The organism is Nocardia sp. NPDC127579, assembly GCF_042672005.1.
Lineage (GTDB): Bacteria > Actinomycetota > Actinomycetes > Mycobacteriales > Mycobacteriaceae > Nocardia.
Map to the genome: position 1 here is coordinate 126,702 of NZ_JBHXVZ010000001.1, position 57,671 is coordinate 184,372.

Here is a 57,671-nt window from a genome sequence, read left to right on the forward strand (position 1 = left end):
CCAGCCCCAGCGACCGCGAAACGCGCCGGAACATGGCTCGCTCACCCCGCCCGCTCACACCCGCGCCCTCGCCAACACCCAGCCCCAGCGACCGCGAAACGCGCCGGAACATGGCTCGCTCACTCCGTCCGCTCACGCCCGCACCTCGCAGACACCCAGCCCCAGCGACCGCGAAACGCGCCGGAACATGGCTCGCTCACTCCGTCCGCTCACGCCCGCACCTCGCAGACACCCAGACCCAGCGTGCACGAAACGCCCCGCGACATGGCTCGCTCACACCGTCCGCTCACGCCCGCACCTTGCTGGCACTCAGCCCCGGCATGTGCGAAAGCGCCCTGTGATGTGGGTTGTTCATGCGTCGCCGCCGATGACCGGTGGGACGTGCAGCTTTTCGGGGCCGAGTAGTTCTTCGTGGTAGCCGTGCAGGTAGTCGGGCGACGAGTGCTCGTCGTCCTCGTCCTTGTTGCTGTTGCCTCGGCCGGGCATACCGCCCATGCCAGGCATGCCGGACCGGCCCGCGGAGGCCGCCTTTGCGGAGTTGGACGCGGCGGACGACTTGGGGGTACCGGTGCCCGGGACACCCGAAACCGTTTTGGGGGTACCGGTTTTCGGGGTGTTCGACGCTGGGACGGCGGACCTGGGGACATTGGAAGACGGCACGTTCGAACGCGGCGCGGAAGAGGACGGAACATTCGAGGACGACGGGACCGCCGACTGAGGAACCGACGACGACGGGGTAGCCGACTGCGGAGTCGTCGACGCTGACGGGGTATTCGTCGACTGCGGGGTGGTCGACGGCGACGGCGCGTTCGTGGTCCCGGGATCGGTGGAGGCAGGTTTCGTCTCACCGGGCTGGCCGGTATTCGGATTCCCGTTCCCGTTACCGTTCCCATTGCCGTTGTCGTTCGGATTGGGGATGACGACATTCGGCTGCGCCGGCTCGGTGGCGGGCGAGGGAATCTTCGGCACATTGGCGTCGGCTTGCAGCGCCACCGGGCGGTAGACGGTGCGCATCACCTCGTTCGCCAGATCCTCGGCGTTCTTCTGCCGACCGGCGTCGGTGCTGCTGATCCGATCGCCACCGAACCCGACCACGTCACCGATGGAGCCGACGATATTGGCGAGCATGCCGCCCGAGCGGCCCTCGGACTCGTGCGGGACCTGATAGGTGACCTGACTGAACCCGGTGAACGCCTCTTCGAGTTTGTTCGCGATCAGATTCGAAGCCTGTTCGACCTTCTTCACGTCACCGAGGTAGGCCTGGACGCTGGCCAGGGCGCTGGACGCGGCGGTACCGGACCAACCGCTGTCCATCTTGGCCTTCGTGCTGTTGTAGAAGGCGTCACCTTTGGATTTGGTGTTGGTGGCGAGGTCCTTCCAGGACTGAACACTGCCCCACATGGTGGGCAGATCGATACTCTCGATGAACGCGGTGATCTCGGAGTGCTTCATCCCGACGAACGGCTCGATCACAGGCGGGACAACAGTATTCGCGTACTCACCATTGAATCCTGTTGCGAGCGCCTTGTTTTCCGCGTACAGGCGGTCGCGATCCGTGTTTCCGGCCGCTTGCGCGTCCTTCTCGGCCTGGACAGGCGAAATACCGCTGCTGAACAGGTCAACGACACGGCCCGACAATGACGCGATGGTGCCGGTGAAGTTACCGAAAGTCATTCCAATCCCCCGATGTCCTACCAGTTGAGCTTGTGTTGCTGTTGTTTGATCTTGGCCTTGGTGTCGTCGTCACATGCTTGGTAGGCAGCGGCAGCCTTCTGGTACATGTCCTTCAACGCCTCGAGAACCGTGATGTGCTCAAGGATCGCTGCGGTATAAGAGCCACTCCCAGGCCCACCGTTGGCGAGATCGTAGAACTTCTGCCCGAGGGCCTTAGCCGATGTCAGGGTGCCGAATGATTCGACACGGACGGTGCGCTGAGCTGCGACCGCGAGGTCACGCAACCCGGCGATATAGGTGTCACATTCTGATATGAGCTGGTTTGCCGCATCCGCTTCAATGTAGAAATTCCCCGACTGAGCCTCGCCAGCAAGCCGCTGAAATTCCTTTGTTGTCTCTTGGGGTGTTGCCATCTCCGCTGTCCTTCGGATCGAATCCCACGCCGCTGTCAGCGGGGGATGACGTCCACTATCTGCTCGGCGGCCGCGAGGGCCAGCACACACGGATCAGTCGCGGACTTGCTGTCGATGTACTTGTTCGCGTTGACGGAAACCACTCCCTGACTGGTTTCGAAGGCGAACTCACATTCGTTGCCCCACGATCCGAGCAAGAACCGCAGCGCGGGTCGACCTTTGACCTCGACATCGCTGAAATCGTGGAAGTAGGTGTTGCTGCGGAACTCGTCCAAAGTCTTATTCGTGGATGACCCTAGAACGTAGTAACCCCACCGCCCGTCGGACCCCGGCGGAGCGGTCCACTGGCACAACCGCCAATCCGGCCGCTCCACCACCGCAGGCGTGGTGTTCTCCGTACCCGGATCAGCCCCAGTCGCCGCCACCACCGAATCCGGCAACGAACAAGGATCCCAAAGCTGCTCCTTGCTCAACTTCGCACTACTCGGCTCCGCTGTCGGCATCCCGGTTCCGGCGGGCTTGTCCGTACACCCCACCACCAGCAGCATCGCGCCGACCCCCACCGCCGCCACTATTGCCCGCATGCGCACCCCCTGGCACTCGATGATCGCTTGTCAGCGAGACTAACAGTCGGTCTTGCGGAAGACGATCCATCGCATGGCCGAATACATGTAGATCGCCTCGCAGCCGCCGGCGAGCAATCGGGACAGCCGATAGTCCAGGCCGAGGGCGGTGAGCCCGGTGCCCACGCCGAGGATGAATGCCAGATAGTTGACGATCACCACCACCACGTAGATCGCGGCCTGTCGCCCGACGGGGGCGTGGGAGTGGAAGTTGAATCTGCGGTTCAGCACGAACGCCAACCCGAACGCGCACAGGTAGCCGATAGTGATCGACAGCCACAGTGGCAGCCCGATCACACCGCGGCACAGTGTCAGCAGCACCAGGTCCACACCGAAGGTGAAACTGTTGATCAGCGCGAAACCCAGGAATGTCGCGGGGACAACACGATTCAGGCCGAAGGGCAGGCGCGCGGCGACGGCGGCGCAGCACCGGGTGAACCGGTCCGGGCGGGTGTCGGTGGTCGCCGTATCGAGCACACGACCACAGTGCCAGCGTCAGATGACGGGAAGGTGAGCGGGGAGCGAACCGATCAGCCGATCCGGCCCAGCGGCTCCGGGCGGTCCAGTGCCGACCAGGCCATCAGCCAGCGCCGCCGGGTCACATCGTCGGAGGTGCTGAGCAGCGCGTCCAACAGTACCGCCGGGTCGGCGCGCCATTGGTCGGCGATGGTGGCGAGCGCGTCTCGGCCGAACAGTCCGGATCGGTCCAGAGCTTCCAGCCACTCCGTGACCTGCCCCGCGTGGATGCGGCGCAGCACCGCCACCTCGACGACGCCCTCGTCGAACTCGGCGGCGAAGACGGCAGCCACCAGTTCGCGATAGTCCGGCCCCTGCATGTGTGATTCCTCCCTGCGGTGGCGTACGGGCCACGATGCCACGGTATCGGCGCGCACGGATTCTGGTAAGACCGCAGTTCCGCGGTATCGGCGTCGGCGGCTAGCGTCTACCCCGTGGACCCGCATGACCTGATCGACCAGCTTCCCGACGGCACCGTGCTGACCGACCCGGATCTGCTCGCCTCCTACCGGCAGGACCGGGCGTTCGACCCGGATGCCGGGACGGCGCTGGCGGTGGTGCGCGCACGGACCACCGCGGACGTGGTCACCACGCTGAAGTGGGCGAGCGCGCACGGTGTTCCGGTGGTGCCGCGCGGGGCGGGTTCGGGGCTCTCGGGCGGGTCGACCGCACTCGACGGCGGCATCGTGCTGTGCACCGAGCGGATGCGCGAGCTCACCGTCGACCCGGTCACCCGGACCGCGGTGGTGCAGCCCGGCCTGTTCAACGCCGAGGTGAAGCGGGCGGTCGCCGAGCACGGCCTGTGGTATCCGCCGGACCCGTCGTCGTTCGAGTTCTGCTCCATCGGCGGGAACGCGGCGACCAACGCGGGCGGCCTGTGCTGTGTGAAGTACGGCGTCACCACCGATTACGTGCTCGGCATGGAAGTAGTGCTGGCCGACGGCACGGTGGTGCGCCTGGGCGGGCCGCGGCTGAAGGATTCGGCGGGCCTGTCGCTGACCAAGCTGTTCGTCGGCAGCGAGGGCACGCTCGGCGTCATCACCGAACTGACCCTGCGTCTGCTGCCCGCGCAGCCGCCGCAGAGCACGGTGGTCGCCAGCTTCCCGACGCTGACCGCGGCCACCGCGGCGATCCTGGACATCACCGGTACGCTGCGCCCGTCCATGCTCGAATTCATGGACACCGTCGCGATCAACGCGGTGGAGGACGAGATGCGCATGGGTTTGGATCGCGCGGCCGCCGCACTGCTGGTCGCCCGGTCCGACGCTCCCGGCGAATTCGCCGCCCGCGAAGCACAACTCATGCTCGAAGCCTGCGAGAAGGCCGGGGCCACCGAGGTTTTCCGCACGGAGGACGCGGAGGAGGGCGAGACCTTCACCGCCGCACGGCGTTTCGCCATTCCGGCGGTGGAGAAGATCGGCTCGCTGCTGCTCGAGGATGTCGGGGTGCCGCTGCCCCGGCTGGGTGATCTGGTCACCGGGATCGCGGCCATCGCCGAACGCAACAACGTCCTGGTGTCGGTGATCGCGCACGCCGGTGACGGCAATACGCACCCGCTGATCGTGCACGACCCCGCCGACGCCGACAACACCGCGCGAGCGCATCGGGCCTTCGGCGAGATCATGGATCTGGCCATCGAACTCGGCGGCACCATCACCGGTGAGCACGGCGTGGGCCGCTTGAAGAAGGGCTGGTTGCCGAATCAGCTGGGCCCGGATGTGATGGAGCTGACCCGGCGGATCAAGGACGCCCTGGACCCGCACGGCATCCTCAATCCGGGCGCCATCCTCTGACTAGACTCGGGAACAAACCCGTCCGCGAAGGAGTTCGCTCTTCTCATGACCACCAGGCTCGAGCACAATGTCGCCGACACCCGTTTCGAGATCTTCATCGACGACACCCTCGCCGGGTACGCCGACTACGCCGACCGCGAAGGCGTGCAGGTCCGCGATTTCCACCACACCATGACCTTCCCGGAGTTCCGCGGTCAGGGCGTCGCGGCGCAGGTGGTCGACTACGCCCTGCGGGAATCGCGCGCCGCGGGCTACACGGTCATCCCGACCTGCTGGTACGTCGAGAAGTACATCGCCGAGCACAAGGAGTACGCCGACCTCGTCGCCTAGCCGCGCAGGTGGCCGGACACGATCGGGCCGATCAGCGTGAACGCCTCGGGGGTGGTGAGTTTGTTGTGCTCGAACGGGATGTCGTGGTTGGTGACCGTGCCGGTGCAGTAGGGCCGCCAGGTGTCGGGGTTCGGGGTCGCGCCGGAGCGCACATCGGTGCTGCTACAGAACAGGATGTCGCCGTCGAACGGTTCGGGGCGGTAGGTGGCGGTCTGCCGGATCAGGTTCTGGTAGTCGCGGTAGAGGTCGCGCAGGTTCTCGGCGGTGAGTGCGGCGAAGGTGCCGCCGGCTTCGCCCAGTAGCTCGGCGGCGCGGGCGGCGAGCGGGCCGATATCGCGCGCGGGTTCGGGATCCGAGGCCGCGTCGGGATCGAAACCGATGGCCGCGGCGTCGATTCCGCCGAACTCCACGAGCAGCGCTTCCGGTGGCGGAAGATGCTGTGCCGCTTCGGGTTCGGCGTCGGCTCGCGCGTCCAGGATGATGAGGGCGGCGACCTCGGCGCCCCGGCGCTGGAGTTCGACGGCGACGGCGTGCGCGAGCGGCCCGCCCGCCGAATAGCCGAGCAGCCGGTACGGGCCGGCGGCCTGGGTGCGCTGGATCTCGTCGGCGTAGAGCCGCACCCGGTCACGCAGGGGCGCTTCGGCTTCGGGGCCGCGCACGCCCGGCGACTGCACCCCGTACACCGGGTAGCCCGGATCCAGATATCGCACCAGACCCGCATAGCCCCAGGCCAATCCGACGGCCGGATGGATACAGAACAGGGCCGGACCGGAGCCGGTGGCGCGCAACGGCAGGATGGTGGCGAGCGCGCGGGCCGAATCGCCGTCACCCGAGGTGATCCGGCGGGCCAGCGCACCCGGGGTGGGATCGCCGAACATCCACTGCACCGGCATCGAGAAGTCCAGGCGCGCACGGATTTCCGTGACCAGCCGGGTGGCGACCATGGAGGTGCCGCCGAGTTCGAAGAAATTGTCGTCCAATCCGACCCGCTCCGCGCCCAGTACCGCCTCGAACGCGGCGACGACCGCGCGCTCGGCGTCGGACTCGGGCGGACGGTAGGGCAGGTCCGCGCGCCGCTGAAGCGTCGGCGGCGCGGGATGGACGACGGTGCCGGGCGGCGCGGTGACATCGAGGTCGGCGATGACCAGGGCCGGGTCGGCGGTCACGGCATCGAGCAGGTCGGCGAAGCGGCGGGCCAGCGTTTCCGCTGTCTCCGGCTCGAACAGATCCCGCGCGTAGGTGAGACTGCCGGTGATGCCCGCCGGGGCGCCCTCGGCGTCGGTCTCCTCGGCCAGCATCCACTCCAGATCGAATTTCGCGCCGACCGCCCCGGTCTTGACGGTGCGCACCTCGAAGCCGGGTAGCTCCAGCTGAACCCATTCGAAGTTCTGGAAGACCAGCACCACCTGGAACAGCGGATGCTGCGCGGTGGAGCGCGCGGGCGCGAGCACCTCGACCAGTCGCTCGAACGGCAGATCGGCATTGCCGAAGGCGTCCAGGTCGGCGTCCTTCGTCGCGGCGAGCAGGGTTTCGAAGGTGGCGGCCGGATCGACCCGGCTGCGCAGCACCAGCGTATTGACGAACATGCCGACCAGATCGTCGAGTTCGCCGTCGCCACGGCCGGCGATCACCGAACCGATCGCCACCTCGGATTGTCCGCTGAGCCGGGCCAGCAGCACCGCGAGCGCGGCATGCACCACCATGAACGGGCTGACACCGTACCAGCGCGCGAGCCGCCGCACCCGCAGCTGGACGTCGACGCCGAGACCGAATTCGACCAGCCCCGCCCGCGGGCCGCGCACGGCGGGGCGGGGATGATCGCTCGGCAGCGCCGAGACCTCCGGAATACCGTCGAGCGTGGTGCGCCAGAACTCCAGCTGCCGGTGCGCGACGCTCCCGGGGTCGTCCTCGGTGCCGAGCACCTCCTCCTGCCACAGCGCGTAGTCCGCGTATTGCAGTGGCAGCGGCGGGAATTGCGGTGCGGCACCGGCACGCCGGGCGCTCACCGCGACCATGACATCGCGGGACAGCGGTGCGAGTGACCAACCGTCGGAACAGATGTGATGCATGACGACGACCAGGCGAGCATGCCCCGGCTCGAGCCGCAGCAGGTGCACCCGGATCGGCAGATCGACGGTCAGGTCGAAACCGGGCGCCAGCAGCCGGGCGAGCACCGCTTGCTCGTCGGCCGGTTCGAGATCTGAAACCCGCACCGGCACAAACGCTTCGGCCAGCGACCGGACCTGCTGGTATGGCTCGCCGAGCGCGTCCACCGGGTAGACCGTGCGCAGCGTCTCGTGCCGGGCGATCACGTCCATCAGCCCGGTTTGCAGCAGTAGCGGATCGAGATCGCCGTGCAGATCGAGCACGATCGGCACATTGTGCGCGGGTGACTCGGGGTCGTAGCGGTTGAGGAACCACATGCGGCGCTGGGCCGCCGAGAGCGGGACGTGCTCCGGACGCTTGCGCGGTCCAGGGCGCGGGCCGGGCGGTGCGGTCGCCTCGCGCACCGCCCGCGCGAGTTCGGCGACGGTGGGCGCGTCGAAAACGGTGCGGACCGGGATGCGGGTGTTGAGCACCGCGCCCAGGCGGGCCACGATCCGGGTGGCGATGAGCGAATTGCCGCCCAGGGCGAAGAAATTGTCGTCCAGACCGACGCGGGGAACGCCGAGCAGGTCGGCGAAGGTATCGGCGACGGCGCGTTCGGCGGGCGACTCGGGGCGGCGATAGCGGCCGGAACGGATATCCGGGGCGGGCAGGGCGCGACGGTCGAGTTTTCCGGTGGCGGTGCGCGGCAGATCGGCGAGCCGCATGATCACCGCCGGGACCATGTAGGACGGAAGACGCTGCCCGACAGCCGATTTCAGATCGTCGAGGCGCGGATCGGCGTCATGTTCGAGTACCACGTAGCCGACCAGCAGTTCACCGACCGCCGGATCGCAGTGCACGGCGACCGCGGCCTGATGCACGCATTCCTGGGCCAGCAGCGCGGATTCGATCTCGCCCAATTCGATCCGCAGACCGCGCAGCTTCACCTGGAGATCAGTGCGGCCCAGGTACTCGAGTTCGCCGTCGCGCCGCCGAACCAGGTCGCCGGTGCGATACATCCGCTCCCCCGCCGGGCCGAACGGGTTCGCCAGGAACCTGGTGGCGGTCTGGCCGGTGCGGCCGTGGTAGCCGCGGGCCAGGGCCGGGCCGGACAGATACAGTTCGCCCGCGACGCCGACGGGCACCGGATGCAGCCGGTCATCGAGTACCAGGGCCCGTATGCCCGCGATCGGCGCGCCGATGGTGACCGCGCCACCCGGTCGCAGCGCGCGGCTTCCGGTGGCCCAGATGGTGGTTTCGCTGGGGCCGTAGTCGTTGAAGTACCGGTGGTCACCGGCCCACTGCGCGACCAGTTCGGGTGGGCAGGGTTCGCCGCCGGTGATGATGGCGCGCAGCGTGGAGCCGACGTCGGCGGGATCGACCGATGCCAGCGCCGACGGAGTGAGCGCGATATGCGTAATACGTTGGCGGGCCATGGTTTCGGCGAGTTCCGAGCCGCCGAAGGCGGTGGGTCCGGCAATCACCTGGGTCGCCGCCGCGCCCACCGCGAGCAGGAGATCCAGCACCGAGGCGTCGAAGCTCGGGGAGGCCAGGGCGAGGAAACGGGAGGCCGGGTCGCTGCGCAGTCGAGCACGTTGGAGGGCAGCGATATTCGCCAGACCGGCATGGGTGACGACGACGCCCTTGGGCGTGCCGGTCGAACCGGAGGTGAAGATGATGTACGCCGGGTTGCCGCGGTGGATCGGGCGGGCGAGTTCGGTCGGCGCGATAGCCGAATCCTCTGTCGTGACAAGAGTTTCAGCCAGTCCCGGATTGTCGAGCACGATCCACCGGGTCTGCGCCGCTTCTTTCGGCGGTCTCGCCCGGTCTGTCGTGAGCCCGAGCGAAGCGCCCGAGTCCCGCAGGATCTGGAGGATTCGCTCGCCCGGATAGGCCGGATCGACCGGGACGAACGCCGCGCCCGACTTCGCGACCGCCCAGACCGCCAGGACCGCATCCAGCGAGCGGCGCAGGGCCACCGCGACCGTCGTATCCGGGCCCGCTCCCGCTTCGATCAGCAACCGGGCCAATTGATTCGACCGCCGGTCCAGGTCCCGATAGGTCGATTCGAGCGGGCCATCGACCACCGCGATGCCGTTCGGATTCTCCGCCACCGCGGCGGCGAGCAATTCGGGCAGCAGAGCGGGTGCAGCGGCCGAGGGTGCGGATTCGGCGAGCGCGTCGTCGCGCTCGAGCGGATCGAGCAGATCGATATCACCCACGGGGACAGCGGGATTCGTGGCGACGGCTCGCAACAGTCGCAGCCAGTAGTCGGCGAAGCGCTCGATGGTGGCGGGGGCGAACAGATCGGTGGCATAGCCGAAACTCACCGATAGGCCGTCGGCCTCCTCGGTGACCGTGACGCTGAGATCGAAGCGGATCGACTGTTGATCCAGGGCAACGGGTTCCACGGTCAGATCCGGAAGGGTGAACCGCACCGGCGCGAGATTCTGATACACCAGCATGATCTGGATCAAGGGGTGCCGGGCCGCCGAGCGCGCGGGATCCAGCACGTCCACCAGCTGTTCGAACGGGATATCGGCGTGCGCGAACGCATCCAGGTCGGTGCGGCGAACCCGGCCGAGCAGCTGCGGAAACTCCTGGTCGAGTGCCACTTCCGTGCGCAGGACCACCGTATTGACGAACATACCGATCACGTCGTCGAGTTCGGCCGCGCCGCGACCGGCGACCGGCGTGCCGATCGCTATATCGGAGCCGCCGCTCAGCCGGGCGCACAAGACCGCCAGCGCGCTGTGCAACACCATGAACCGCGAGCACCGGTGGGTGCGTGCGAGATCGGTGAGCCCGGCGAGCAGCGCGGCATCGACCCTGGTGTGCACGGTCGCGCCGCGCAATGAGGCGGACGCGGGACGGTGGTGGTCGGCGGGTAGGGCGAGCTGATCGGGCAGCTCGCGCAGTGTTCGGGTCCAATAGTCGAGCTGGCGGGACAGCAGCGAATCGCGGTCCCGGGCACTGCCCAGTCGATCTCGTTGCCACAGTGTGTAATCCGCGTACTGCACTGGCAGCGGCGACCAGTCGGGCGCACCGCCACGTCGCCGGGCCGCATACGCGGTCATGACATCGCGGGCGAGGGGGCCCATCGAGAATCCGTCCGCGCTGATGTGGTGCACCACCACGACCAGCACGTAGTGCTCCGCCGAGGTCTCGAACAGGCGCAGCCGAACAGGCACCTGCGCGGTGACGTCGAATCCAGCTCCGATGCAGTCGATTACAGCGATTGCCAGTTCGGATTCCGACACCGTGTGCCGCGTCGGACGCAGCTGCTCCGCCACGATTTCGGTGGGCAGGACCACCTGGTAGCCGACACCATCGCGCGCCGGGTACACGGTGCGCAGCGACTCGTGCCGGTCGAGTACATCCGCGACCGCGGCACCCAGCGCCGCGAGATCCAGACTGCCGGTGAGCCGCAACACGATCGGGATGTTGTATCCGCCCGAATCGGGGTCGTACCGGTTGACGAACCACATCCGCTGCTGGGCCGGGGACAACGGAACGAGCTCCGGGCGCGGACCGGAGCTCGAGCGCTCGGCAGGGTGGTCATCCGGGAGTTGACCGCCGGCCGCGGAGCCGGAGGACGAATCCGAGGGGAAATCACGGAGCGAAGCCGCGAGTGCGCGGACGGTCGGGGCCTCGAAAAGCATGCGCACCGGAACATCGATCCGCAGCGCGGCGCTCAAGCGGGCGGCGGCGCGGGTGGCCGAGAGGGAGTCGCCGCCCAGGAGGAAGAAGTCGTCGGATGCGCCGACCTCGGTGCGGTTCAGGACACCGGCGTACACGTCGGCGACCACCCGTTCGGCCCCGACCGGGGCGATGTACTCGGTGGATTCCGGTATCGGGTCCGGGAGAGCGCGCAGGTCGGCCTTTCCGTTTCCGGTGAGCGGCAGCGCATCCAGCACGGTCAGCGTCGCGGGCAGCAGATGTCTGGGCAGGCGGTGCGCGAGAAATTCCCGCAGGACGGCCGGGGCGAGTTCGGTGCCGGTCGCCGGGACCACATAGGTGTCGAGCACGCGGTCACCGCTGGGACCCGGCCGGGGCACGGTCACCGCCAGCGCGACACCCGCGTTCGAGCGCAGCGCTGCATCGATCTCCCCCGGCTCCACTCGGATTCCGTGCAGTTTGATCTGAGCGTCGTTGCGGCCCACATACTCCAGCCGGGTCCGTGCCGACCGCCGGACCAGATCACCGGTCCGGTACATCCGCGCACCGGGCGCACCGAACGGATTCGCCACGAAACGCGCGCCGGTGCTGCCCGGCCGGCCGATATAGCCGCGTGCGAGCCCAGACCCCATCACGTACAGCTCTCCGACAACGCCCACCGGCACCGGTCGCAACCACGAATCGAGCACGGCCAGTCCGGTTCCCGGCATCGGCGCACCGAGCGTCGCGGTGTCACCCGCGGCCAGCGCACCGGTGAAACTGGCGGCGACCGTAGTCTCGGCGGGCCCATAGGAGTTCAACAGCCGCCGCCCGGCTCCGAGCCGCGCCGTCAGCTCGGGCGGGCACGCCTCACCCCCGGTGACCAGCACCCGCACCCCGACCAATGCCGCACTGGGTAGCGTCGCGAGCACCGCGGGTGTCGAAAAGACGTGGGTAGCACCGGAATCAGCGATCAGGCGCGCGAGTTCGGTACCCGCGTTCACCTCCGGCGGCGCCACCACCACGGTCGCCCCCGACGCGAAGCTCGACAGCCACACCATGATCGCCGCATCGAAATTCGGGTTCATACACAACAGCACCCGGTCCCCCGGACGCGCCCGCACCTTCGCCGCCACCCCGGCGACCAGCCCACTCAAACCGGCATGAGTCACCACCACCCCCTTGGGCCGCCCGGTCGACCCGGACGTATAGACGACGTAGGCCGGATTGCCAGCCCGCACCGGGTGCTGCCGGTCGAGAATTGCCGGTACAGGCGGTGATCCGGCCGTGCACTGCCGATCTTGCTCGGCCCCGGCCTGATCGGAAGCCGTCAAACCTGCTTCCTCTGCGGGCCGGTCTGAGCGAGCCGGGGCAGCGCATGAGTCCGCCGAATGCTCCGGTGATCGAGAGCGAGCAGCCGACGAGCGGTCCCGCGAACTCGGTCCGATTTCGGCAGGCGGGATTTCACCGCCGGAGCCTGTCCCGATCGGGCCCAGTTCACTAGCCGCGACAGAATCCGTCCGGGGCAGTTCATCAATCGCGGCAGTATCGATCCCGGGCGGTTTCGCGGCAGTGATGCTCCCGGCCGCCTCACTCTGTACGGTGGGCTGAATCGTGGGCGGTAGGAGCCAGGTGATGCTGTCGGGCAGGCGGTTTCGGTACTCATTGGTCGTGATACCCAGGCGTGCCCCGCAATCGGCGGCGATGGTGGTGAGGCGGTCGGGTGGGTGGTCGATGTCGACCGGGACGAAGGCGGCACCGGATCTGGTTATTGCCCAGGCTGCCAGGAGCCATTCGGGGGAACGGGGCAGGGCCAGCAGGACAGTGGATTCCGGGGCCGCGCCGGCCGCGACGAGGGTGTGTGCCAGCTCGGTCGACTGGTGGTCGAGGTCGGCGTAGGTGAGTTCGGAACTCTCCCAGGCGATTGCGGTGCCGGGGTGGATGCCGGTCCTCAGCAGGTCGGGTAGCAGGCGAATGGGCTGGGGACGGGCGTGCAGGATATCGGCGTGGTCCGTGCCGCGGAGTTCGACGGTACGGCGGCCGGGATTCTCGATGATCCGGGCGAGCAGGCGAGACAGTCGAGCGGCGATCGCACCGGACTCACCCGCCGTGAAATAGCGGCTCGAACACGTCAGGGTCATCCGCAGGCCATCGTGCACCTTCGCCTCCAGTGACAGTGGATAGTGCGTGGCGTTGCGGGTGCGGAAATTCGTGACCTGTAGTGCGGCACGGTCGGCGGCGGTCAGCAGAGCGGGTAGATCCAGCGGGTAGGACTCGACGACCAGGGTGGTGTCGAACAGTGGGCCCAGACCCGCGTCCGCCTGGATATCGCTCAAGCCCGCGGTGTGGTGCTCGATCAAGGCGCCCTGCTCGCGCTGGACGCGGGCCAGGAGATCGCGCACCGGCTCGTCCGGGCGCAGGGTGACGCGGACCGGGATGGTGTTCACCAGCATGCCGATGATTCGGTCGGCGTCCGGGAGACCGGCGGGGCGGCCCGAGACGGTCGCGCCGAAGACCAGGTCGGTGTGGCCGGTCAGTTCGGTCAGCAGCAGAGCCCAGGCGACCTGGATCACCGTGTTGACGGTAATTCCGCGGGCAGCGGTGAGATCGGCCAAGGTTGTCGTGGTCGTGGTCGGTAGGGGGACGGCGATTTCGCGTTTGGCCGGAGCCTCGGGATCCTCGATCGGTGGACGAGGACCGGTCACCAGGGTCGGCTCGGGCAGGTCGGCCAGCGCCGTACGCCACACCTCGAGTCCCGAGCGGGCATCGCGGCGGGCCAGCCACTCGAGATACCGGCGGTAAGATGGGGGCGCGCCGAATCCCGCACTGTCACCTGACGTTTCGTACAGGATGAGGAACTCGCCGAAGAGCAGCGGCATGGACCAACCGTCCAGGATCAGATGGTGGTTGGTGACCACCAATCGCACGTCCGCCGGGCCGCACCGGATGCAGAGAAACCGGATCAATGGCGCTCGTGCCGGGTCGAATGGACGAGCGAGCTCGTTCGCGACCAGATCGGCGACCTCACCACGCGTGGCTTCCACAGTTCGCCAAGGCATTTCGACCTGGTCCAGGACGACCTGCACACCGGTGTCCACATCGAAGGCGGTGCGCAGCACCTGATGACGCTCGATCAACGCGGCGGCAGCGGCGGCCAAACGGGCGGTGTCCACCGTCCCGGCGAACTCGAAGACTGCCTGGACCGTGTAGGCATCCGGGCCGCCGGCCGCCAGCCGCGCATGGAACAGCAGGCCGCGTTGCAGCGGTGTGAGCGGCCAGATCTCTTCGGTACCAGGGTATTTCGCGATCAGGTCGGCGTGCTGGTCCGGTGTCAGCGTGACGAGCTCCGGAGTGTTCGGTTCCGCCGCGTCGTCCGCGGCGCTACCCGCGATCGCGGCGAGCGCGGCGGGAGTCTGCTGCTCGAACACCTCCCGCGGCGTGAACACCAGACCGGCTTTCCTGGCCTGGGCGACCAGGCGGATCGACAGAATGGAATCACCGCCGAGCGCGAAGAACGACGACTCCGGCGCGACCGTCGGCACGCCGAGCACGTCGGCGAACACCGCCGCCAGAGCGTGCACGGAATCGGCTGTCTCGGTAGCGGATTCGTCTGGTTCGAGCACCGGCTCCGGCAGCCTGCTCCGATCGACCTTCCCGTTACCGGTGAGCGGCAGCTCGGACAGCACAGTGATCGTCGCGGGCACCATATGCGCCGGGAGCCGCCGCGCGCAGAACGCGCGCAACTGTTCGATATGCACTATCCCCGGCCGCACGGGAACCACATACGACGCGAGCACCGTCCGCCCCTGCACACCCGCCCTCGGCACCGTCGCGGCGATCTCGACCTCCGGGTGCGCGGCCAGCGCCGCGTCCACTTCGCCGGGCTCGACCCGCATCCCGCGCAATTTCACCTGAAAGTCCGTGCGGCCCAAGTAGTCCAGTCCGCCGCCGTCCGAACGCCACCGCACGAGATCACCGGTGCGGTACATCCGCACACCCTCAGCCCTGGATGGACGCACGCTATCCGGCGCGGCGAAATGCGCACCCCGCGCAGAGGGGTCCGGCCCCGCCGCCGCGACGGAACCCGCACCACCCCGCACGACGGAATCCACACCACCCGCCGCGACGGGATCGGCACCACCCGGCACGACAGGATCGACACCACCCGGCACGACAGGATCGACACCGGTCGTCGCGAAGGGATCCGCCACAAAACGTTCGGCGGTCAGGCTCGCTTGCCCGGCGTAACCTCGCGCCAGTCCGGGCCCGCTCACATACAGCTCGCCCGGGGTCCCGATCGGCACCGGTCGCAGGCGACGATCCAGAACGTAGAGGGCGGCACCCGGCACCGGCATGCCGATTCCCGAATCACTGTCTGCCACCAGCGGTTCGGTGAACGTCACCGCCACCGACGCTTCGGACGGGCCGTATGAGTTCAGCATCCGCCGCCCGATTCCGAAGCGCTGCACCAGCTCCGGTGGGCAACTCTCACCACCGGTCGACACGACCTGAATCGCGTCCAGCGCCCCCTCCGGCAATGTCGCCAGCACCGCGGGTGTCGAACACAGATAGGTTGCCCCGAGCTCGCGGACAGCCGTTGTCAATTCCGCTCCGGCCATCACCTCCCCCTCGGCGATCACCAACGTCGCCCCGCTGGTGAAGGCCACCAGCAACTCCAGCAGCGACGCGTCGAAACCCGGGTTGAGACAATGCAATACCCGCGCGCCCGGCCCCGCGCGATAAGCCTCCCGCACCCCGGCCACCAACCCAGCCAACCCCGCATGCGTCACCACCACGCCCTTGGGCACCCCGGTCGAGCCGGACGTGAACACGATGTACGCGGCCCCACCCGGCCGAATATCCGCCCGGCGCGCCCACTGCTCCCTCGCACCCCGGCCCACCCGTTGCGGTACCCCCACCGGATCGCCGACGCGGGCGCGTTCACCCGAGCCGGCAACCACCTCCCGATCCTGGACGCAGGCACGATCACCCGAGCCGGCAACCACCTCCCGATCCTGGACCCAGGCACGATCACCCGAACCGACAACCACCTCCCGATCCTGGACCCAGGCACGATCACCCGAACCAACAACCACCTCCCGATCGGAAGACGTCGAGTCGCGAGCCCCGCCCGGCACTGCTCCGGCCGACGGGTCACCCGATTCGGTGTCCGGGTCGCCCACGCACCGATCTGGCGTGCCCTCCCGCCCGGGTAGTGGCACAACGCGCTCGACGACAACATCCACCGGATCGAGCAGCTCTGGCTCGCGCTCCCCAGGCAATCCGCCACCATCGGCCATGGGCACGCCCTCGAGTGCGTCGCGACGTTCCGCGGGGTCCCGATCACGCTCCGCCGAATTCGAGTCCCCGCGCGGCCTCGACTCGCCGGACACCGCGCTTGCATCCGGTATGTCTTCAACGGGCTCGCGTGCTGGCAGACCTACCGCGCGACGGGTTCCGGTCGTGCCGGGCGCAGCAGTCAGGGAAATCGGGATCCAATCGATGTCGGCGGGCAGGGTGTCGATCAGGTCCGGGGTCGTGATGCCCAGGTGCGCACCGCATTCGGTGGCCATGCGGGAGACTCGGGCCGGTGGGTTGCCAGTGCCGATCGGGGTGTAGGCGGCGCCGGTGCGGGCGATGGCCCAGAAGGCGACTATCGCGGCGATCGAGCGTGGCAGGGCGACCAGGATGGCGGTTTCGGGGCCCGCTCCCGCGGCGGTCATGGTGCGGGCCAATCGGGTTGCGGCAGTGTCTAGTTGGCCGTACGTGAGGTCGCCGGAGAAGGTGTGCACGGCGGTAGCGTCGGGGCCCGCCGCGCGCAGGCCGTCGTCGAGTAGATCCGGTAGCAGACGCGGGTCGGGTGCGGGCGCTCCCCGCAAGCCGGTGAGCAGGTGGCGTTCCTCGTCCAGGAAGCAGGACAGATCACGCAGTGGAGTGTCCGGGGCGGCGGCGAGCAGGGATTCGAACAGGCGCAGGAAGCGACGGTGGTGGCGGGACAGGGCATTCGGGTCGTACAGGTCGGGGTTGGCGGTGAAGTCGACGTGGATCGGGCTGCCCTGGCCGTGCTGGTAGAGGTTGACGAAGAGGTCTTCGATCGGGCCGGAGGTGAGCACGTGCAGATCGGTCTCGATGCCGGTGAAATCGACCCGCGCGGGGAACAGCATGATGTTGACGACCGGCCCGACGAAGCCGCGTCCGCCGAGGCTGTCCGCGCCCTCCGCGCGGATCTCCTCGTGCCGGAAACGCTGGTGGCGCAACGCACCCGACACCTCCACCCGGAGGGCGTCGACGACTTCGGCGACCGTCCGCCGCTCGGCGACCTCGACCCGCAGCGGCACCACGTTGGCCAGCATGCCGCCGGAACGCCGCAGCAGCGCGGTGGTGCGACCCGACACCGGCAGACTCAGCACCACCTCGGACTGCCCGGTCAGTCGCCCGTAATACACCGCGAGCGCGGCCATCACCAGCGCGGGCGCACCCACGCCGTGCCGCTCGGCCGCGAGGTCGATCAGTTCGTTCATCGACTGCGGCAGCATCATTCGCCGCTGCCGCCCCAGTGCGTGTGCGGGCGCGCGGGCCTCGACCAGACTGCATCGCTGCGGCATGCGCGCGACCCGCTCCCGCCAGTAGTCGGCGTCGGCCGCGAACCGGCTCGACTCGCGATAGCGCAGCTCGTCCCGGTACAGCTCGTGGAGTGACGCCGCCGCAACAGCTTTCGGCTCCTCGCCCGCCAGCGCCGCGTTGTACAGCTCGGCGACCCGGTACAGCATGGTCACCGACCCGAACCCGTCCAGCACGATGTGGTGGATCCGCGAATACCACAGCACCCGTTCGGGTCCCACGCGCAGGAGCGCCGTCCGGCCGAGGCGGTCGGCGAGCAGGTCGATCGGCTCGGCCACGTCGGTGCGCATCCAGCGCAGCGCCGCCGCGTCCGGATCAGCGGTCATCCGGAAGTCCCGGTACTCCACCCGGGGTTCCAGCCGCTCGTCGGTGAGCTGGTAAGGGCCCAAGTCGTTTTCGGCGAGCCGCAGAATGCCGGAGCCGAATTCCCGGGCCGCCCGGCGACAGGCATCCGCCAGCGCGTCGATATCCAACCGGCCGCGCATCTCGATGTACTGCGCCTCGTAGAGCGGCACCCCCGGATCGAGTTGCTGGGCGTACCACATGCCCAGCTGTGCGGGCGTGAGCGGAAACTCCGTCACCAGGTCGTCCGCCATGTCGAACCCCCGAAGGTCAGTGGTGATGCCGCGGACCGGCCGGAACCGGTTCGCCGTTGGTGCGGCTGTGCGCGACCGGAAGCGGCTCGGGCCGCACCTCGTAGGCCGGGACTTCGGTGTCCGGCTGCGCCGTCAGCCGGCTGACCACCGCGTACCGCACATGGGCGGGCAGGCCGGGCGCGAACTTCTTCACATACGCCGTCATCCATTCCGGCCGGGCCAGCAGGAACGGGAAGTCGGTGGCCATCATGGTCCGCACGACGAGCATGGGGATCGGCGCGTCCAGCGGATGGAACTCCTTGTTCCAGAGCCCGGGCTGGTCACACCCGGGATAGAACTGGCCGAGCATGAGCCCCTGCTCGACGAACGACGTCTTGAGTTCGGCGTGCAGCTCATCGATGAGGGTGTACTCGTTCAGGTCGGGTAGCGCGGTGATCAGGGTGCGCAGCGCGGCGGCCCCGCCCTCGGCAGGCGGCAGTTCGGGAAACAGCGCCAGCGCGTCCGCGAGCACCCGCCGTACGGCCGCCGGACGTGGGTGCGCACCGGGGATCTGGCCGATCCACATGAGATCGCGCCGGATCGAGGGGCCGACGTACGGGCACACCGGGCCCTCCCGGCCGAGTTCGGCCGTGTGCCCGGTCAGATAGGTTCGCGCCCAGCCGCGAATAATGCCCATCGTCGATCTTGTGAACGGGCATGATATTTCGTTCGTGGACTGCGGGATCCAATTCATCCCCGACCGCGGTCCGATAACGATCTTGGTCATGGTCACCTCGTCACGTTATGAGGTCGAGTATCCTCCCTTATCGCTCCTATTCCTACCTATATTTCAGTCCACGATTTCGGGGCTGCGCCTTCGCAAATTCGCCGACCAGAACCGGTAACACATCGGCCGGATCAGCCGATTTATATAAGAATGGTCAGGTCACGCGTCAGCATCGGAATTATTGCACTCGAGCAACGTTCGAGGACCGCTGCACCGTGGCGGTCGTGAGCGATCTCGGAATCAGCACGATCGCCTTCACCCCGCCGTAGTCGGACGCGGTAAGCCGAACCGTAATGCCGTGGCGAGCAGCCAATTTGGCGACCACAAACAATCCGAGCCGACTATCTCCGGACATGGTCGCGACGCTGAAATCCGGCGGCTGTGCCAGTAGCGCATTGCGTGCGGCCATATCCGCGGCCGACATGCCGAGGCCCTGATCGGAGATCTCGATGGCGATTCCCTTGCCGACCGTCCCGCTGGTGACCTCGACGGACGAGTCGGGCGGAGAGAACGCGGTGGCATTGTCGGCCAGTTCCGCCAAGAGGTGGATGATATCGGTGACGGCCGCGCCGACGATCTGTGTCTCCGGCAGTTTCCGGACATGAATTCTGGTGTAGTCCAGTGATTCCGCGGCCGCACCGCGAACCACATCGACCAGCGGCACCGGATGACGCCACTTTCGGCCCGGCTGTTCCCCGCCGAGCACGATGAGGTTCTCGGAATTGCGGCGAGCCCGAGTCGCCAGGTGGTCGAGCTGGAACAGCAACGTCAGCCGGTCCGATTCCTGTTCCTCCCGCTCGGCTTTGTCGAGCAGGGCCAACTGGCGGTGCACCACCCCCTGCGAGCGGTGGGCGATTTTGACGAACACCGCGTTCACGCCCGCCCGGGTTTTCGCCTCGGCCACCGCCGCCGCCACCGCCGCCTGGTGCGCGCGGTTGAAGGCGTCGGCGACGTGGCCGATCTCGTCGGTTCCGAAATCCAATCGGTCCGCGGCCTCATCGAATTCCTCGCCGCCCGAAAGTCGCCGGATGGTGTCCGGCAGCCGCTCGTCGGCCAATTCCAGCGTTTCCCGGCGTAGCCGACGCAGGCGCGCGATGAACCTGTTGGCCAGGACCAGCGCCGCAAGGAACGCCACCAGCGCGAGCGAGAGCACGCCCGCCCCGGCGGCCAGCGAGTTCCGGTTGAGTCGATTGCCCTGTTCGGTCGCTTCGAAATGCGCGTCGACGCTCTGAGCCTCCCACAGGCCCAGTAGATCGCGCCGGACCTTGCCGGCGACCTGCTGCCATTCGGTCAGCGTCAGTGGCAGCTCATCGACGGATATGCCGGAGGAAGAACCGGTGACCGGGCCATGCTCGAGGATCGCGTCCTCCATGGCGCGCAGCCGCTGCCAATCCGAGCCGGCGGTGATCGCCTTCCATCGGTCCAGGTGTGCCCCCTGGAGCACCGACCCGACATAGGCGATCTCGCCTCGCCCGTCGCCGATATAGCCGGCCAACTCCACCAGCAACTCCGGCGACAACTGCCCGGTGAGCAGCACCAGCGAACCCAATCCGCTGGTGCGCGATATGGATTCGGCGGCCCGCAGCGCATGGACCGACTTGTACAGCTCGACCGCGATATGGGAATCGGGCGCGACGCTCGCCGAGATCAGCCAGCCGTTGATGATGGCCGCCACCGCCATGCTGTACGCGGTGAACGCGTCCGCGGCCGGGATCGTGCGCGCATCGATGGCGGCGCGCAGGGCAGGCACCTTCTGGCCGACACCGACCCGGAAGAATCCTTCCTTCAGGTCGGGCCGCAATTCCGACAACGCATTGGCTTGGGCCACCACCGCCGCGTATCCCACATCGGATTGCTTGCGCGCCTCGGCCAATGCGAGCCCCGTCGAGGCGTCCCCGGCCAGGAACAGCAGCGAAAGCCTGCGCTCCTCCTGGAAGGCTTCGATCATCATGATCGACGGCCCGGAGGTGCCACGCGCCAGCTCGGCGAACCGATTGGCCTCCCGTCCGCTCTGCACCAGATAGGCAGATCCGCCCACCCCGACCGCGAGGAGCGCGACGCTCGGGATGAGAACGATGACCAGCACCCTGGTCCGGACACTGACGACCCGCCGCCACCGCGCGGAGGTCATATCGAGGAATCTACTGCTGAACACCGAATTATCGCCTACCTGCAAGTCTGGCTACGTGCCAGTGGTGCAGGCAAAGTTAGTCACCGAAACGTCGCTCCCGCAGCACTTTCGCTGATTGGGCCGATGATCCGAACCGGCGATAATCCGGTGTGCGACGACCGCGCGGAATCAGCCCCGGAGCAGGGCGCGCGACATGACGACGCGCTGGATCTGGTTGGTGCCCTCGTAGATCTGGGTGATCTTCGCGTCGCGCATCATGCGCTCCACCGGGAAATCGGTGGTGTAGCCGGCGCCACCGAAGAGCTGCACCGCGTTGGTGGTGACCTCCATGGCCACATCGGAGGCGAAGCACTTGGCGGCCGCGGAGATGAAGCCCAGGTTCTTCTCACCGCGCTCGGCGCGAGCGGCCGAGGTGTAGACCATCAGGCGCGCGGCCTCGATCTTCATGGCCATATCGGCCAGCATGAACTCGGTGTTCTGGAAGCTGGCGATGGTCTTGCCGAACTGCTTGCGGTCCTTGGTGTAGGCGATGGCCGCGTCCAGGGCGCCCTGCGCGATACCGACGGCCTGCGCGCCGATGGTCGGGCGGGTGTGATCCAAGGTCTGCAGCGCGGTCTTGAAACCGGTGCCGGGCTCGCCGATGATGCGGTCGCCGGGCACCTTGCAGTTCTCGAAGTACAGCTCGGCGGTCGGGGAACCCTTGATGCCCAGCTTGTGCTCGAGCGGGCCCACGACGAAGCCCTCGTCATCGGAGTGCACCATGAACGCGGAGATACCGTTGGCGCCCTTGTCGGGGTCGGTCACGGCCATGACGGTGTACCAATCGGACTTGCCGCCGTTGGTGATCCAACACTTGGAGCCGTTGATGATCCAGCCGTCGCCGTCCTGGCGGGCCCGGGTGCGCATGGAGGCCGCGTCGGAGCCGGCCTCACGCTCGGACAGCGCGTAGGACGCCATCCTGCCCGCGACGATATCGGCGAGGACCTTGGTCTTCAGCTCCTCGGAACCGTTGAGGATCAGGCCCATGGTGCCGAGCTTGTTGACCGCGGGGATCAGCGAGGAGGATCCGCAGACCCGGGCGACCTCTTCGATCACGATGCAGGTGGCCACCGAGTCGGCGCCCTGGCCGCCGTACGCCTCCGGCACGTGCACAGCGTTGAAGCCCGCGGCGTTCAGCGCGGTGAGCGCCTCTTCGGGGAAGCGGGAGTTACCGTCGACGTCCTTGGCGTGCGGGGCGATTTCCTTCTCCGCCAGCCCGCGGATGGCACCGCGCAGTTCGTCGTGGAAGTCCTCGAGCTTGAAGAGATCGAAATCCGGGTTTCCCGCCATGGGGCACACTCCTGGCTGTGTCGTGATCGATGTCGGCACTCAGTGCCACATTAATCGCTTAGTATACGCAGCGCTATCGGACGACATGCAGATACCGAATGGCACTGAGTGTCAGTTCACACGTCGGTTTCGGAATCCAGCGTACCCAGCTTGCGGGTCACCAGATCGGCTATCCGGCGCGGCGGCATGTCCCGCGGAAACACCGCGACCACCAGCTCATCGGCCCCGCGCCGCGCGACCTGACCGCGCGGAATCACCGCCAGCTGCACCCGCAGATCGGCCGCACCCGCATCCGACTCGCCCCGGGCCATCCGCCGCAGCAGATAGTTGTGCGTCGCCGTCACCGCCGCGGTGAACTGCACCCGGGCCAGATCCGGCGCATCGGGCAGCCGGTCGCGCAGGAAGTCGATGAACAGCCGGTCGTACCGGAACACCGCCACGATCTCGCGTTCGCGCAACGCAGGCACCTGACGCACCACCCGATACCGCCGGGCCGCGATATCGCGCCACTGGGTGAACCGCTCGAACACCCCGACCACCGCGTCGCACACCGCGTCCCACGGATCCGCCTGCGACGCCGCCAGATCCGCTGCCGCCTGCGCCAGTTGCGCCTCGTGATCGGCGAAGATCACGTCCTCCTTGGAGCGGAACTGCCGGAAGAACGTCCGGCGGCTGATCCCCGCCGCCTCCGCGATCTCGTCGACAGTCGTCGCCTCGTACCCCTGCTCGGCGAACAACCGCAGCGCCTGATCCACCACCGCCAGCCGGAACTGCGCGGCGTCCTCGGCGACCATCAGCCCAGCAGTTTGTCGCGCAGCGCCTGGTCCTTGTCGAGCACCATCTGCTCGAGACCGGCCTGGAACCGCTCCATGCGGGAACGCAGGTCGGGGTCGTGGGCGGCGAGAATACGGACGGCGAGCAGACCCGCGTTGCGAGCGCCGCCGATGGAGACCGTGGCCACCGGGACACCGGCCGGCATCTGCACGATCGACAGCAGCGAATCCATGCCGTCCAAGTACTTCAGCGGCACGGGGACGCCGATGACCGGGAGCGGGGTGGCCGAGGCGACCATGCCGGGCAGGTGGGCGGCGCCACCCGCGCCCGCGATGATCACCTGGACGCCGCGCCCCGCGGCCTCGCGCGCGTAATCGAGCATGCGCTGCGGAGTGCGGTGCGCGGACACGACGCCGACCTCGAAGCGAATATCGAACTCCGCCAAGGCTTCCGCGGCGGCCTCCATGGTGGGCCAGTCGGAATCGCTGCCCATGATCAGGCCAACTTGCGCAGTGCTCATGCGTGGGGATCCCATCCGTCGGTCCAAACCGCGTGCGACATCCAATGCGCCGCCCGCTCTGCCTGCTCCCGCACCACCGCGACATCGTCGCCGAGCACATTGACGTGCCCGATCTTGCGGTCCGGGCGTTCGCTCTTGCCGTACATGTGCACCTTCGCCTGCGGCAGCCGCGCGAACAGGTGATGCAGGCGCTCATCCATCGACATCGCCGGAGCCTGCGGCGCGCCCAGGATATTGGCCATCACCGTGACTGGAGCCAGCGGAGTGGTGTCACCCAGCGGATAGTCCAGCACCGCGCGCAGATGCTGCTCGAACTGGCCGGTGCGGGCACCGTCCATACCCCAGTGACCGGAATTGTGCGGGCGCATGGCGAGCTCGTTGATCAGCAGCTCGCCGTCGTGGGTCTCGAACAGCTCCACCGCCATCGCGCCGACCACGCCCAGCTCCCGCGCCAGGTTCAGCGCCAGCGACTCCGCTTGCAGCGCAAGCTCCTCGGACAGGTCGGGGGCCGGGGCCAGCACCACCGCGCACTGGCCGTTGCGCTGGACCGTCTCCACCACCGGCCAGGTCGCCGCCTGCCCGTACGGCGAGCGCGCCACCATCGCCGACAGCTCCCGCTTCAAATCGACCTTCGCCTCGGCCAGCAGCCGCACACCGTGCGCGAGCTGCTCGGCCACGACCGCCTCGGCGGCGGCCGGGTCGGCGGGCATCCACACCCCGCGACCGTCGTAGCCGCCACGCACCGCCTTCAACACGAACGGCCAGCCGTGCTCGTCGCCGAAGCGCACCGCCTCGGCGGGCGCGGTCACCGCGGTGAACGCGGGCACCGGCAGACCCAGTTCGGCCAGCTTGGTGCGCATGGCCAGCTTGTCCTGGGCGAACACCAGCGCCGACGGCGGCGGCTGCACGTTCACACCCTCGGCGACCAGCGCCTCCAGATGCTCGGTCGGCACACCCTCGTGGTCGAAGGTGAGCGCGTGCGAACCCACGGCGGCCTTGCGCAGCGCGGCCAGATCGTTATGGCTGCCGAGCACGATCTCCGGGCTGACCTGGGCGGCCGGGTCCTCGGGACGCTCGGCCAGCACGCGCAGCCGCTGACCGAGCGCGATCGCGGCCTGATGCGTCATCCGCGCCAGCTGACCGCCGCCGACCATGGTCACGGTGGGCAGCGCGGAAGAATCGGAGAATCGTGCGGGGGTCACGTCTGGCAATCTTGTCATGTGCGGGCCGAATGAGCGCTACCGGTACACTCGATCCTTGTGTCATTCGTCGACGGCGTAGTCAACGTTCTCCCCAGACCCCTGGCGGAGATCGCTTTCCGCCACCACGAGCTGATCAAGTTCGCGATCGTCGGGGGCATCACATTCGTCATCGACAGCGGCATCTTCTACGTGCTCAAGCTGAGCGTACTCACCGAGAAGCCGGTCACCGCCAAGATCATCTCCGGCGTCATCGCCGTCATCGCGTCCTACATCCTCAACCGCGAATGGTCCTTCCGTAATCGCGGCGGGCGCGAACGCCACCACGAAGCACTGCTGTTCTTCGCCGTCAGCGGCGTCGGCGTGGTGCTGAGCTTCCTGCCGCTGTGGGTCTCGAGCTACGTCTTCGATCTACGTGTGCCCGCGGTCAGCCTGATGGTGGAGAACATCGCCGACTTCATCAGCGCGTTCATCATCGGCAACCTGTTGCAGATGGCGTTCCGGTTCTGGGCCATGCGGCGCTGGGTGTTCCCTGACGAAATGAACCAGCTGGTCGAGGAATTCGAAGACGAGTTCCTGTTCGAGGAAGAGCAGCTGGGCCACAGCTAACGCGGTTCGGCGATCACGGCGTTCGAGGCGATCCGCGGGGTCGTGGCCCCCAGGAAGACCGCGAACAGCGCCGGCCGACGCCGCTGCAATTCCAGTCGCCCGCCGTCCGCCTCGATCAGCGCCCGGGCCAGTGCGAGCCCCACCCCGGTCGAACCTCCGGCCGAGAAACCCCGGTCGAAGATGTGCGGCGCGAGCTCGTCCCGCACACCCTCCCCCTCGTCGGCGACCTCCACACACACCAGCGGTTCGCGCGCACTGCCGCGCTCGGCCTCACCGCCCGCCAGCACCGAGGGCCGCACCGTACGCACCGACACCGTGCAGGTGCCGCCACCGTGCATCAGGGCGTTGTCGACCAGCACCGCGACCGCCTCCCGCAACCGCTGCCCGGTGATCGGCGCCCGCAATGTCTTGTCCCCGGTGAGCACCAGGGTCCGGCCCGCCTCGTTGAACGGGTGCCGCCACTCCGCGACCACACCGCGCAGCTCGTCCATCACCGGAATCGGGTCCCGGTCGGCGGCGTCCTCGTCGCGGGACGCGCGCACCAGATCGTCGATGGCGTCGGTGAGCCGGTCGACCTGTGCCATCGCCTCCTCCGCCTCGTGAACCACCTCCGGATCGGTGTGCGCGGACAGCTCGTCCAGGCGCAGGCGCACCGCGGTCAGCCGGGAACGCAGCTGATGCGAGACATCCGCGACCAGCGCGTGCTCGCGCTGCAACCGCCCGGCGATCTCCACCGTCGCGGAATCGAGCACATCGGAGACCCGATCCAGTTCGGAGATGCCGTGCCGGCGCGGGTCGGGCCGGAAATCACCCATGGCCAGGCGCGCGGCCCGCGCCGCCACATCACGCAGCGGATCGGCCACCCGGCGCGCGGTCACCACCGCGACCGTCACCGCCGCGCCCAGCGAGGCCAGCACCGCCAGCGCCACCGCCGCGACCGCCTGCCGCTGCTTGACGTGCATCGGCCCGGCCGGCACCTCCAGCCGCAGCGACCCCGAGGTGCCCATGGCCAGTGATTCCATCAGCGGATCCGGCACCTCGGCCGCGCCGATATCGATGCGCGAGGCACTGTCCTGCGGCGTCGGATAGACGATGGTGAGCTTGCCGTCCTTGGGCACCAGCGGACGCACCGTGCGGATATCCAAACCGCCGCGGACCAGCCCGTCGGCCTGCTCCTGCGCGATCACCTCCAGCGCGATCCGATCCAGCCGGCCACGCAGATCGGTGCGGGTGATGTCCTCCACCCACAACCAGGCGGTATAGATCAGCGGCACGCCGAGGATCACCGTGGTGAGGGTCAGCACGGTGAGCATGGACCGCAGAATTCGGCGGCGCACCTCAGCGGCTCACACGATGTCGGCCACGCCGCGCCACTACCGGGCTCATGCCGAGTTCAGCCGGAAACCGACACCGCGCACCGTGACGATGCGCCGCTCGGCCATCGGGCCCTCGTCACCGATCTTGCGGCGCAGCCACGACATGTGCATGTCGAGGGTCTTGGAACCGCGCAGCTCCGCGTCACCCCAGACCTCGCGCAGGATGGTCTCGCGCGGCACCACCTGACCGGCCCGGTCGATCAGCACCTTGAGCAGCTCGTATTCCTTGTTCGCCAAACCGATCTCGACGCCGTTGACCAGGACGCGGCGCGCGGCGGGCTCCAGCCGGATCCCACCCACCTCCACCGTCTCGTCGCCGATTCCGCTGCGGCGCAACAGGGCTCGCACCCGGGCCAGCAGTTCGGCGAGCCGGAACGGTTTGCCGACGTAGTCGTCGGCGCCCGCGTCCAGACCCACCACGAAATCGACCTCGTCGGTGCGCGCGGTGAGCATCAGCACCGCCAGATCGGCGCCGCGGGCGCGCACCTGACGGCACACCTCCAGCCCGTCCATCCCCGGCAGGCCGAGATCCAGGATGAGCAGATCGTGTCCGCCCTCCAGGGCGCGGCGTAGCACGTTCGGCCCGAAACTCTCGACGGTGACCGTGTAGCCCTCACGCCCCAGCGCGCGGGAAAGCGGTGCGGCGATGGCCTCGTCGTCCTCGGCGAGCAGTACGGCGGTCATGGAACCAGGTTACGGGCCCCACTGCGGATCGGCGGGACGGCGCTCCTCATCGAACACCTGGTGGTAGAGCAGATGATGCACCTGCTGGACCTGTGGGATGTCATCGAATTCCAGCGGCTCCTCCGACGAGGAGCCGATGATCAGCGTGCCGGTGCCCAGCATTCGATCGAAGAGTCCGTGCCGGAACTGCACACTCGAGATCCGGCTCATCGGAATATCGATACCGGTGTGGGTGAGCACGCCCTGGCGCACCAGCACCCGCCGATCGGTGACCAGGAAATGCGTCGACTTCCAGCTCAGGACGGGCGCCGCGCAGCGCCAGGCGAGCACACCCAGCCACAGCGCCAGGATCACCAGCAGCACGACGGTGCGCGCGGAGCCCTCCAGACGCCGGGAGGCAAGTCCCCCAAGGAAACCCGCGACGGCGGTGGCCAGCACCAGCGTCACGACGGGCCAGAACAGCATCTTCCAATGCGGATGGCGATGCAGGACGAGCCGCTCATCCGGGGCCAGCGCCTCCTCGGGGGAACCCATGGTCGAACCCTACCGCTCGAAGATGCCAGAATGCCTGACACCGAGCCCGGCGTGCTGCCACAATCGTCAGCCTGCGTGGGTCGATCTCTTTCGCGTCGGCAAGTTTTGCACTGCTCAAGTTCTGTCCTGCTCGAAAAGCCATGTTCGACAAAGACCGTGGAGGCGTGTGTGACCAGGGACCTGACCCAGCTGGAAATCCTCACCGAATTGGAGCCGGTGGCCGAGGCGAACCTGAACCGGCACCTGTCGATGACCAAGGACTGGCACCCGCACGACTACGTCCCGTGGGACGAGGGCCGCAACTTCGCGGCCATGGGCGGAACCGACTGGGACCCAGAACAATCCACGCTGAGCGAGGTCGCCAAGGCGGCCATGATCACCAACCTGCTCACCGAGGACAACCTGCCCTCCTACCACCGCGAGATCGCCGAGCACTTCGGCATGGACGGCGCGTGGCGCACCTGGGTCGGCCGCTGGACCGCCGAGGAGAACCGGCACGGCATCGTCATGCGCGACTACCTGGTGGTCACCCGCGGCGTCGACCCGGTCGCCCTGGAGAACGCGCGCATGGCGCACATGACCAATGGCGTGCACTCCCCGGACAATTGGGGTGGATTCCTGGTCAATGTCGCCTACGTGACCTTCCAGGAGCTGGCCACCCGGGTCAGCCACCGCAATACCGGCCGCGCCTGCGACGACCCGATCGCCGACCGCATGCTCCAGCGCATCGCCGCCGACGAGAACCTGCACATGATCTTCTACCGCAACCTGTGCGCGGCCGGTCTGGACCTGGTGCCCGATCAGGCGATGGAGGCGATCACCGTCATCCTCGAGCATTTCGTCATGCCCGGCTACGGCATGCCGAACTTCCGCCGCAACGGCGTGCTCATGGCCAAGCACGGCATCTACGACCTGCGCCAGCACCTCGAGGAAGTGGTGCAGCCGTGCCTGAAGAAGTGGGAGATCTTCGAACGCACCGACTTCGGCCCGCGCGGCGAGCAGGCCCGCGACCGGCTCGGCGAATTCCTGCTGAAGCTGGAGCAGGACGTACTCAAGTTCGAGGAGCAGCGCGACCGCATGCTGGCCCGCGAAGCCGCCCGCGGTCTGCTGCCCGTCTCCTGAGTTCAGCCCTCGGCGCGCAGGTGGGTGACGTCGCCCGCCGAGACGGCCCGGTCGCCGATCAGGAGGCGGCCGTGGTCGTCGATGCCGGTGGCGACGCCCGTCAGCACCTCGCCGCCCGGCAGTTCGGCCCGGACCTCGGCGCCGATGGTGACGCAGCGCGCGCGGTAGTCGTCGAGCAGGCTCCCGATGTCCCAGCCCGCGGCGCGCCAGGTGTCGAAGCGGCGAGCGAACTCGGTCAGCAGCGCGCAAACCAGCGTGGTGCGATCGAGTTCGGTCGCACCGGCCAACAGCAGCGAAGTCGCGTGCGGCACCGGCAGTTCCGCCTCGGTCAGACTGACGTTGACGCCGACGCCGACCACCACCGCGGGTGCGTCACCGCTGGTGGCGACCTCGGCGAGAATCCCGGCGACCTTGCCTGCCCGCGCCGACCGCGATCCGCCGCCGATCAGCACATCGTTGGGCCACTTCAGGTTCGCGTCCACGCCCGCGGTGGCGCGCAGCGCGTCCACCACGGCGATACCGGTCAGCAGCGGCAGCCAGCCCAGCACCTCGGGTGCGATCCCGCGCAGACGCACCAGCATCGACATCGAGATCTGGGCGCGCGGCGGACTCACCCAGGTGCGCGCGTGCCGTCCCCGCCCGGCCTGCTGCGCCTCCGCCAGCAGCACCGTCTGATCGATACCCGGTTCGCTCGCGCGGGCGATCAGGTCGGCGTTGGTCGAGCCGGTCGACTCCACCACCTCGATGCCGGAATAGAAGGACAACTCGGCGACGACGCGCCGCAGCTGTTCTATATCCAGGGGCGGGCGCGGCACGGAATCCATCGAAGGCGTTTGCACAATCGGCCACGCTACTCGGTGCCGGGCACACATCGTAGGAGGTGAACGCCCTGTTCGCGGCGTCGCCGGAATGATCTAGCTGCGTTTTTCGTACTCGCGGGTAGCCCCACTCAGGTTAGTGAGGGCAACTGTCACTGGTTACACTCCGGAGCCATGACGAGTGTCCAGCAGCAGTCTGCGCCTGAACCGGCAGACGCCCCCGATATCCACACCACCGCTGGGAAGCTGGCCGACCTGCGGAATCGTCTGGACGAAGCCAAGCACCCGATGGGTGAGGCCGCGGTCGACAAGGTGCACGCCAAGGGCAAGATGACCGCCCGCGAACGCATCCTCGCACTGCTCGACGAAGGCAGTTTCGTCGAACTCGACGCGCTGGCCCGCCACCGCAGCGTCAACTTCGGGCTGGAGAGCAACCGGCCGCTCGGCGACGGCGTCGTCACCGGCTACGGCACCATCGACGGCCGCGACGTCTGCATCTTCAGCCAGGACGTCACCGTCTTCGGCGGCAGCCTCGGCGAGGTCTACGGCGAGAAGATCGTCAAGGTGATGGACCTGGCGCTCAAGACCGGCCGCCCGCTCGTCGGCATCAACGAAGGCGCGGGCGCGCGCATCCAGGAGGGTGTCGTCTCGCTCGGCCTCTACGGCGAGATCTTCCACCGCAATATCCAGGCCTCCGGCGTGATCCCGCAGATCTCGCTGATCATGGGCCCGGCCGCGGGCGGGCACGTCTACTCCCCAGCGCTCACCGACTTCGTGGTCATGGTCGACGGCACCTCGCAGATGTTCGTCACCGGCCCGGACGTGATCAAGACCGTCACCGGTGAAGACGTCACCATGGAAGACCTGGGCGGCGCGCACACCCACATGACGAAATCCGGTGTGGCGCACTATGTCGCCTCCGGCGAGCAGGACGCCCTGGACTACGTCAAGGATCTGCTGTCCTACCTGCCGAGCAACAACCGCGCCGAAGCGCCCCGGTTCCCGGCCACCGACCCGATCTCCGGCGCCATCGAGGACTCGCTCACCGACGAGGACCGCGAGCTCGACGCGATCATCCCGGACTCGCCGAACCAGCCCTACGACATGCACGAGGTCATCCGTCGTCTGCTCGACGACGACGAATTCCTCGAGGTGCAGGCCGAGCGCGCGATGAACATCATCGTCGGCTTCGGCCGGGTCGACGGCCGCAGCGTCGGCATCGTCGCCAACCAGCCCACCCAGTTCGCGGGCTGCCTGGACATCGACGCCTCGGAGAAGGCCGCGCGCTTCGTGCGCACCTGCGATGCCTTCAACATCCCGATCATCACGCTGGTCGACGTGCCCGGCTTCCTGCCCGGCACCGGCCAGGAGTACAACGGCATCATCCGGCGTGGCGCCAAGCTGCTCTACGCCTACGGCGAGGCCACTGTGGGCAAGATCACGATCATCACCCGCAAGGCCTACGGCGGCGCCTACGACGTGATGGGCTCCAAGCACATGGGCGCCGACGTCAACCTGGCCTGGCCCACCGCGCAGATCGCCGTCATGGGCGCCTCCGGCGCGGTCGGATTCGTCTACCGCAAGCAGCTTTCCGAAGCCGCCAAGAGCGGCGGTGACGTGGACGCCCTGCGCCTGGAACTGCAGAATGAGTACGAGGACACCCTGGTGAACCCGTATGTGGCCGCCGAACGCGGTTACGTCGACGCGGTCATCCCGCCCTCGCACACCCGCGGTCAGATCGTGTCGGCGCTGCGGCTGCTGGAACGCAAGATGGTGACACTGCCGCCGAAGAAGCACGGCAACATCCCGCTGTAGCGGCGCGATAGTGTTTCGCGATACGTCTGCGGAGAAGCGACAGAGAGGATCTGGCACTGTGACGACCGTGGCAGAAGAAGATGTGTTGACCGCCGTCGAGTTGGAACTCACCGTCGACCCGATCGCGGACGAGGCGCCTGCCGCCGTGGCCACGGACGCGACGGGCCAGCCGCTGTTCCGCGTCGTCAAGGGCGCGCCGACCGATGTCGAGCTCGCGGCACTGGTCTGCGTGTTCGGCGCGGCCGCCAACAGCGCTGCCGCGGCGGCCGATTCGGGCCCGCAGGATCTGTGGGGCCGGCCGACGATGCTGCACCGCGGCACCTCGCCCTTCTCCCCGTACGCGTATCCCCAACTGTCGCACCTGCGTTGAGCACGCTGGGATCGACCCAGCCCACCGGTTCGGTCCGCCCCGCCGGCCAGCCACCCCGGGTGCTCGTACTCGGTTCCGCCTCACCCGCCCGCCGGGAGGTGCTCCGCTCCGCGGGCATCGATCCGGTGGTGCGGGTCTCCGACGTCGACGAGGACGCTGTCGCCGCGGCCCTGCCCGCGGGCTCGGCCCCCGAGGTCGTCGTCGTGGAGCTGGCCCGCGCCAAGGCCGAATCGGTGGCCGCCGCGGGCGACATTCCCGCCGATTGCGTTCTCGTCGGCTGTGATTCGATGCTGCTCGTCGACGGGGTGCTGCAGGGCAAGCCGCGCACGCCCGAGGTGGCGCGAGCCCGCTGGGCCGAGATGGCCGGCCGCAGCGCCGACCTGCTGACCGGGCACTGTGTGCTGCGCATCCAGGACGGCGCCGTCGCCGCGGTCGCCGTCGATTGCAGTTCCACCACCGTGCATTTCGCCGCTCCGGATCCCGCGGAACTCGACGCCTACATCGCCACCGGCGAACCGCTCCAGGTGGCGGGCGCGTTCACACTGGACGGCATGGGCGGCTGGTTCGTGGATCGGATCGAGGGCGATCCGTCCAGTGTCATCGGGATCGGGTTACCACTGCTGCGCCGACTGCTTGGCGACGTTGGGGTCACCGTTGCGCAGCTGTGGGGGCATCCGACCCGCTGACGGCGGCGCCAATACCGGTTCCGGGGCGGGACTCTCGGCCCCGACCGCCACCGGCGTGGCCTCGCGGCGCGCCAGCAGTTCCAATCGCGCGACGCACAGTTCCGGCTCCACGAACGGCAGCAGCCGGGCGCTGACGGTATCGCGGCCGCCGTTGCGGTCCAGTACTTCCTGGATCAAGCCCAGGTGCACACCGCACACCACCTCGGAGTGGGTGCGGGCCAGATCGCGCAGCGGGCACGCCGTCATCCGGATCAGTACCTGATCCTCGGGTTCGGCCGCCTCCGGGTCGCGTTCCGGGGCGAAGCCCAGTTCCGAGAGCAGGGTCATGGTGACCTCGCGGGCGTCCTCGAGTGAATCCACGGGATGATCACCGGCGTCCAGCTTGGCGCCCCAGGCGCGGCCCGCGGTGATCGCGGCGTCGGAGCGGCGGCGCGGATCGTTGCCGAGCTGATCGGCGAGCACCTGCGCGAGTTCCTGATAGCCGACCGAGCGTTGCACGGCGCTGTAGCCGATACGCGGGCGACCACGGCCGCGCGGGGGTTGCTGGAACTGGCGTACCAGCGATTCCTTGGTCAGGACATCGAGGTGGAAGCGGACGGTCGTGACGTGCTGTCCGGTGATTCGGGCCAGTTCCTGGGCATCGAGCGGCTCGCTGGCGCCACGTAGGATCGCGAGCAGTCGCCGTCGCGGCCACGAATCGGACATAGCTCACCCCTCCTCCCGGGAGACTTTATCGGATGCGGGTGCGATTTATTCGCCCATTCAGCCGATTTGTGATCTGACATGAGATTCAACAACCCAGCACACATACCATCGTTATGCAGCACGAACCGCCGAAACCATCGTCTACCTCGCCTGAAGGATCCCTATCGTGCCCGTCGCCCCGGACCTAGCCACTACCTTCGGAAGTTACGCACATCCTCACCGATTAGTAACCACAGAGTGGCTGTCGGCAAACATCGGCGCGCCGGGTCTGAAGATCATCGAGTCCAACGAGGACGTCCTGCTATATGACATCGGTCACGTCCCCGGCGCGATCAAGATCGACTGGCGAGGCGATCTGAGCGATCCGGTCACCCGCGACTATCTCGACGGCGAACGCTTCACCGAACTCATGCGCGCCAAGGGCATCGACCGCGACGACACCGTGGTGCTCTACGGCGACCGGTACAACGCGCAGGCCGCCCACACACTGTGGCTGTTCACACTGTTCGGACACCCGGACGTGCGCCTGCTCGACGGCGGTCGCGCGGCCTGGCTGTCCGAGGAACGCGACACCACCTTCGACGTGACCTATCCGGTGCGCAGCGCCTACCCCGAGGTCGAACGCGACGACCGCACCGCGCGCGCCTTCCGCGACGACGTCTTGGGGCACCTGGGCAAGCCGCTGGTGGATGTGCGCGCACCGGAGGAGTACGCGGGCGAGGAGGCGTCGGCGCTGCGCGCCGGGCACATTCCGACCGCGCGCAATATCGAGTGGACGCAGGCGATCGGCGCGGGCGGGCGCTTCCGGTCCCGGGCCGAACTCGACGAGCTCTACCGCGGACTCACCGATTCCGACGACCTCATCGTCTACAGCCGGATCGGCGAGCGCTCCAGCCTGAGCTGGTTCGTGCTCACCTATCTGCTGGGATTCCGGACCGTCCGCAACTACGACGGATCCTGGGCGGAATGGGGCAACTCGGTCCGGATGCCGATTGTCAGGGGGGCTGAACCCGGGATGATCCCGCCCGCGCCCGCCTGAGCGCTGCCACACACCCGATACGCAGGTGTGATGTGCGACCTACTGTCGAGTAGGGCTATCCGAGTTCGGGTTCTATTGGCAGACTGCCTACACTCGCCCGAGATGTAAATTGTCGACCCACGGGAGCGGAAGCCTGCGCAGCCCCATCCCCGCGAAGCGACCAAAGATTGCAAACCAGGAGGCTCAGTGCCCAGCCATGCCAGCGCGCGAATCACGAAGGTACTCGTAGCCAATCGAGGCGAGATCGCCGTGCGCGTGATCCGGGCGGCCAAGGACGCCGGAATCGGTAGCGTCGCGGTCTACGCGGAACCCGATGCCGAGGCCCCCTTCGTGCAACTCGCCGACGAAGCCTTCGCCCTGGGCGGCCAGACCTCGGCCGAGTCGTACCTCGTGTTCGACAAGATCCTCGACGCCGCCGCCAAGTCCGGCGCCGACGCCATCCACCCCGGCTACGGCTTCCTGTCCGAGAACGCCGAATTCGCCCAGGCCGTCATCGACGCCGGGCTGATCTGGATCGGCCCGTCCCCGCAGTCCATCCGCGACCTCGGCGACAAGGTCACCGCCCGCCACATCGCCGAGCGCGCCAGCGCGCCGATGGCCGCGGGCACCAAGGACCCGGTCAAAAACGCCGACGAGGTCGTCGAATTCGCCAAGCAGTACGGCGTTCCGGTCGCCATCAAAGCCGCCTTCGGTGGTGGCGGCCGCGGCATGAAGGTCGCGCACACCATCGAGGAGATCCCCGAACTCTTCGACTCCGCCACCCGTGAGGCCATCGCCGCCTTCGGCCGCGGCGAATGCTTCGTCGAGCAGTACCTGGACAAGGCCCGCCACGTCGAAGCACAGGTCATCGCCGACAAGCACGGCAACGTCGTGGTCGCGGGCACGCGCGACTGCTCGCTGCAGCGCCGCTTCCAGAAGCTGGTCGAGGAAGCGCCCGCGCCGTTCCTCTCCGACGAGGTGCGCAGCAAGATCCACGAATCCGCCAAGCGGATCTGCCGCGAAGCGGGCTACTACGGCGCCGGCACCGTCGAATACCTGGTGCAGGGCGAGACGGTGTCCTTCCTCGAGGTGAACACCCGCCTCCAGGTCGAGCACCCCGTCACCGAGGAAACTGCGGGCATCGACCTGGTACGCCAGCAGTTCCGCATCGCCGAGGGCCACGAACTGTCGATCAAGGAAGACCCGACTCCGCGCGGGCACTCCTTCGAGTTCCGGATCAACGGCGAAGACGCCGGACGTGGCTTCCTGCCCGCCCCCGGCCCGGTCGCGGTCTACAAGGAGCCGACCGGCCCCGGCGTGCGCGTCGACTCCGGCGTGGTGCAGGGCAGCGTCATCGGCGGCCAGTTCGACTCCATGCTGGCCAAGCTGATCGTCACCGGCGAGAACCGTGACCAGGCGCTGCAGCGCGCCCGCCGCGCGCTCGCCGAATTCGAGGTCGACGGCCTGGCCACCGTCATCCCGTTCCACCGGGCCATCGTCGAAGACCCGGCCTTCGTGGGCGACGGCGAGAAGTTCGACGTCTACACCAAGTGGATCGAAACCGAGTGGGTCAACACCGTCGAGCCGTTCACCCCGGGTGCGGCCGCCGAAGACGACGACGAGGCGCTGCCGCGGCAGAAGGTCGTCGTCGAGGTCGGTGGGCGACGCGTCGAGGTGTCGCTGCCGGGCAACTTCACCGTCGGCGGTGGCGCGGGCAACGGCGCCGGTGCGATCCGCAAGAAGCCCAAGCCGCGCAAGCGCGGCGGAGCGGGCGGCGGCGCCGCCTCCGGTGACGCGGTCACCGCGCCCATGCAGGGCACCGTGGTCAAGGTCGCCGTGGCCGAAGGCCAGACCGTCGAGGCAGGCGACCTGATCGTCGTGCTCGAGGCCATGAAGATGGAGAACCCGGTCAACGCGCACAAGTCGGGCGTGGTCACCGGTTTGTCCGTCGAGGCGGGCGCCGCGATCACCCAGGGCACCGTGCTGGCGGAGATCAAGTAGACAAGCATTACCGCAAGCGGGCGTGGACGACTGTTCACGCCCGCTTCGCGTTGCCGTCCTGATCCGCCCGCGGCGACCTGTCGTATGGTGGTCCGGTGACCAGCTCCACTGTTGCCGAGGTGATTCGGGGACGCAGTACCGCCGGAAACCGCACGGACGGGAACCGGCTGGTCCTCGTCATCGAAGGCGGCGGCAGTCGCGGCGTCTACGCCGGCGGCATGGTGTGCGCGCTCGAGGAACTCGGGCTCGGCGGCATCTTCGACGCGGTGTACGGCACCTCGGCGGGCGCGCTCAACGGTGCCTGGTTCCTCAGCGGCCGGGTCGTGCCCGGCATGCGGACCTGGACCGACCCCATGATCCTGCGGCGCACCGTCGATTCGGCGCGCATGCTGCGCGGCCGCCGGGCATTCGACCTGCACTGGCTGGTCGAGCAGGTCTACGACGGGATCGAGCCGATGGACTTCCCGGCGATCCTGGGCAACCCGACGACCTTCCATCCCGTGGCCACCGATATCCGCACCGGGCTCGCGGTCGATCTGCATCCGTTCATCACCGACAAACCGACCTTGCAGACCGCGCTGCGGGCCTCGGCCGGGCTGCCGATTCTGGCGGGGCCGCCGGTGCCGCTGGGCGACGCCGCCTATCTCGACGGTGGGCTGGCGGAATCGGTGCCGATTCGGATGGCGGTGCGCGACGGCGCCACCCACGCCCTGGTGTTGCGCACCCGGCGCGTCGACGAGACGCGACCGCGCGACCCCTTCCTGCATCAGGTGGTCGGCGGCGGATATCTGCGACTACGCGCGCCCGGCGCCTATCGCGCCTGGAGCGCCCGGCCCGGCCAGCAGCGGGTCGAGGACGGATTCCTGGCCGAACTGGGCACGGCGGCCATGCAGATCCATCCCCCACTCGGCTCCCCCACCGTCTCCAGTTCCTCCCGCGACACCGACCTGCTCACCGCCGCGCTCGAGATCGGGCGGCACGCGGTGCTCGACGCGCTCACCGAGGCCGTGCGCGTCGCCTAGTACAGGGCCACCTCGACACCGCCGGACAGCGGGAAGTCGTGCAGAACAAGATGACTCGGTGTCGCGGCATTCGGAACATCGAAAACTAGTTTTCCGGTTGCGGATTCGCCGGGATTCAATTGAATTGTGTTGCGATGCTTGCCGTTACCACGCATATACGTTGCGAGCAGATGCGGATCGATCCGGTTACCCGCGGTATCGACCAGCTTCTGCCCGAACGGGGTGAACCACTTCTGCTCGTCGGAGATGTTCCGCACGGTCACCGTGACGACCAGGAACGAGCCCGCCGCCGTCTGCGATCCGATCTTGCGCACGCCCGATTCCACCTCGGTGACCGCGAATTCGAACTTCCCGTCGCGCACCGGAGTACCGGCTGGCGCGACCTCGGGCTCCGCCGCGGGCTCGGCGACTCCCGGCGGATTCGCCGTCACCCCACCGGTCTGGTCGGTGCTGCTCGCCACCAGTGCGAAACATCCGGCGGCCACGCCGAGCGGCAGGACGAACAGCACGATCAGCATCCAGAACAGCTTCCGCAGAAAACCGCCCTTACGCCGCCTCGGGGCCGGCCGCGCCGGTACACGGTAGCCCGGGCCCCGCGAGGGCAAGACCTGCCGTCGCACCGGTGCGGGCGCCCACACCGGCCCGGACCTCGCACTCACAACCCCGCCAGCTCCAGCGACCGCACCACGTCGCCGCAGATACCACCGCCGCCCTGCCCCCAGCCCACCCCGCTGCACCACGGGCAACGCCGAACTCGGCATCGACCCACTTACAACAGTCTGCACTTTGGTCGGCATCGGCCCTGCCACAACCGATTCCGCTCTGGTCGGCACCGGTCCCGCCACAACCGATTCCGCTCGCGTCGGCACTGGTCGAGCCGCGACTGTCGCCGCGTGGGTCGGCGGGTGTTCGGAGGTGAGTGCCCGGGTGGCGGCGGTGGCGAAAGCGCCTGCGGTTCGGTGGCGGGCGGCGGGGTCCTTGGCAAGACCGCGCAGGATGACCTCGTCGAGGGCGGTGGGGATGGCGGAGTTGTGGTGGGCCGCGCGGGGCGGGGCGGACATGAGGTGAGCGTGCATTTGCCGGGCGGCGTCGGTATCGCCGAAAGGGCGGACGCCGGTGAGGCATTCGTAGAGGACGCAGGCCAGCGAATAGGTGTCGGAGCGGGCATCGCCGGTGCCGGTGAAGCGTTCCGGGGCCATATACGCGAGGGTGCCGATGGCCATCCCGGTGGCGGTGAGCGTGGACGCGCCCAGGGAGCGGGCCAAGCCGAAATCGATGAGATAGGCGAAGCCGTCCGGGCGGACCAGAATATTGGAGGGCTTGATATCGCGGTGCACCAGGCCGATTCCGTGCGCGGTGTCGAGCGCGCCCGCGATCTGGCCGACGATGTCCACCGCCGCGGCGATCGGCAGCGGGCCCTTGGCCAGGCGCGTCGACAGGTCGGTTCCCTCGAGGAATGCCATTTCGATGAACAGGCGGCCATCGATCGCGCCGTGCGCGTGGATCGGCACGATATGCGGATCGCTCAGGGCCGCCGCCAGTTCGGCTTCCCGCTCGAAACGGGCCCGATAACCGCTGTCGGCCGCGTGCTCGGCGGCCAGCATTTTCACGGCGACACGGTGACCGGTGCTGGTGGCGGCGAGCCATACCTCCCCCATCCCGCCCTTGCCGAGCAGCCGCTCGAGCCGGTACGGGCCGAATCGCACGCCCATCCCTCACCTCCGAGTGCTCACCGCGGTCTTCCTCGGAGCCTAACCCCCGCCGCCCCGGCACCTGTAGCAGGAACAGCTGTGACCTGACCGACGTCGACCGCTTCGGTTTCGGCTTGCCGTGCCCGCCGTTGTTGCCCGGCCCACCGTCGTCCGGTTTTGCCTGCCCGTTGTCCGGCAGACCCACCAGAACCGGTGCCCGGATCGCGAGCAGATCACCGATCATGGTGCAGGACAGCGTGATCTGCCCCCTCGAGCGCGGCAGCCACGTGCGCTTCCCGTTCGAACCGCTGCCGGTAGCGCGGGTCCGTACCGAACTCGGGATCCGCCTGCGCCGATACCGCCCCGCGACACTCCGGCCGCCACGATCTTCAGCGCGACCAGCCGTTCGGTCGCGAAATCGAAGGCCGGCCACACCTGCCCCGCTACCGCCCCGCCCGAGCGGCTGCCGCAACCGATACGGGCTGAACGACTGGTCGCCCATGGGCCTGCTCCTCACGTGGAAAGATCCATCCACGAGGTACCCGCCCGCGATCCACGCTTCCCGAGCCGAACATACCCACCATGATTCGGACATATCGGCGATTCCGTGGGCCGGAAGGTCGCGGCGGGACGCTAGCCTTTGCTGTGACCCTGCCCAATCGGTGATCGACGCTGCGAGGACGACTGATGGAACCCATCGAGATCAATGCCGGCAGCTGGTATCTGCGCGCGCTGCGCGCCGACGACCGCATCGACGACCGTCCCGCGCTCGCCGCCGGCGGCATCACCGACCCCGACTATGTCGCCCGCCGAGCCGCCCAGTGGGATAAGGAGATCCACTACTCGTGGGCGGTCTGCGAACCCACCACCGCAGAAATGGTCGCCGAGATCGGCGTAACCCCCACCACCGAAGGCGCGGCCGAACTCACCGGGTGGGCCCGCGCGGGCTACGACGAGGCATTGCAGCAGGGCCTCACCACCGTCCGCAGATTCGCTACGGGCGCCTTGGGACTGGAGATAGCATGAGGCTATGGCCATGCCAGAAATAGAGCCGCCCGATCTCCCGGAGTACATGACCTGGGAAGAGCTGGAGCTACTTCCGGACGAGATCGCCAACCAGATCGAACTCTGGGACGGCAAGGTGGTCTGGGTTCGCCGCGGCCCCAGCGAACATCAAACGATTACCCGCCGTCTGACCAACGAGATCGAACGGTGCGCCCGTGCGACGATGGCGACCGATTCGGATCAGTGTTGGCGCGTCACGTTCGAAACAAACGTGTTCTTCGGTGGCAACAAATCGAACTTCGTCACCCCCGACTTCATGGTCTACCGCTGTCTCGAGCGACCGTACCTCGATGTCCGCGCCAGCGATGTCCTGCTGGCCGGAGAGGTCCATTCGCCGTCCAATACGCAGACCGACATCGAAGCCAAGAAAGCTCGTTACGCGAGTGAACGCATCCCGTACTACTGGGAGGTCAGCCTCGCTCGTCCCGACGCCGCCGTCGCGATGGTCCGGGCTTTCGCGCTGACCACCGACGACCACGGGCACCTGCCGGAAGGGATCAAACCCTTGCGACCGACCAACTATCTCGTCATCGGCGAGTGGACGCCACCGATCCAACTCGACGGCATCATCATCGATCACCCCTTCCCCATTCGGATCCCATGGTCCGAACTCGAAATCTGAGCTACCGCATCACGCCGGTGTACCCGGTCGGATAGGGGCCGGAGGTGCGGCCGTGGGCGCCGCCTCAGTAGTCGGTCAGCACCCGATCGAGGGCGTCCACGGCGGCGTCGAGTTCGGCGATGGTCACCGTCAGCGGCGGCCGGAACCGAATGCCGCGCTCACCGGTGCCGAGGATCAGCACGTGCTCGCGTTCGCGCAGCAGCGTCACCACCTCGTCTCGCACGTCCGCCGAATCCAGGGTGATCGCGCACATCAGGCCGCGCCCGCGCGGTTCGGTGACGCGCGGATGCGCCGCGGCCAGTTCCTCGAGCCGACGCAGCAGGTGCGCGCCGAGTTCTCGTGACCGCTCGACCAATCCGTCCTGTTCCAGCACCTCGAGAATGCGCCGGGTGCGCACCATATCGGTGAGATTGCCGCCCCAGGTGGAGTTCAGCCGGGAGCTGACCGCGAAGACATTGTCGGCCACCTCGTCGACCCGGCCACCGGCCATTACGCCGCAGACCTGCGTCTTCTTGCCGAAGGCGACCACGTCCGGCGCGAGCCCCAGTTGCTGGTAGGCCCAGGTGGTTCCGGTCATGCCGACCCCGGTCTGCACCTCGTCGAGAATGAACAGCGCGTCGTTGTCGTGACAGAGCCGTTGGACGGCCCGCAGGAACTCCGGGCGCATATGCCGGTCGCCGCCCTCACCCTGAATGGGTTCGGCGATGAAGCAGGCGATGTCGTGCGGGTGCGCGGCGAACGCCTGGCGCGCCTGCTCGAGCGCCTGCGCCTCGGCCGCCTCGATCTCGCGCTCATCGGTGAGATAGGGGGTCTCGATGCGTGGCCAGTCGAACTTCGGGAAGCGCGCCACCTTCACCGGATCGGTGTTGGTCAGCGACATCGTGTAGCCGGTGCGGCCGTGGAAGGCCCCGGTCAGATGCAGCACCTTGGTACCGAGTTCGGCTGGGCGGCCGTGGCTTTCGTTGTGCCGGCTCTTCCAGTCGAACGCGATCTTGAGCGCGTTCTCGACCGCCAGGGCGCCGCCGTCGATGAAGAACAGGTGCGGCAACCGCGGATCACCCAGCACGCGCACGAAAGCGGCCACGAAGCGGGCCATCTCGACGGTGTAGATGTCGGAGTTGCTTGGTTTGTTCAACGCCGCCGTGGTCAGTTCGGCCCGGAATTCGGCGTTCTCGGCCAGCGCCGGATGGTTCATGCCGAGCGCGTTCGAGGCGAAGAAGCCGAACATATCCAGGTAGCTGGTGCCGTCACGTTCGTCGACGAGCCGGCAGCCGCGCGAATTCGCCAGATCGAGCACCAGGTCGAAGCCGTCGGCGAGGATGTGCGCCGACAAGATCTCATGTACCCGGGTAGCGGGGGTGACCGCACCTCGGGTTCGCTCCAGTTCGAGGGTCACACCGGTAGCGTACGTAAAAAATTCGTCAGGATCTACAACTTTCCGGATTAATTACCGCAAAGTGCTACCTGTCGTAGAATGTCTGCAAGATGATGGTGCTTCGAGTTCTGACGTTGGCGGTCGCCCTGATCTCCTGCAGCAGCTGCTCCAAGTGCCGCGGTGACGCCACCCGCACCAGCAACACGTAACTCTCGTCGCCCGCGACGGAGTGGCATGCCTCGATCCCCGGGATATGTTGCAGGACGGCAGGCGCGTCATCGGGCTGCGACGGGTCGAGAGGAGTGATCGCGACAAATGCCGAGAGCAGCTGGCCCAGTGCCTCCGGATCCACGTGGGCGCTGTACCCGCGAATCACGCCGCGCGCCTCGAGCCGCCGTACCCGGGACTGCACCGCGGACACCGACAAACTGGCCTTCTCGGCCAGGTTCGACAGGGTGGCCCGGCCATCGGCCATCAGTTCACGAATCAGCAGTCGATCGGTGTCATCGAGTACGGGTCTTGCCGGTGTATCCGCCATCAGGGAAGGCTAACCCGGCGGGCGCGACTCGGGGCACGAAAGGGCGACTGCGCGAGGGAAGGCTACAGCGGAGCAAACCATGACGAAGACGATCGGTGACCAGCTCACCACAGAACTGTCCGAGCGCGCCGCCGCCCTGCTGCGCGGGTTCGGCGCCGAAATCGCAACTCCTGCGGGGGCGGCCCCCGCACCCCCCGAGCTGCGGGGCTCCGCCCCGGGGACCTCCGGTCAGGTGGCGGCAACATTGTCGGCACGCACCCCGATCACCGGCGGCACGCTGCTGACGCTACCGGCGGACTCCCTCGACACCGTCGACGCCGCGATCGAACGGGCAGCCAACGCTTTTCGGAACTGGCGCACGGTGCCCGCGCCGGTGCGCGCGGCCCTGGTGCGCCGCCTGGCGGAACTGCTCACCACGCACAAGACCGAACTCGGTGAGCTGGTCACGCTGGAGGCCGGCAAGATCGGGCCCGAGGCGGTGGGCGAAGTGCAGGAAATGATCGACATCTGCGAGTTCGCCCTCGGTTTGTCGCGCCAGCTCTACGGATTCACCATGCCCTCGGAGCGGCCGGGCCATCGGCTGATGGAAACCTGGCATCCACTCGGCGTGGTCGGCGTGATCTCGGCATTCAACTTCCCCGTCGCGGTGTGGGCGTGGAATACCGCACTGGCGCTGGTCTGCGGCGACACCGTGGTCTGGAAGCCTTCGGAGACAACACCGTTGACGGCGCTGGCCTGTCACACGCTGCTGCGCCGGGCCGCCGCCGACGTCGGCGCGGACCCCGAAGTGCACCAGCTGATCCAGGGTGACGCCGCGGTGGGCGCCCGGCTGGTGGACGACGAACGGGTGGCGCTGGTGAGCGCGACCGGGTCCGTGCGGATGGGCCAGACCGTGGCCCCGAAGGTGGCGGCACGGTTCGGACGGTGCCTGCTCGAGCTGGGTGGCAACAATGCGGCGATCGTGACGCCGTCGGCCGATCTGGAGCTGGCCGCGCGCGGCATCGTGTTCGCCGCGGCGGGCACGGCCGGGCAGCGCTGCACCACGCTGCGGCGGCTGATCGTGCACGCCGATGTGGTGGGTCCGCTGCTGGATCGGATCGCGAAAGCCTACGAGCAGTTGCGGGTGGGCAATCCGCTCGCCGACGGCGTGCTCGTCGGGCCGCTCATCAATCGGCGGTCCTACGACGGCATGCAGCGCGCACTGGAACGCGCGCTGGGCGACGGCGGCGAATTGGTGTGCGGCGGTACCCGAGTCGACGATTTCGGTGACGAAGCGTTCTACGTGCGGCCCGCGGTCGTCCGGATGCCGGCGCAGACCGCCGTGGTGCGCGAGGAGACGTTCGCGCCGATCCTGTATGTCCTGACCTACCGGGACCTCGACCACGCCATCGAACTGCACAACGGAGTGCCACAGGGCCTTTCGTCGGCCATCTTCACCGCCGATCAACGCGAGGCGGAGCGCTTCCTGGCCGCCGACGGCTCCGACTGCGGCATCGCCAATGTCAATATCGGCACCTCCGGCGCGGAGATCGGCGGCGCGTTCGGCGGCGAGAAACACACCGGCGGCGGTCGCGAATCCGGTTCCGACTCCTGGAAGGCCTACATGCGCCGCGCCACCAACACGATCAACTACTCCGCCGACCTCCCCCTGGCCCAAGGCATCCAATTCGGCTGAAAACCCCGCCCGACCAGGCGATTAGGCACTCCCCCCACCCCCTGTGTAGTGTTGTCTCTACCGACGCGGGGTGGAGCAGCTCGGTAGCTCGCTGGGCTCATAACCCAGAGGTCGCAGGTTCAAATCCTGTCCCCGCTACAAGAGAAAGCGGCTCGGAATGACAACATTCCGGGCCGCTTTTCATTTCGGCAGTTCTCGTCGCCGGATGACGATTCGTAGCGTCAGCCCTGAGTCCGCCAGCAGCGCCACCTGATGCTCGTCGTGGCCGCGGCTCTTCAGTTCTCGGATATCGCGGTCGGTCAAGATTCTTATCCTGCGCCGGGTTTCGAGTCCGTACCTCTTGTCTATCCCATTCGGGTTCGTCGACGACGTCGATGAGGACTTTCATGCCGATGATGGTGGCGAGGGCCGACAGCCCAGGCGAAGCCCTTCATCCGCCCCGGAACCAGTGGTTCCGGGGCTGTTTTTCCGCGATTCGTCAGCCTGGCAGCCATCGTCGCCACCCCTTGGCACGAAGCCTGCCGACCGCCTCCGGCACGCCCGCGGCAGCGGCTTTGCGCAACCAGGATTCCGCCTCCTGCCGCGCACCACGATCGGCCAAGAGCACGCTGAGGTTGAACATCGCCGTGGGATGACCCGCTTCGGCCGCCTGGCCCAGCCAGACCTCGGCCTCGAGGTGCTTGCCCCGATGCGCCAGGATGATCCCGAGCTCGGCCGCCGCTTCGGAACTTCCCCGCTGGGCTGCCTTTTCGTACCAGGCTCGAGCTTCGTCGCGTAGATAGCGTGCGGCGAGCAGATCACCGAGGTCGCTCATCGCCCGGGTGTGGTGATTGTCCGCGGCTCTGCGCAACCAGGATTCGGCCTCGGAAGCACCGCGCCCGGCGAGCAGCGAACTGAGCTTGTACATCCCCTCGGCGGACCCTGCTTCGGCCGCCTCGCGATACCAGGATTCTCCGTCCGCGCTGTCACCACTCGCTTCGAGCGCGGCCGCGAGCTCGAACAACGCCGCACCGAATCCGGCTGAGGTCCTCGCACAGCCGGTGCCGATCGCCTTGCGATACCAGGACTTCGCTTCATCGAGTTCACCCCGGTCCACATGTTCGGCCCCGAACAGGTGGTAGCGCCAGGCGAGCTCACGCATCCCGCCGTGGGTATCGCGCGGATCCATCCTGCGGTACCAGCGCTCCGCCTCGGCGAACTCGCCACTGTCGACGAGGGCGACACCGATCCGGTACCTCACATCGGCGAGCTGGAACGATGCATCACGATAGTCCACCTCGGCCGCTCGCTGGAACCAAACCTCCGCCTCGGACAGCCGACCGTCCGCTACGAGCGCGGAACCCAGGTCGTACATCGTCCTGGGATGACCGGCGTCGGCGGCCCGACGATTCCAGGACGAAGCCTCCTCGGACGCACCGCGCCGACTGAGCACAGCACTCAGCCGGGCCATCGCCTCGGGCTGCCCCGCTTCGGCAGCCCGGCGCAACCAGGATTCCCCCTCCCGCAGCCGCGCGCTGTCGATGACGACCGCTGCGGTACCCACGCCGAACAGACTATCCACCGTGACCGGCTCCCCCCAGTTCACGGCCGCTCCGAGCCTGCACCCCAACTCGTACATCGCATCGAGATCGCCGGACTCCGCAGCCAGCCGATAGGCCCATCCCGGGTCTTCTCGGTCCTTCTGTTCGGCTGCGACCCGGTATGCCTCCTGCTGCTGGTAGGTGAGGTGCGGTCCGCCGCCGAGAAATTCGCCCAATCCCTGGGTGCGCAAGGCCGGATCGAGGTCATACGTGTGCATGGCGAGGGCGTGTTCGCCGGGGTCCTCCCCGGTGGATGCCAGTTCGATGACCAGCGCATGGTCGAGCAGCAGACGCGTCTCGCGCGGCAGCGTCGGATCACCGCGCAACTGCTGGTAGACCCCGGTGCGCAGGGTCGCCACGACCGCGGTTCGGCCGGACCGCGCGGTCAGTCGAGTCAGCATTCCCGGGGTGAGCGAATCAGCCGCGCCCGAGTACTCGTGCAGGTCGTCGAGCCAGACCACGATCGAATCGTCGGTATCGGCGAGCCGCGTGTGGGTGAGGAGTTCCCCCAGGCAGTTCCGGGCCGGGACCAATACCCGAGCGGTCGGTTCGTGATTGCGGACCGCCTCGAACAAGGTCCGCGTCTTACCGACCCTCTGCGACCCGATCACCAGCACCAGGCGCGGTCCGGCCAGCGCCGCCGCCAAGCGGTCGTCGACCCGATCACGCGTCCGGGCGACATAGGGATCGGCTCGCCCGTAGTCGTGCGCATTGCCGTACTCGGAAGCCGCGGCTCCCAGCAGATACGGGTTGACCTCGTCGATCCGGGGAAGATCGTCGCTGCCGAATACTGCGACGAGCTCGTGGAGCTGCCGTGGGGCCGCATCCGCGACCGGATGACCGATGATGAAATCGCCGCCGATGTTGTTTCCCGTGACGGCGGCAGTGACGTTGCCCGGTGGGGTGGAACGCGCGGTGGTACCGGGTGTCAGGGCCGCGCGCTGTAAGGGTCCGGCGGCGCCTGGAACCCGGCTTCCACGCCGTGAATGCGTACCGCCCCGGCGATCGTGCCACCTACCACGCGCACACCGTCGCCGGCGGACTTCACATCGACCACATCGAGTGCCGCAGCCACCAGATCGCTCAGATCCACGCCGACGACCGCCCCGGCGGCGTGTCGCCGCACCGCCTCCAGCACCGCGACCGCAGCCTGGGCCAACTCCGCGTCACCGGCGGCACCCGCGTCCTGCAGATCCTCGGCCAACGACTCTCGTTTGGACTGCGAGTCCGGTTTCCGTTCTACCGCAGTCAGATCGACGCCCTGGTACTTGTCGGAAATCAGGCGCCGCAACCCGCTGTAGGCGTCCAGCACCGCCTGGGAAGGGGTATCGCCCAGCCCTGTCACCGCCCCCGCGGCGATAGCCGAAGCCACTACTGCCGTAACAGGATCCATTGTCCAATCGTCACCGTCAGCCACTATCCAGTCAACCGTCGGCGCGAAGCATCGTTGTGGGTGGCAACAAGTGAGTAGCGTAAGTGAACTCACTCGTTTACGCTACTGACATGACGGAGTGGCGGCCTACGGCGTGCATCCTGTGCGAATGCAACTGCGGGATTCAGGTGTTGGTGAGCGCGGAGGGGGCGTTCGAGAAGATCCGGGGGGACAAGGAGCATCCGGCTTCGGCGGGGTATACGTGCAACAAAGCGTTGCGGCTGGATCATTATCAGAATGGGCGGGGCGGGCGGGTTACCGCGCCGCTGCGGCGGCGGGCGGATGGGGAGTTCGAGGAAATCGACTGGGGGACGGCGATTTCGGAGATCTCGGCGCGGATGCGGGAGATCGGGCTGCGGTACGGGGGTGAATCGATCTTCTATTACGGCGGGGGTGGGCAGGGGAATCATCTGGGCGGGGCGTATGCACCGGCGACGATGGCGGCGTACGGGATGAAGTACCGGTCCAGTGCGCTGGCGCAGGAGAAGACCGGTGACTTCTGGGTCGGGGCGCGGATGGCCGGGCATCCGGTACGAGCCGATGTCGAGCATGCCGAGGTGGCATTCTTCATCGGCAAGAATCCCTATCAGTCACATGGGTTTCCGCGAGCGCGCACGGTCCTGAAGGAAATCGCGCGCGATCCGGCACGTTCGATGATCGTGCTGGATCCGGTGCGCACCGAGACCGCCGAACTGGCCGACTTCCACCTGCAACTGCGGCCGGGCACCGATGTGTACCTGCTGGCGGCGATGGCCGCGATTCTGGTGCGCGACAACCTGATCGACGAACCGTGGCTGGCCGAACACGCCGACGGCGTCGCCGAGGTGCTCACGGTGCTGCGGGCGGTACCGATCGAAAAGTACTGCGCCATCGCCGATGTCGACCTGGAGCTGGTGACAGCGGCCACCCGGCGGCTGGCCGCCGCGACATCGGTCGCGGCACTGGAAGATCTCGGCGTGCAGATGAACCGGTACTCCACCGTGGTCAGCTACGTCGAGAAACTGGTCTGGCTGCTGACCGGCAATCTCGGCAAACCCGGCACCCAGTACGCGTTCACCGGACTGGCCGCGCTCGGCCACGATCGCGGCCATCCGGCGGGCGAAGGGCCGCGCAGCCCGGTCGCGGGCGCGCCGATCATCAGCGGACTGGTGCCCTGCAATGTGATCACCGAGGAGATACTCACCGATCACCCGGACCGCTACCGGGCGATGCTGATCGAGAGCAGCAATCCCGCGCACTCCCTGGCCGATTCGGCGCGCATGCGCGAAGCATTGCGGTCCCTGGAGCTGGTGCTGGTCATCGATGTGGCGATGACCGAGACCGCCCGGCTGGCCGACTATGTCCTGCCGGTACCCACCCAGTACGAGAAGTTCGAGGCCACGTTCTTCAATTTCGACTTCCCGCGCAATATCTTCCACCTCCGGCACCCGGTACTGTCCGCACCGCCGGGCGTGCTGCCCGAGCCGGAAATCCATGCTCGCCTGGTGGAGGCCGCCGGTGCGCTCGGCGAGGACGATTACGCGCCGCTACGCGCCGCCCTCGCCCAGGGCCGGGAAGCGTTCGCGCTGGCTTTCCTCGGCGTGCTCGCCGATCCGCGACGCGCGAAACTCGCTCCGGTACTGCTGTATCGCACGCTCGGCCCGACGTTGCCGGACGGCGCGGCCGCGGCGGCCCTACTCTGGGCGGCGGCCTACAACTGTGTGCGCAAGTTCCCCGACAGCGTCGAACGCGCCGGTTACGGCACCGGCCCGGGTGCGGGCGAGCGCCTCTTCGAGGCGATCCTCTCGGGCAAGCACGGCATCGTGATCACCGAGGACGACTTCGAGGTGACCTGGAGCCGATTGCGCGGCAACAAGATTCAGCTACACCTGGCCGATCTGCTGGAGGTGGTGGCGACCCTGCCCGAGCCCGCCGCCGAGCCCGGCGAATGGCCGTTCGTGCTCTCGGCGGGTGAGCGGCGCGCATTCACCGCCAATACCATCGTGCGCGATCCGGCCTGGCGCAAGCGCGACAGCACAGGCACGCTGCGCATGAGCAGCACCGACGCCGCGCGCCTCGGCCTGAACCCGGGCGACCTGGTCCGCGTCACCACCCGCCGGGGCAGCACGCAGGTCCCGGTCGAGCCCACCGACCGGATGCGCCCGGGCCATCTGGCGCTGCCCAACGGTTTCGGGCTCACGGTCACCGATCCGACCGGCGGTGCCGTCACCACAGGCGCGGCGCCCAATGAGCTCACCGAGTTCGATTCCCGCGACGAATGGGTGGGCACCCCGTGGCACAAGTATGTGCCCGCCCGCCTGGATACCGTGAGTGCATGAAACGGACGACGTTCGCCGACTGGCCCTGCACCGTGGCGCGCACGGTGGATCTCATCGGCGACTGGTGGACGCCGCTGGTGCTGCGCGAGGCGTTCTACGGCGCCCGGCGCTTCGAGCAGTTCGAACGGGTACTCGGCCTGAGCCGGAATGTGCTGAGCCAGCGCCTGAACCGGCTCACCGAGGAGGGCCTGCTGGAGCGGGTGCGCTACCAGGACCGCCCGCCGCGCGACGAATATCACCTCACCGACAAGGGCCGGGATTTCTTCCCGGTCGTCGTCGCCATGATGCGCTGGGGTGATCGCTGGCTGGCTCCCGACGGCCCGCCGGTGGTACTGCACCACGAGACCTGCGATCACGACACCCATGCCGAGGTGGTGTGCGCGCACTGCCGTGAACCGCTGCGCCACCGTGAGGTATCGGTCGAGCTCGGGCCCGGTTTCCCGGACCGGCTCCGTGCGGCCGCGCTGGCCACCGGGCGGTTCGGCGAACTCGACTGATCGCACCTGCCGTCACCTCGGAAACGAAGGTTCACTCACCCGATGCCGGGCGGCCTGGAAAATGTTGCAGCCGTGAACCTTCAGTGATTAAGTTTGCTGGACCCACTGGCGAGGGGGCAGCGTGTGCCCGGGAGTAGGCAAGACATTCGGTGATCGGCAGTAGTTTGTCCCGCATAACCCCGGCATATCTGAGCCGGACCGTCGGTGTCCGGACCCGGCTACTGGCGATTGTCCTGATTCCCAGCGTGGCGCTGCTGGCCACGGGCATCACCGGCGCCACCTACCTGGTGCAGGACGGCCGCGAGGCGAAGCGATTCGCCGAACTGACCAGAGACATCTCCGGCCCATCGATCATGATGGTCGAATCCTTCCAACAGGAGCGCCGGATCTCGCTGCTGCATCTGGCCGGAGACGACACCGCGGCGCCCCATCTACCCGCCGCGCGCAAACAATCCGATCAGGCGCTGGTCGCGGTCATGGCGGTGGGTGCGGCGATCTCCGAATCGCTGCCGCATGTCGCCGGTGACATCGCCGGCTTCAACGAGCTGTACGAGGTATTGCCGTCGCTACGGGCCGGTATCGACGGCCGCCGAGTGCCCGCGCCGGAGGCATTCACGGCCTTCAGCACGATCATCCGAGTGGTCTCGCGTGGCTGGCTGCTGGCGGCCCAGATCGCGCCGGACGCGAAGGTCGCGGTGGGGCTGTACAAGTCGCTGCACGCCCTGCGCGCGTCCGAGGCCGTGGCCCGCACCGCGAGCCTGGGCTCGGTCGCGCTGCTGACCGAGGAGCTGTCCCCGCAGACCCTGTCCGAGCTCGGCGACTACATCGGCGATGGTCGCGGCGAGGTCACCTATATCGGGGCGATCACGACCGGCGCGCACCACGAGCAGTGGAAACGGCTGACCGACGGACCGGAGTGGCAGCGTGTCGTCGCGATGGAGAACGCGCTGCTCGAGCGCGGGCCGGTGCCCGCCGTCGACAAGCGCCGGTCCACCGCGGTCGAACTGCCGATGGATGTCACCGAATGGCAGCTCGCCGCGGATCAGGTCCGCACCGACCTGCTACAGATGTGGAAAGACCAGAGCACCGACGCGCAGACCGCCGCGACCGAATCCGGCGATCGCATCTCCCGCAATTCGATGCTCGGTGGCGCGGCTGTGCTCGCGGTCGCCCTGCTCGCGCTGCTCGCGACGGTATTGCTGTCCAACCGGTTCGTCCGCCGGATGAAGCGGCTGCGCCGGGACACACTCGAATTGGCCGACGAGCGCCTGCCCGAGACCATCCGCCGGCTCAGCGACGGCGGCACGGCGGCGGACACCGACGATCGCACCCGGCTGGACTTCGGCGCCGATGAGATCGGCCAGGTGGCGGATGCTTTCAACCGTGCGCACCACTCCGCGGTGTCGGCCGCGGTCGCCGAGTCCAAGACCCGCGCGGGCGTGAACGCGGTATTCCTCAATATCGCCCATCGCAGCCAGGTGGTGGTACACCGCCAGCTGGTGCTGCTGGATCAGGCCGAACGCGAGGAGGAGAACCCGGAACGCCTGGATCTGCTGTTCCAGCTCGATCACCTGGCCACCCGTGCCCGCCGCAATGCCGAGAACCTGATCATTCTCGGCGGCGAGCAGCCGGGCCGGAAGTGGCGCAATCCGATCCCGCTGGTCGACGTGGTCCGCGGTGCGGTCGCTGAGAGCCTGGACTACACCCGGATCCAGATCGGCCAGTTGCCGCAGACGCAGATCACCGGCGCCGCGGTCGCCGACATGATCCATCTGCTGGCCGAGCTGGCCGACAACGCCACCGCGTACTCACCGCCGGAGGCGAAGGTGGAGATCACCGGCAATCTGGTGGGCCGCGGTGTGGCGATCGAGATCTCCGATCAGGGGCTCGGCATGTCGGTGTCGGAGTTCGGCGAGCGCAACACCCTGCTGGCCAATCCCCCGGACTTCAGTGTCGCGGCGCTGTCCAGCGATGCCCGTCTCGGCCTGTTCGTGGTCGCCAAACTAGCTGCGCGACACGGTATCTCGGTGCGGCTGGCGGAATCCGACTACGGCGGCGTGAAGGCGATCGTGCTGGTTCCGGTGTCCTTGACCACCAGCGAGCTCGAAGCCGCGCCCGCGACCAGCCGACCGGCTCTGACCGGCGGGGCCGAGTACGCCCTCACCGGTCAGGTCGCCGCGGTCGGCAAGTCCGGAGGGTTCGACGCGTTCGGCACGGGCGGCGTGATCGGCGGTGGAGCCGAGATCCCGGTCCGCACCAGCGGTCTCGCCCGCTCCGAGGCGTACGGACAGAACAGCGCCTTCGAGCAGCGAGAGCCGGCCCCGAACCACCATCCGCCGACCGGATTCGGCAGGTCCGAGAGCGCGCGGCATGCCGAAAGTTTCGGGCAGCCGGCCGATTCCGGGCGGCCGAAGGACCCCGACCCCACCGCACTGAACCTGCCTCCGGTCGGGAATCCGGCGCAGACCACGGGGCGCCACGAGAAGCCGGATCTGCCCCGGCGGCGCCGCACCACCGGCCCCGCCACTGCGGCGCTACCCGAACCCGAGCCCGCAGCGCGCCAGCGCACGGCCGACGAGGCGCGAAACCTGATGTCGGCCATCGAGAACGGCACCCGGCAGGGCCGCATGAACCGCGTCGACGCCGACCAGAATCCCAGCGATCCCGATGTCCACGAAGGGCGGTGGTGACGTTGACCGCGTCACGCAATCTCGACTGGTTACTCGATGACCTCCTACAGCGGCTGCCCGATGTCCGCGACGCGGTCGTGCTGTCCACCGACGGCCTGCTGCTGGGCAAGAGCAGCTCGATGGACCGCTCCGACGCCGAGCGATTCTGCGCCATGGCCTCCACCCTGCACGGTGTAGCCCGCAGCGCCGGCACGCATTTCGACGCGGGCGGCGTCTGCCAGACGGTGGTGGAGCTGGATCGCGCCGTACTGTTCATCACCGCCGCCGGCGCCAATGCCTGTCTGGCCGTTCTGACCTCGGAGACCGCCAGCCTGGGCATGGTGGCCTACGAGATGAACCAGACCGTGCAGCGAGTCGGCGGTCACCTGTCGGTCGATCCCCGCCCGAACGGCCTCGACCAGGTGGGTTCGGGGCAGTCATGAGCGGGCCGAGGGAATCCTGGTACGACGACGAGGCCGGGCCGGTCGTCCGGCTGTTCGCGGTCACCCGCGGCCGGTCGGCCACGCGCCGCACCGATATCGACATGCTCACGCTGGTGGCCACCTCCGAGTTCGGAGTGCTGCGCCGCCATGAGCCCGAATACGCCCAGATCGTGCGCCTGGCCCGGGAGCCGCAGTCGGTGGCCGAGCTGGCCGCGCGGCTGCGGCTGCCGATGACCGCCACCAAGATTCTGGTGGGCGATCTGATCGGCGACGGGGTGCTGGATTTCCGGGTACCGCTGTCGAATTCCGGAAATGGTTCGGGCACCGGCGATATCGCGATGCTGCGGGCGCTACGCGATGGAATCCGTGCGCTCTGACAACTACCAAGTTATTTAACATTCTCCTAACCGAAGTTTCGACTGAGCCGTCGGCGACTATCGATTCGCGGGAATACGACCAGGTTGCGTGAATCCCGAAGCTGTTGCACGAGTGCATATTCAGTGATTAGGTGTTCACGACTCACAAAGCGAGGGGGCCGCCGTGCCCAGAAGTAGGCAAGTACATCGGTGATCGGTAGTAAATTCCCCCGCCTTCGGACCACGCGCACGGTCGGCGTCCGCGCCCGGCTGCTCCTCATCGTGCTGATCCCGAGTCTGGCGCTGTTGGCCACCGGCATCGGTGGCGCCACCTACCTGGTGCAGAGCGGACGCAAGGCGAACCGGTTCGCCGAATTGGCCAGCGGGACAACCGCTCCGGCGATCATGATGGTGGAGGCCTTCCAGGAGGAACGCCGCATCTCACTGCTGCACCTGGCCGGGGACAACACCGCCGCACCCAACCTGCCCGCCTCGCGCAAACAGTCCGATCTGGCGCTGGCGGCGGTCGCCGCCCAGGGCGCGGCCGTCTCGGAGCTGCGACCGGACCTCGCCAGCGATATCGACGGCTACAACGAGCTGTACAAGCAGCTGCCCGGCCTGCGCGCGGGCATCGACGCCCGCGCACTGCCCGCCCCGCAGGTCTTCGCGGTGTTCAGTCAGATCATCCAGGTCATCACACTGGCATCGCTGCTGGCCGCGGAGGTCGCGCCGGACGCCGAGGTCGCGGTCGAGCTGTACAAGGCCGTGCATGCCCTGCGCGCCGCCGAGGCGGTCTCGCGCACCAGCAGCCTCGGATCCGTCTCGCTGCTCAGCGAGGAGCTGACACCGGAGACGCTGGCCGAGCTCAGCGGCTACATCGGCGACGGCCGCGGCGAAATCACCTATGTCGGCGCGGTACTCACCGGCGCGCGGCTCGAACAGTGGAAGAAGCTGACCGGCGGCGCGGACTGGCAGCGCGTGATCGCCATGGAAGACGCTCTGCTGCAACGCGGCCCGGTCACCGCCGCCGACAACCGCAAATCCACGGTGCCGGAACTGCCGATGGACGTCGTGGAATGGCAGCGGGCCGCGGGCACGGTGCGCACCGACCTGCTTCAGCTGTGGGAGGACCAGAGCGCGGACGCACACGTCGCCGCGACCGCATCCGGCGACCGTATCTCCCGCAACTCGATTCTCGGCGGCGCGGGGATCTTCTCGCTCGCCCTGCTGGCCTTCCTCGCGGCCGCGCTGCTGGCCAACCGGTTCATCGGCCGGATGAAGCGGCTGCGCCGCGACACCCTGGTACTCGCCGACGAACGCCTGCCGGAAACCATTCGCCAGCTCAGCAGCGGTCACGCCGTCGCCGACGGCGAAGTCGCACAGCTGGATTACGGCACCGACGAGATCGGCCAGGTCGCCGACGCGTTCAACCGCGCGCACAGCGCCGCCGTCGCCGCGGCGGTCGCCGAATCCCAGACCCGGGCCGGCGTCAACGCCGTCTTCCTGAATATCGCGCATCGCAGCCAGGTGGTGGTGCACCGCCAGCTCGGCCTGCTGGACCAGGCCGAACGCGAGGAAGAGACCCCCGAACGGCTGGACCTGCTCTTCGAACTCGATCACCTGGCCACCCGTGCCCGCCGCAATGCCGAGAACCTGATCATCCTCGGCGGCGAACAGCCCGGCCGCCGCTGGCGCAACCCGGTGCCGCTGATCGACGTGATCCGCGGCGCGGTGGCCGAAAGCCAGGACTACACCCGCATCCACATCGGCCGTCTGCCCGAGAACCAGATCACCGGCGCCGCGGTGGCCGACGTCATCCATCTGCTGGCCGAGCTGGCCGACAACGCCACCGCGTACTCGCCGCCGGAGTCGCGGGTCGAGATCACCGGAAACCTGGTCGGCCGGGGCACGGCCCTGGAGATCTCCGACCAGGGGCTCGGCATGACCGCCGAGGATCTCGCGCAGCGCAACGCCGTGCTGGCCGACCCGCCGGACTTCAGTGTCGCCGCGCTCTCCGGGGATGCCCGGCTCGGGCTCTTCGTGGTCGCGAAACTGGCCGTCCGCCACGGCATCTCGGTGCGGCTGACGGATTCGGACTACGGCGGCATCAAGGCGATCGTGCTGATTCCGGCCGAACTCACCGCGCCGGACGTGCTGGCCGCGCCGCGGGGCTTCCAAGGTCTCGGCTCCCTGACGCCCGTGGAATCCTTCGACCGGCCCGCCGGCATCACCGCTACGCCGGAAGCTCCGGCCGCCGCGGCCGAGCGGCCCGGTTTGCCGCGGCGGCAGCGCACGACCGACACCTATCCTGGGAACTCATGAACGATCCGCGCGAATCCTGGTACGACGACGAAGCCGGACCCGTCGTCCGGCTGTTCGCGCTCACGCGCGGTCGATCCGGTAGCGCGCGGACCGATGTCAATATGCTCACGCTGGTGGTCACCTCGCCCATGGGCCGGTTGCGCCGCCACGAACCCGAATACGCGGCGATCCAGCATCTGGCCCGCACACCGCAGTCGGTGGCCGAGATCGCCGCGCATCTGCGACTGCCGATGACGACCACCAAGATCCTGGTCGGTGACCTCATCGGCGATGGCGTGCTGGATTTCCGCGCACCGGTGGCGACGCCCGAAACCGGGGTCGGCACCAGCGATATCACCATGTTGCGGGCGCTGCTGAAGGGAATCCAGTCGCTCTGAAGCCCGGTCCGGGATCCGGCCGGGTTGGACCGGATCCCGATCGCGTGCGCGTCAGTTCAGGCGGGAGACCAAGCGTTTCGCGTTCATGTACGCGATCGCCTCGATCGACACCATCGGGTTCACACCCGAGGCGGTCGGGAAGCAGGACGCGTCCGCGACCACGATATTGGGCACCTCCCAGGTCGCGCCGTCGGGATCGGTGGCCGAGATCTCGGCGGAACCGCCCATGCGCGCCGAGCCCATGATGTGCAGCGCGCCCATATTGCACCGGCCGGGACCGTATCCGGCGGCCTGTGCGGCGGCGGCGAATTCGGCGTGTGTACCGCGCACGCCCGGCTGATAGGACACGCCCGCCTGATGCCCGGTGTAGATCCGGTTCGCCCCCGCGGCTTCGAGAATCTCGGCGGCGCCGCTGACTCCGGCGTGCATGTGCGCGGCGTCGCGCGCGGACATGGTGTACTTGACGATCGCCTCGCCGGCTTTGTCGACGGTCACGCTGCCGTGGTCACGGTCGCGGGTGATGACGCCGACGGCCATGCTGTTGCGCAGGTTCAGCACGGTGTCGCGATGCTCGGTGGCACCGCGCCAGCCCATGAAGCCCATCAGCAGCGCCGGGTGCAGCGGGCCGGTCTCGTAGATGACGCCGTACCCGGCACCGTCCAGATCGCGGTGCTCGCGCGAGATACGGGCCTGGAGCCCGCCCTCCCAGGGCCGCACCTCCTCGTCGAAACCGCCGAACACCACCGTGGCCGGGTGCAGCCGCAGGTAGTCGCCGATGTTCTTGTTGCGCAGGCCCGAACGACGCAGCAGCGCCGGAGTCTGGATGGCCCCGGCGGATACCACCACCGCGCGGGCGCGCACCGTCAGCTCCGCGCCGGACGCGGTGATCGCGTGCACGCCTTCGGCTTTGCCGTGCTTGAC

45 protein-coding genes and 1 tRNA gene (1 of these 46 only partly in view) are annotated in these 57,671 nt (G+C 68.1%); 22 read left to right on the plus strand and 24 right to left on the minus strand.

What is annotated here, in order from left to right; all coding sequences use genetic code 11:
• Positions 1-351: 351 nt before the first annotated feature.
• The 5 genes from ACFVMC_RS00720 to ACFVMC_RS00740 are packed head-to-tail and all read right to left on the minus strand — an operon-like array spanning position 352 to position 3,546.
• A complete protein-coding gene (locus ACFVMC_RS00720; RefSeq protein ID WP_379205693.1) occupies positions 352-1,674 on the minus strand; it encodes a hypothetical protein in 1,323 nt (440 codons plus the stop codon).
• A gap of 17 nt (positions 1,675-1,691) precedes the next feature.
• A complete protein-coding gene (locus tag ACFVMC_RS00725; RefSeq protein ID WP_379205694.1) occupies positions 1,692-2,087 on the minus strand; it encodes a hypothetical protein in 396 nt (131 codons plus the stop codon).
• A gap of 35 nt (positions 2,088-2,122) precedes the next feature.
• Complete coding sequence (locus tag ACFVMC_RS00730) at positions 2,123-2,671, minus strand: DUF3558 domain-containing protein (protein WP_379205695.1); 549 nt, start codon at positions 2,669-2,671, stop codon at positions 2,123-2,125.
• A gap of 39 nt (positions 2,672-2,710) precedes the next feature.
• Complete coding sequence (locus ACFVMC_RS00735) at positions 2,711-3,187, minus strand: GtrA family protein (RefSeq protein ID WP_379205696.1); 477 nt, start codon at positions 3,185-3,187, stop codon at positions 2,711-2,713.
• 53 nt (positions 3,188-3,240) lie between these two features.
• Positions 3,241-3,546 (minus strand): hypothetical protein, encoded by a 306-nt coding sequence (locus tag ACFVMC_RS00740; protein ID WP_379205697.1) that lies wholly within the window; start codon positions 3,544-3,546, stop codon positions 3,241-3,243.
• 114 nt (positions 3,547-3,660) lie between these two features.
• Here ACFVMC_RS00740 and ACFVMC_RS00745 point away from each other — a divergent pair, with 114 nt between their 5' ends.
• On the plus strand, positions 3,661-5,019 hold the full coding sequence (locus ACFVMC_RS00745; protein ID WP_379205698.1) for an FAD-binding oxidoreductase: 1,359 nt from the start codon (positions 3,661-3,663) through the stop codon (positions 5,017-5,019).
• 45 nt (positions 5,020-5,064) lie between these two features.
• Positions 5,065-5,349, plus strand: coding sequence for a GNAT family N-acetyltransferase (locus tag ACFVMC_RS00750; protein WP_379205699.1), 285 nt, complete (start codon positions 5,065-5,067; stop codon positions 5,347-5,349).
• On the opposite strand, the gene ACFVMC_RS00755 is transcribed toward ACFVMC_RS00750, so the two are convergent.
• The 7 genes from ACFVMC_RS00755 to ACFVMC_RS00785 form a co-directional block, all read right to left on the minus strand.
• Entirely contained in the window at positions 5,346-18,311 is a 12,966-nt protein-coding gene (locus ACFVMC_RS00755) for an amino acid adenylation domain-containing protein (protein ID WP_379205700.1), read from the minus strand. The genes ACFVMC_RS00750 and ACFVMC_RS00755 overlap by 4 nt on opposite strands.
• 16 nt (positions 18,312-18,327) lie before the next feature.
• The gene (locus ACFVMC_RS00760; protein ID WP_379205701.1) at positions 18,328-18,987 is read right to left on the minus strand and encodes a DUF6875 domain-containing protein; all 660 of its coding nucleotides are present in this window, start codon (positions 18,985-18,987) and stop codon (positions 18,328-18,330) included.
• 268 nt (positions 18,988-19,255) lie between these two features.
• Positions 19,256-21,208, minus strand: coding sequence for a nitrate- and nitrite sensing domain-containing protein (locus ACFVMC_RS00765; RefSeq protein WP_379205702.1), 1,953 nt, complete (start codon positions 21,206-21,208; stop codon positions 19,256-19,258).
• Positions 21,209-21,376: 168 nt separating this feature from the next.
• Positions 21,377-22,537: an acyl-CoA dehydrogenase gene (locus ACFVMC_RS00770; RefSeq protein WP_379205703.1), complete on the minus strand. Its 1,161-nt coding sequence runs from the start codon at positions 22,535-22,537 to the stop codon at positions 21,377-21,379.
• Positions 22,538-22,653: 116 nt separating this feature from the next.
• Positions 22,654-23,331: a TetR/AcrR family transcriptional regulator gene (locus tag ACFVMC_RS00775; RefSeq protein ID WP_379205704.1), complete on the minus strand. Its 678-nt coding sequence runs from the start codon at positions 23,329-23,331 to the stop codon at positions 22,654-22,656.
• Complete coding sequence (gene purE, locus ACFVMC_RS00780; protein WP_379205705.1) at positions 23,331-23,831, minus strand: 5-(carboxyamino)imidazole ribonucleotide mutase; 501 nt, start codon at positions 23,829-23,831, stop codon at positions 23,331-23,333. The genes ACFVMC_RS00775 and purE overlap by 1 nt, the downstream gene beginning before the upstream one ends.
• Positions 23,828-25,051, minus strand: a complete 1,224-nt coding sequence (locus ACFVMC_RS00785; protein WP_379205706.1) for a 5-(carboxyamino)imidazole ribonucleotide synthase — start codon at positions 25,049-25,051, stop codon at positions 23,828-23,830. The genes purE and ACFVMC_RS00785 overlap by 4 nt, the downstream gene beginning before the upstream one ends.
• 39 nt (positions 25,052-25,090) lie before the next feature.
• Here ACFVMC_RS00785 and ACFVMC_RS00790 point away from each other — a divergent pair, with 39 nt between their 5' ends.
• Positions 25,091-25,639 carry a GtrA family protein gene (locus ACFVMC_RS00790; RefSeq protein ID WP_379205707.1) on the plus strand — a complete coding sequence of 183 codons (549 nt, stop codon included), beginning with the start codon at positions 25,091-25,093 and terminating at the stop codon, positions 25,637-25,639.
• On the opposite strand, the gene ACFVMC_RS00795 is transcribed toward ACFVMC_RS00790, so the two are convergent.
• The 3 genes from ACFVMC_RS00795 to ACFVMC_RS00805 are packed head-to-tail and all read right to left on the minus strand — an operon-like array spanning position 25,636 to position 28,233.
• Complete coding sequence (locus ACFVMC_RS00795) at positions 25,636-26,976, minus strand: sensor histidine kinase (protein ID WP_379205708.1); 1,341 nt, start codon at positions 26,974-26,976, stop codon at positions 25,636-25,638. The two genes, ACFVMC_RS00790 and ACFVMC_RS00795, sit on opposite strands and share 4 nt — an antisense overlap.
• A gap of 45 nt (positions 26,977-27,021) precedes the next feature.
• The gene (locus ACFVMC_RS00800) at positions 27,022-27,699 is read right to left on the minus strand and encodes a response regulator transcription factor (protein WP_379205709.1); all 678 of its coding nucleotides are present in this window, start codon (positions 27,697-27,699) and stop codon (positions 27,022-27,024) included.
• A gap of 9 nt (positions 27,700-27,708) precedes the next feature.
• Positions 27,709-28,233, minus strand: coding sequence for a PH domain-containing protein (locus ACFVMC_RS00805; protein WP_379205710.1), 525 nt, complete (start codon positions 28,231-28,233; stop codon positions 27,709-27,711).
• Between the two features lie 168 nt (positions 28,234-28,401).
• Between ACFVMC_RS00805 and ACFVMC_RS00810 the strand changes: the two genes are divergently transcribed.
• On the plus strand, positions 28,402-29,355 hold the full coding sequence (locus ACFVMC_RS00810; RefSeq protein ID WP_379205711.1) for an acyl-ACP desaturase: 954 nt from the start codon (positions 28,402-28,404) through the stop codon (positions 29,353-29,355).
• Positions 29,356-29,357: 2 nt separating this feature from the next.
• Here the strand turns inward: ACFVMC_RS00810 and ACFVMC_RS00815 are convergent, their stop codons facing one another.
• Positions 29,358-30,179, minus strand: coding sequence for a biotin--[acetyl-CoA-carboxylase] ligase (locus tag ACFVMC_RS00815; protein WP_379205712.1), 822 nt, complete (start codon positions 30,177-30,179; stop codon positions 29,358-29,360).
• Positions 30,180-30,347: 168 nt separating this feature from the next.
• On the opposite strand from ACFVMC_RS00815, the gene ACFVMC_RS00820 reads away from it, so the two are divergent.
• The 3 genes from ACFVMC_RS00820 to ACFVMC_RS00830 all read left to right on the plus strand — a co-directional run bounded on the left by ACFVMC_RS00820 (position 30,348) and on the right by ACFVMC_RS00830 (position 33,044).
• Positions 30,348-31,988, plus strand: a complete 1,641-nt coding sequence (locus ACFVMC_RS00820) for an acyl-CoA carboxylase subunit beta (RefSeq protein WP_379205713.1) — start codon at positions 30,348-30,350, stop codon at positions 31,986-31,988.
• 67 nt (positions 31,989-32,055) lie between these two features.
• Positions 32,056-32,358, plus strand: coding sequence for an acyl-CoA carboxylase subunit epsilon (locus ACFVMC_RS00825; protein ID WP_379205714.1), 303 nt, complete (start codon positions 32,056-32,058; stop codon positions 32,356-32,358).
• A gap of 59 nt (positions 32,359-32,417) precedes the next feature.
• Positions 32,418-33,044, plus strand: a complete 627-nt coding sequence (locus ACFVMC_RS00830; protein ID WP_379207744.1) for a nucleoside triphosphate pyrophosphatase — start codon at positions 32,418-32,420, stop codon at positions 33,042-33,044.
• Here ACFVMC_RS00830 and ACFVMC_RS00835 read toward each other — a convergent pair.
• Complete coding sequence (locus ACFVMC_RS00835; RefSeq protein ID WP_379205715.1) at positions 32,970-33,749, minus strand: helix-turn-helix transcriptional regulator; 780 nt, start codon at positions 33,747-33,749, stop codon at positions 32,970-32,972. The two genes, ACFVMC_RS00830 and ACFVMC_RS00835, sit on opposite strands and share 75 nt — an antisense overlap.
• Positions 33,750-33,915: 166 nt before the next feature.
• On the opposite strand from ACFVMC_RS00835, the gene ACFVMC_RS00840 reads away from it, so the two are divergent.
• From ACFVMC_RS00840 to ACFVMC_RS00850, 3 genes are all read left to right on the plus strand, one after another.
• The gene (locus tag ACFVMC_RS00840) at positions 33,916-34,788 is read left to right on the plus strand and encodes a sulfurtransferase (RefSeq protein WP_379205716.1); all 873 of its coding nucleotides are present in this window, start codon (positions 33,916-33,918) and stop codon (positions 34,786-34,788) included.
• Between the two features lie 186 nt (positions 34,789-34,974).
• On the plus strand, positions 34,975-36,768 hold the full coding sequence (locus tag ACFVMC_RS00845; protein WP_379205717.1) for an acetyl/propionyl/methylcrotonyl-CoA carboxylase subunit alpha: 1,794 nt from the start codon (positions 34,975-34,977) through the stop codon (positions 36,766-36,768).
• A 95-nt stretch (positions 36,769-36,863) separates the two neighbouring features.
• The gene (locus tag ACFVMC_RS00850; protein ID WP_379205718.1) at positions 36,864-37,790 is read left to right on the plus strand and encodes a patatin family protein; all 927 of its coding nucleotides are present in this window, start codon (positions 36,864-36,866) and stop codon (positions 37,788-37,790) included.
• Here ACFVMC_RS00850 and ACFVMC_RS00855 read toward each other — a convergent pair.
• Positions 37,787-39,502, minus strand: a complete 1,716-nt coding sequence (locus ACFVMC_RS00855) for a serine/threonine-protein kinase (RefSeq protein ID WP_379205719.1) — start codon at positions 39,500-39,502, stop codon at positions 37,787-37,789. The two genes, ACFVMC_RS00850 and ACFVMC_RS00855, sit on opposite strands and share 4 nt — an antisense overlap.
• Positions 39,503-40,168: 666 nt before the next feature.
• On the opposite strand from ACFVMC_RS00855, the gene ACFVMC_RS00860 reads away from it, so the two are divergent.
• Both ACFVMC_RS00860 and ACFVMC_RS00865 read left to right on the plus strand, forming a co-directional pair.
• A complete protein-coding gene (locus tag ACFVMC_RS00860; protein WP_379205720.1) occupies positions 40,169-40,507 on the plus strand; it encodes a hypothetical protein in 339 nt (112 codons plus the stop codon).
• 4 nt (positions 40,508-40,511) lie between these two features.
• The gene (locus tag ACFVMC_RS00865; protein WP_379205721.1) at positions 40,512-41,168 is read left to right on the plus strand and encodes a Uma2 family endonuclease; all 657 of its coding nucleotides are present in this window, start codon (positions 40,512-40,514) and stop codon (positions 41,166-41,168) included.
• A gap of 64 nt (positions 41,169-41,232) precedes the next feature.
• Here the strand turns inward: ACFVMC_RS00865 and lat are convergent, their stop codons facing one another.
• Together lat and ACFVMC_RS00875 are read right to left on the minus strand one after the other, a co-directional pair.
• A complete protein-coding gene (lat, locus tag ACFVMC_RS00870) occupies positions 41,233-42,564 on the minus strand; it encodes an L-lysine 6-transaminase (RefSeq protein WP_379205722.1) in 1,332 nt (443 codons plus the stop codon).
• Between the two features lie 64 nt (positions 42,565-42,628).
• Positions 42,629-43,081, minus strand: a complete 453-nt coding sequence (locus ACFVMC_RS00875; protein ID WP_194817557.1) for an Lrp/AsnC family transcriptional regulator — start codon at positions 43,079-43,081, stop codon at positions 42,629-42,631.
• Between the two features lie 79 nt (positions 43,082-43,160).
• On the opposite strand from ACFVMC_RS00875, the gene ACFVMC_RS00880 reads away from it, so the two are divergent.
• Together ACFVMC_RS00880 and ACFVMC_RS00885 are read left to right on the plus strand one after the other, a co-directional pair.
• Complete coding sequence (locus ACFVMC_RS00880) at positions 43,161-44,756, plus strand: aldehyde dehydrogenase family protein (RefSeq protein ID WP_379205723.1); 1,596 nt, start codon at positions 43,161-43,163, stop codon at positions 44,754-44,756.
• Positions 44,757-44,820: 64 nt separating this feature from the next.
• Positions 44,821-44,894: transfer RNA gene (locus tag ACFVMC_RS00885), tRNA-Met, on the plus strand.
• A 42-nt stretch (positions 44,895-44,936) separates the two neighbouring features.
• Here the strand turns inward: ACFVMC_RS00885 and ACFVMC_RS00890 are convergent.
• Complete coding sequence (locus tag ACFVMC_RS00890) at positions 44,937-45,059, minus strand: hypothetical protein (RefSeq protein ID WP_379205724.1); 123 nt, start codon at positions 45,057-45,059, stop codon at positions 44,937-44,939.
• A 175-nt stretch (positions 45,060-45,234) separates the two neighbouring features.
• Positions 45,235-46,983 carry a tetratricopeptide repeat protein gene (locus ACFVMC_RS00895; protein ID WP_379205725.1) on the minus strand — a complete coding sequence of 583 codons (1,749 nt, stop codon included), beginning with the start codon at positions 46,981-46,983 and terminating at the stop codon, positions 45,235-45,237.
• 57 nt (positions 46,984-47,040) lie between these two features.
• On the opposite strand from ACFVMC_RS00895, the gene ACFVMC_RS00900 reads away from it, so the two are divergent.
• Positions 47,041-47,283 carry a hypothetical protein gene (locus tag ACFVMC_RS00900; RefSeq protein WP_379205726.1) on the plus strand — a complete coding sequence of 81 codons (243 nt, stop codon included), beginning with the start codon at positions 47,041-47,043 and terminating at the stop codon, positions 47,281-47,283.
• Here ACFVMC_RS00900 and ACFVMC_RS00905 read toward each other — a convergent pair.
• Entirely contained in the window at positions 47,265-47,729 is a 465-nt protein-coding gene (locus ACFVMC_RS00905; protein WP_379205727.1) for a hypothetical protein, read from the minus strand. The genes ACFVMC_RS00900 and ACFVMC_RS00905 overlap by 19 nt on opposite strands.
• A 110-nt stretch (positions 47,730-47,839) precedes the next feature.
• On the opposite strand from ACFVMC_RS00905, the gene ACFVMC_RS00910 reads away from it, so the two are divergent.
• The 7 genes from ACFVMC_RS00910 (at position 47,840) to ACFVMC_RS00940 (ending at position 56,750) form a co-directional block, all read left to right on the plus strand.
• Positions 47,840-50,086: a molybdopterin-dependent oxidoreductase gene (locus tag ACFVMC_RS00910; protein ID WP_379205728.1), complete on the plus strand. Its 2,247-nt coding sequence runs from the start codon at positions 47,840-47,842 to the stop codon at positions 50,084-50,086.
• On the plus strand, positions 50,083-50,583 hold the full coding sequence (locus tag ACFVMC_RS00915; protein WP_379205729.1) for a winged helix-turn-helix transcriptional regulator: 501 nt from the start codon (positions 50,083-50,085) through the stop codon (positions 50,581-50,583). The genes ACFVMC_RS00910 and ACFVMC_RS00915 overlap by 4 nt, the downstream gene beginning before the upstream one ends.
• 164 nt (positions 50,584-50,747) lie before the next feature.
• On the plus strand, positions 50,748-53,273 hold the full coding sequence (locus tag ACFVMC_RS00920) for a nitrate- and nitrite sensing domain-containing protein (RefSeq protein WP_379205730.1): 2,526 nt from the start codon (positions 50,748-50,750) through the stop codon (positions 53,271-53,273).
• Entirely contained in the window at positions 53,270-53,695 is a 426-nt protein-coding gene (locus ACFVMC_RS00925) for a roadblock/LC7 domain-containing protein (RefSeq protein WP_379205731.1), read from the plus strand. Before ACFVMC_RS00920 ends, ACFVMC_RS00925 begins: the two co-directional genes overlap by 4 nt.
• Positions 53,692-54,072 carry a DUF742 domain-containing protein gene (locus ACFVMC_RS00930; RefSeq protein ID WP_379205732.1) on the plus strand — a complete coding sequence of 127 codons (381 nt, stop codon included), beginning with the start codon at positions 53,692-53,694 and terminating at the stop codon, positions 54,070-54,072. The genes ACFVMC_RS00925 and ACFVMC_RS00930 overlap by 4 nt, the downstream gene beginning before the upstream one ends.
• Before the next feature lie 189 nt (positions 54,073-54,261).
• Positions 54,262-56,373 (plus strand): nitrate- and nitrite sensing domain-containing protein, encoded by a 2,112-nt coding sequence (locus tag ACFVMC_RS00935; protein ID WP_379205733.1) that lies wholly within the window; start codon positions 54,262-54,264, stop codon positions 56,371-56,373.
• A complete protein-coding gene (locus ACFVMC_RS00940) occupies positions 56,370-56,750 on the plus strand; it encodes a DUF742 domain-containing protein (protein ID WP_379205734.1) in 381 nt (126 codons plus the stop codon). The genes ACFVMC_RS00935 and ACFVMC_RS00940 overlap by 4 nt, the downstream gene beginning before the upstream one ends.
• 51 nt (positions 56,751-56,801) lie before the next feature.
• On the opposite strand, the gene ACFVMC_RS00945 is transcribed toward ACFVMC_RS00940, so the two are convergent.
• Positions 56,802-57,671, minus strand: partial view of a GMC family oxidoreductase N-terminal domain-containing protein gene (locus ACFVMC_RS00945; protein WP_379205735.1) — the 3' portion only. Its footprint extends 1,086 nt past the window's final position; only the last 870 of its 1,956 coding nucleotides appear in the window; its start codon lies off the right edge, out of view — the gene reads right to left on this strand; its stop codon occupies positions 56,802-56,804.

What these genes read in the sequence shown, in the direction of transcription:
- ACFVMC_RS00860 (WP_379205720.1), top strand. Translation starts at nt 40,169, where the DNA reads ATGGAACCCATCGAGATCAATGCCGGCAGCTGGTATCTGCGCGCGCTG.
- ACFVMC_RS00855 (WP_379205719.1), bottom strand. Translation starts at nt 39,502, where the DNA reads ATGGGCGTGCGATTCGGCCCGTACCGGCTCGAGCGGCTGCTCGGCAAG.
- ACFVMC_RS00740 (WP_379205697.1), bottom strand. Translation starts at nt 3,546, where the DNA reads ATGCAGGGGCCGGACTATCGCGAACTGGTGGCTGCCGTCTTCGCCGCC.
- ACFVMC_RS00910 (WP_379205728.1), top strand. Translation starts at nt 47,840, where the DNA reads ATGACGGAGTGGCGGCCTACGGCGTGCATCCTGTGCGAATGCAACTGC.
- ACFVMC_RS00760 (WP_379205701.1), bottom strand. Translation starts at nt 18,987, where the DNA reads ATGGGCATTATTCGCGGCTGGGCGCGAACCTATCTGACCGGGCACACG.
- ACFVMC_RS00720 (WP_379205693.1), bottom strand. Translation starts at nt 1,674, where the DNA reads ATGACTTTCGGTAACTTCACCGGCACCATCGCGTCATTGTCGGGCCGT.
- ACFVMC_RS00805 (WP_379205710.1), bottom strand. Translation starts at nt 28,233, where the DNA reads ATGGGTTCCCCCGAGGAGGCGCTGGCCCCGGATGAGCGGCTCGTCCTG.
- ACFVMC_RS00880 (WP_379205723.1), top strand. Translation starts at nt 43,161, where the DNA reads ATGACGAAGACGATCGGTGACCAGCTCACCACAGAACTGTCCGAGCGC.
- ACFVMC_RS00730 (WP_379205695.1), bottom strand. Translation starts at nt 2,671, where the DNA reads ATGCGGGCAATAGTGGCGGCGGTGGGGGTCGGCGCGATGCTGCTGGTG.
- ACFVMC_RS00940 (WP_379205734.1), top strand. Translation starts at nt 56,370, where the DNA reads ATGAACGATCCGCGCGAATCCTGGTACGACGACGAAGCCGGACCCGTC.
- ACFVMC_RS00875 (WP_194817557.1), bottom strand. Translation starts at nt 43,081, where the DNA reads ATGGCGGATACACCGGCAAGACCCGTACTCGATGACACCGATCGACTG.
- ACFVMC_RS00820 (WP_379205713.1), top strand. Translation starts at nt 30,348, where the DNA reads ATGACGAGTGTCCAGCAGCAGTCTGCGCCTGAACCGGCAGACGCCCCC.
- ACFVMC_RS00770 (WP_379205703.1), bottom strand. Translation starts at nt 22,537, where the DNA reads ATGGCGGGAAACCCGGATTTCGATCTCTTCAAGCTCGAGGACTTCCAC.
- ACFVMC_RS00785 (WP_379205706.1), bottom strand. Translation starts at nt 25,051, where the DNA reads ATGACAAGATTGCCAGACGTGACCCCCGCACGATTCTCCGATTCTTCC.
- ACFVMC_RS00765 (WP_379205702.1), bottom strand. Translation starts at nt 21,208, where the DNA reads ATGACCTCCGCGCGGTGGCGGCGGGTCGTCAGTGTCCGGACCAGGGTG.
- ACFVMC_RS00930 (WP_379205732.1), top strand. Translation starts at nt 53,692, where the DNA reads ATGAGCGGGCCGAGGGAATCCTGGTACGACGACGAGGCCGGGCCGGTC.
- ACFVMC_RS00865 (WP_379205721.1), top strand. Translation starts at nt 40,512, where the DNA reads ATGGCCATGCCAGAAATAGAGCCGCCCGATCTCCCGGAGTACATGACC.
- ACFVMC_RS00755 (WP_379205700.1), bottom strand. Translation starts at nt 18,311, where the DNA reads ATGGCGGACGACCTGGTGACGGAGTTTCCGCTCACGCCCGCACAGCTG.
- ACFVMC_RS00815 (WP_379205712.1), bottom strand. Translation starts at nt 30,179, where the DNA reads ATGGATTCCGTGCCGCGCCCGCCCCTGGATATAGAACAGCTGCGGCGC.
- ACFVMC_RS00775 (WP_379205704.1), bottom strand. Translation starts at nt 23,331, where the DNA reads ATGGTCGCCGAGGACGCCGCGCAGTTCCGGCTGGCGGTGGTGGATCAG.
- ACFVMC_RS00835 (WP_379205715.1), bottom strand. Translation starts at nt 33,749, where the DNA reads ATGTCCGATTCGTGGCCGCGACGGCGACTGCTCGCGATCCTACGTGGC.
- ACFVMC_RS00915 (WP_379205729.1), top strand. Translation starts at nt 50,083, where the DNA reads ATGAAACGGACGACGTTCGCCGACTGGCCCTGCACCGTGGCGCGCACG.
- ACFVMC_RS00750 (WP_379205699.1), top strand. Translation starts at nt 5,065, where the DNA reads ATGACCACCAGGCTCGAGCACAATGTCGCCGACACCCGTTTCGAGATC.
- ACFVMC_RS00725 (WP_379205694.1), bottom strand. Translation starts at nt 2,087, where the DNA reads ATGGCAACACCCCAAGAGACAACAAAGGAATTTCAGCGGCTTGCTGGC.
- purE (WP_379205705.1), bottom strand. Translation starts at nt 23,831, where the DNA reads ATGAGCACTGCGCAAGTTGGCCTGATCATGGGCAGCGATTCCGACTGG.
- ACFVMC_RS00905 (WP_379205727.1), bottom strand. Translation starts at nt 47,729, where the DNA reads ATGGATCCTGTTACGGCAGTAGTGGCTTCGGCTATCGCCGCGGGGGCG.
- ACFVMC_RS00800 (WP_379205709.1), bottom strand. Translation starts at nt 27,699, where the DNA reads ATGACCGCCGTACTGCTCGCCGAGGACGACGAGGCCATCGCCGCACCG.